Source organism: Sphingobacterium spiritivorum (assembly GCF_016724845.1).
GTDB classification, from domain to species: domain Bacteria; phylum Bacteroidota; class Bacteroidia; order Sphingobacteriales; family Sphingobacteriaceae; genus Sphingobacterium; species Sphingobacterium spiritivorum_A.
In genome coordinates this window covers 4,669,693-4,727,363 of record NZ_CP068082.1, presented here as the reverse complement: position 1 = coordinate 4,727,363, position 57,671 = coordinate 4,669,693, and the positions used below count along the sequence as shown (strand labels likewise).

Here is a 57,671-nt window from a genome sequence, read left to right as displayed (position 1 = left end):
TAGACGAACTCCGGTTTTTCATTGAGGACAAGAAGATCACCAAAGCAACCAACGTGCAGACCGTTGAAATCAAAACCCTATGGCAATACCAGCCCCTTACCGAATTTAAGAAAAGGCACCGTAACGTGTTCGTGCTGAAAAAGGCAACTTTTCCCGGCAGTAAGGTACTTCGGGTAACGCTTACCGAAAAACAGATTTCCGGCCGCACGGTCAACCTAAAAATAAAATACGGCGATATTCTGAAAGCCGACACCTTTTAGGTCGGCTTTATCTAACCTCTAATAACAAATACTTATGGAAGAAACCAAAGAGCAGCAGGGGCTTTACCGCTCCCTGCAATTTGGCATATACCTATCCGTTGTCCTCGAAGTCTTTCTGTTTTTCTATGTAGATAAATTTCTTTTGGCAGGGGTAGCAAATAACAGTTTGCTACTCTTTGCAGAGAGGCTTTCGAGAGTACCATTTTATGCCGAACTGATAAACAGCAAGCTCTTTACACTTGTGCTGATCTGTCTGGTCTCCATCGGAACATTAAGCCGAAAGAAAAAAGACCTCAATCCCAAGACCCAGATCGTTTACCCTTTGGCATTGGGGATGCTCATTCTTTTTTCGGGCTTATGGTTGCAGGGACATGAAGCAGCCCCGATATGGCGGTCGGTCAATTGGTATGACCTTGCCTATGTCACAAGCGCTTTTGCCGGAGCCATTTTGGTACACGTTGCAATAGACAACGTATCCAAGATCATCAGCTCCAACTTGGGAAAGGATCGCTGGAACATTGAGGAAGAATCCTTTATGCAACCAACCGAACCCGTGATAACACCGTACTCGATCAACATCCCGACCTTGTTCTATTACAAAGGGAAAGTCCGTAAAGGGTATATACCGCTTGAAAACATTTTTAGGGGGTGTCTCATTTGCGGGGTTCCGGGAAGTGGAAAATCGTTCGGGATCATTATGCCGATCATACGCCAAATGCTGGCCAATTCGTTCACGATGTGCCTATACGATCTGAAATACCCCGATCTTGGCAAGGTTGCTTATTACCATTATCTGCTTGCCAAGCAGGACGGTCGATGCAGGGATTACAAATTCCATGTTATCAATCTCAACGATCCCGCAAAGAGCAGGCGGGTAAACCCGATGAAACGGGCTTACCTAAACACGCTTGCCGATGCTTCGGAAACAGCCGAAGCGCTTGTCGAAGCCTTGAAAAAGGGAGACAAAAGCGGTGGTAGTGACCAATTTTTCACGCAGTCCGCCATCAATTTCCTTGCCGCCTGTATCTTCTTTTTCAGTAGGTACGAAGATGGCCGTTATTCCAGCCTGCCCCATGTACTTGCCTTTCTTAACCTGTCGTATGAACAGATTTTTACGGTGCTGTTCAGCAACGGGGAGCTTAGTTCCCTTTTATCGCCATTCATGTCCGCCTACAAAGCAAAGGCATTTGACCAACTTGAAGGACAAGTCGGAACGCTCAAAATCTTTATCAGCCGAATGGCCACCAAAGAAACGTTTTGGGTTTTCGGTGCGGATGATTTTGAGCTTCAAGTCAGTAACCCCAAGCACCCCGGTGTTTTGGTGCTCGCCAATGACCCCCGTACCCAGAGCATTAACTCCGCTTGCCTGTCGGTGGTACTTAATCGGGTTACGAAACTTATCAATACGAAAGGCAATTTACCCATCGGTTTAGTGGTGGATGAGGCCCCCAGCCTGTATATTCACCGTGTAGACCTATTGGTGGCACAGAGCAGATCCAATTTTTCTGGGGTCGTTTTGGGGCTTCAGGAGTTGCCTATGCTGCGCCAACAATACGGCAAGGAAACAGCGGAGGTTATCACGTCCATCATGGGCAATGTACTGTCCGGTTCGGTCAGGAGCAAAGAAACTTTGGAGTGGTTGGAGCGCCTTTTTGGTAAGGTGAAACAGACGGGTGAAAGCCTAAGCATCGACCGTACGAGAACCTCGCTATCCTTGAATGAAAAACTCGAACCGCTGATTCCTGCCGGAAAGATAGCATCGCTAAAAGCTGGTGAAATTGTTGGCATCCTTGCCCGTGATACGGTAGACACCTATACGGGCAAATACCAGACTTCGGCGGTTAACTGCCGTGTCAATCTGGACATGGATGCCCTCAAAAAGGAAGAAGCGAATTATCGGGAACTGCCGACCTATTACGACTTCGGTAATCGAAAAGAAGAAATCCTATTGGACAATTTTTTCCGCATCAACAGAGAAGTTGAGGAAATAGTTGAACAGTTTATTCCTATCCAAGACAATGTTCAAATTCCCGTACCAACCGAGACGACGGAATACAACAAAAGAAAATAGTCAATCGACTTTTTAAGGGAGTTAATTCCTACAAATCACAACATTATGAACAACACTCGACGTTCTGCATATCTGCGGATTAGATTTTTTTTCGGTTGGTTGGTGCTTGTTCCCTTTATGCTTTGTGGACAAGACATAGATTACAGTCCACCATTAGACAAGCTAAAGGTCACATCGCCATTCGGATACCGTATCCACCCGATCAGCGGTAAGGCTTCACACCACAGCGGTGTTGACTTTGCCGCGCGTTCCGATCCTGTATTTAATGTACTTAATGGTTATGTCAAAGCAACAGGAAGACATAAAGCACTCGGCAAGTACATACTGATAGTACACGGCGAAGTAGAAACCATTTACGGACACCTTTCCCATATACTCGTTTCATCGGGTGATACGGTAATAGCGGGGCAACCTATCGCTATCACCGGAAGCACGGGCAGGGTGACAGGAGAACACCTGCATTTTTCGGTGAAATTCAACGGTAAATTCCTTGACCCCTTGAAATTCCTACGCAGGTTAAGAGAACAATTAGACCAATCCTTAAACATGGAATAATATGGACTATCATTTAAGATCACTGCAACAAAAACTAAGTGTCCTGGCCAGTGGTGAAGACATTGGTCTGACCCCAGCGGAAGCCGCCATTTATGGCGTGGAATACGCAGACGAATGGCCAGATGACGAATCCCCGGAGGTGGATGAAGATGAGCAGTAAAAATTCTAAATCCCTGCATGAAATAGTTGCGGAGAATATCATCAAGAAACTCGAACAAGGTACAGCACCGTGGCAGAAGCCGTGGAATAGCAATAGCCCAGCTTTTGAATTACCGTACAATGCAATCACCGGAAACCGATATAAGGGTATCAACAGCTTATCACTATTATCGGCCGATCGTGAAGACCCGCGTTGGATGACGTTCAACCAAGCATCTGCAAAAGGCTGGAACGTAAGAAAGGGAGAAAAAGCAACCCTGATCCAGTTTGTCAAGACCCATGAACTTGTTTCCAAAAGAGACGAAGAGGGCAAACCAATTTTGGACGAACAGGGTAAGCCCGTAAAAGCTAAGGTAGGTCTTGACAGGGCAATTATCACCACTGCTTGGGTATTCAATGCGGAACAGATCAATGGTATCGAACCTTTGGTGAAATCCGAAGCAAAGCAATTCCAATGGGATTCTATCCAAAGAGCAGAAAACATCATTCAGGCTTCGGGAGCAGATATAACCCACAAAACAGGTAACCGAGCGTATTACAGTTCGGCACTCGACAGTATCACCATGCCTTTGCGTGAACAATTCGATGCACCGGATAAGTATTATGCCACCGTGCTCCATGAGCTCGGTCACTGGACGGGCCATAAAGACCGTCTGGACAGAAGCATGGTTGACAGTTTTGGAACAGAGGGCTATGCCCGCGAAGAACTTCGTGCCGAAATCGCTTCGATGCTTATCGGTCAGGAACTCAACATTGGCCATGATCCCGGCCAGCACATTGCCTACGTGGACAGTTGGATACAGATATTGCGTGATACACCTTTTGAAATACACGCTGCCGCCGCCGATGCGGAAAAAATTCTTAATTATCTATTGGCATTTGAGCAAAAAAGGGAAATCAAGGCCGCTGCCAATGTTCAGGTCGAAGCCCAGACCGAGGCAAAACCACAAAAGGTAAAAGAAGCCACCCTTTCGATAGGTGATGAAATCGCCTATAACAATACTATGTACAAAGTGCAAGGGCATTTGAAACGTGGACGTATGCGTGTGGAAGACCTATCGACTGGAAACACGTTTTCGCTATCGAGAACTGACGGGCTGTATGGTTCCCTGCTACACGCCAAGCAGAACCCTAACAGTATCAAGCCAAGTGAAGACCTGCACCGCCCGGTACAAGCCGAAATTGAGGCTGTTGCCGCCTATGGCATCAGAAGATAAAAATTATAAAACTTAACAAACAATTACATCATGAAATATCCTATCAACGAAAACGAAATGCCCCTAAACGAACTTGAAAAATTGGGGCTTTACAAAGACGGAGGGTTCAGCATCAGTCCGGAGAATATCGATGCCCTGCTTGCAGGGAGAAGAACCGATATGTTGAGCATGGCAGGTCTGAACATCGATGGGTTTGCCATCCGTCAATTGGATGCAAAGTTATTCCTTAGCCGAAATACAGATGGCACAGTACAGCTAAACATACATCCTATATATCGTGAACCGCAATGGCATCCATTGTTGAGTGATGACGAGGAAAAAGCCCTGATCGCAGGAGAAAAACACGTGGTAAGCAAGGAACAGGAGATTGACGGAAACAAAAAGAAGAAAGTCATCATTGAATATGACGACTTGACAAGGGAGTTTGTGGCTTATGAACCCGACGAAGTGCAGGCCCCCATCCGAGTAAATGGCGAAGAACTTTCGGAACAGCAACAGGAGGTTTTCCGTAACGGTGAAGTAGTGGAACTCAAAGACGGAACCAAAATCCAACATTCGGCAACAGACAATAAGGGTATCCGTTCAGACCGAAAACGACTTATCCTATCGGTGCTTTTGGATGGCGGTATATCTTACTTAGTTTTCCGAGGTATCAATAACCTAAAAGGTAGGGTTGAACCGCAGAGCGAGGGATATAGCGAGGGATATAACCGCGCATTGACCGACATGATGATGGCCGATAAAAAACAAAAACACGGTAACGAGAAAACCGTTCAAGACCTTGTGCAAAATCTTCGTGATAAGCAAGAAAGTAGAGGTTACGGACGTACCGTTGCGAGGTAGTGGTATTTCTCCAATTAAAGCCCGAAGTACGGAACTTCTTTGCACCTTATATCCACGTTGTCGAGGATAAAATTCTGTTTCCTTATACATTGGAAAATCAGATTATAGCCCAAGAGCATTGGAGTGAAAATGGTGTCCGTATTCCGGTCTGTAAAGGTATGTGGTTGGTGACGGACAGCTTGCCTATATCTGTCACCAATCTTTTTATCGGTCATTCTGCAAGCGATATATTGTGCTTTTGCCATTATTACCCTAATTGGGTTAATTCACCTTGTTTGAGCGCATTTGTTTCATTGGGTTTGTTGCCAACAAAAGAACAGTTTACGTGGTTGAAATCCCTTTTCCCAAACGCTAAAACACATACGGTATTTGATGGGGGAATAAGTGGCCGTGTAGCCGATTGTAAAGTAGCGACGTGGCAACTTGGTAAGAACGCAAGGTTTAGTCTTGTTGATGACCACGGAGAGTTTTACTGCAACAAAAAGAAGTATCGTATTCCAGTCAGTATTTTTTCATTGAACCGTTTTGAAAAGTTATCGGGTATCCGTGCAGGTATCAGAACCCATAAACCAAAACCACCATTTGAAACGTTCTATCAATCCTTTACAAACGTGGGTTAATCTGAACCAGCCTACCCAAACCCCTGATCCTTTATTGGGTCAGGGGTTTTTGTCATTTATGACCTAATAAGCTGTATACGGGTTTTAAATTGACTCTTCAACAAAATCCAGCTCACCGTTTAAAAAGCAGATGAGATCATCAAGAATTAGTAATGAGCTTTCTAATAACTCTTTATCTCGTCCATTGTCTGCATTCAAAGATTTATTACCGTGAAAAAGATTATTTCTTATGGTACGGATGTTTAAAGTTAAAATCTCAAGACGATCAGTATTCGTTCTTATTATATCTTGCCAAATATATTGACCATCGTTTTTAATAAGCTTTTTAGGTGGATTGGATTGAATATATTGGATGGCATTCTCAAGTTCTTGCTTTAAGCCTTTATTTTGCCAAGTAACGTATCTTGTTTTACAATTCTTCGTGAAATCATTCCAATTAACGAGGCCCTCAGCGGTGATGAAATCGTTGAATTTTAGGAGAAATTCAAATCGCGAAAAGGATAGGAAAAACTTTATAATTACTTCCTGATGCGAATGATTTAAATTGTCTCTGAATTTTTGATAAAGTTGATCAGTTGGTGTTGGCATTTTTATTTTCTATTGACTTTTCAAGAATAGTTAAAAGCGTGTTAAATACAAAATCAAGTAGTATATTTTTTGAAAGCTGTAGTCTTAAGCTCTTGTGTTTGTTGAGAAACTCAATAGGCTTCAAAAATATTTTGGCACTTTGCAAAATGTAATTTTATTGTTGCGCATTATTGCGTAGCTTTAGAGGCAAAATTATGCGTATATAATGTGTTGGTTCATCAAATCAACACGTTTTAGGCCTATCTTCACTCCTGATAATACATATTTATCATGGTTGCTTTCTAACAACGGACACCATATACACCGGGAGTTTGAAGTATGAATTTAAAGGAAATCTATGAGGTACTTTGAATGGAACGATATTGTGTCAGAATATTTTTTCAATCCCAGCAATGCAGGGAAGGATGTCTACTTATACCTCACCAAGAACGATATTATTGGTTTAGCTCGACATTGTTTCGAACAGTCATCTGACGAAGAAATTTGGAACGATTTCGTAAATAAAGTAAGGTTTGGATTTTCTGGTGGAAATGGAAACGTAATTGCAAAAGCAAGAAATGCTTACGAGAAAAGAAACTTACAAAGCGTTGTAATCAATGAAGTAAAATATGAAATAAAATACCCTCCCTATATCACTTACTTGGTTTTTCTCGTACTCCCTTTAATTGAGATTAATCACGATCAGGGTCAAAGAACAAATAATTATTACAGTAGACTGAATTATTTCTTAGAAATCAACAAAATAAATCAAAAAATTGGAACAGTTGATTTTGGTAGTAATCAAATTAATTTACTATGGGAACATCTTGAACATTGGGCAAATGTAAAAAATAACGGTGATTTGGGTTTGTTCAATGTTATTCCATTTACAAATGCGAACTGGGTTTATGTAGGAAAAGTATTTTCACAGTGTGTTTTGCCTCCCAAGTTTCTAAATCGCCTACCTAAATTATTTGAATCTCTTGGTTTGGTTCCCAATACTTTTTACGAAGACGGATTTCTAAAATATAAAATAAAGAATAGTAGAACGGATTTAATTCCAAAAAGCACGTTGGATCATTTGAAAAAGGAAGATGAGTTATCAAACTCTATCATTCAAACTATACAACGACAATATAAAAAATGGACAGGTGAAACCCACGAAGAAATAGAAGAAGGAACAACACTACGACAGAGAAGAAATTACACTGTTGCACCTTTATTTCTTCAATTTAAAGTAAATACCAATGACGAAGAGATTAAGTTTTCGTACAGAATGTATTCTTCAAATGACTATCCCGAAGATTTAAAATTTGGAGAACACGAGAATTTGTATGAAATCAATGGATGGTCAAAAACGTTACCTGTTGAATTCAAAGAAAACCTTGAACTTAAGGACAATTTCAACAAATGGATCGCGAAGTTTTCTAACCGTGATGTGAGGTTATTCATAAGTGCCGGGACATTTCAGTTGAGCAATGATTATTGGATTGAGACAAGCGTTCTCTCAAAAACAGAACGAATGTATTTGATGTGCAAAAACGAAAAGCAAGAAATAATCAAAGAATGGGGAAGTACATTTGTCAACGGAGATTTCAAACAAGAAGATTTTGAAGGCTTGCCGGAAAACTATTCATTGTTTTGGTTTCGCAATCCTACACAAGGACTTTCTGAAATTCCACTTCTTACATTGTACACAGAAAAACGGATTGAATTAATTGGTGGACTAAAAGTGAATTTCAGAACGTATGTAAATGATTATTTGCCAGAAGTTGAAATTGTGAATGCGGACGGTAACGAAAAAGTTTATTTGCAATACAAAGAAACACATGAGAAAATTTTCCTTTCAAAGAAGCAGTCACTAAATAATCGCTGGTTATTACCCGAAAAAACTTTAATAGATACCGATTTCTATATAAAGGTAGAAAACGAGAACTTTTCTGGAAATGAACTTGCATACAACTTGGTTTCGTCAGACAACACGGCAATTCAAGTTGATGATTCTAAATTACCGAAAAGAGATTCCTTTGGTAGAAACATTACAACTAATTTGGGGCAATACTGTATAGGTAGTAATATTGTTAATCCTGATAAGTCAAGTCAAAGATATTTCTGCCATTTAAGTTCAATGTTCATTTCCACTAAAAAGGAGGTTGCAGCTAATATTTCAAGTGCCACACTTAATAATCATACCGGAAATAAACTTTGTAATTTTCTCTCTATAAAAGCTAAACTTTCGACCGAAGAATTTTTCAAAGCATTTGAGTTTTATTATTCAAAGGAGTTTCCGGAGCAACAATTAAACTCAAATTTTAATCTCACAAGACTTAAAAGAGCCTCGCTGAATTATTATGATTTCATCGGAATACTTGATTATGATTATGAGACTAAAAATGTCATTTTAAGCCCGCCCCAGTTTATTTTCATTCCGACAACACGAGGGAGAAAAGTTTTGCTAATAGGTGCAAGAGATTCTGCCTTGGTTGAAACAATCGTAAATACTGCACCTAAACACAATTTACAAGTTGAAATAACAAGGCAATTTGTTTCAAACGAACGATTGCTTTTACCTGATGTAGTCACAGTTAGGGCATTTGAACAAACATCAACAGATAATTATGGAGAGAATTGCTTGAAAGCTTTTGCAGATGAATTGAGGGTGAAGTTTTCAAATGATTACTTCCCGCAAGTTGCACTTCAAGATTTTTCAGCAAATATTGTAGACTACGAAAGGACATTACAGCAGACCAACGAAAATGACTATGATTGGGCGAGGTATATTTTCAATCCTGAAACCTTAATTTTTGAAAAGAGCGAGACACCAATTTTCGACAAATCATTTTCGTTGATAAAATACAAATTGAATGAATATACTCATCAATTCAAACTTTGGAAAGACAATAAGAGCTATCAAATTGATATGAATTGGGGACGGTTTATTGCATTGAAACATTGCAATAAAAATGTGATTTTGTTTGATAGCACAAGTAAAAAAGTTGCTATCCCAATCGAAATGCCTTTGCCAAGATTAATGTCGGAAGCTATTATGTTGTTAAGTGGATTAGCCCCCGATTTCAAAGTGATAGATGGGAAGAAATACAGAGTATATGAAAATGTAATTGGGATTTTCACTCAAAATTTGTTCAGATTAAAATTAGGCCAGACTCCAATAGATAAAACATTATGAAAGACCCAATAGGTTCGTTTGAAACCATAAAAGAGAATTTTATTCGTTATATAAAAACTGCGTTCAGAACAAAGTTTGAAGGCATTGAAAAGGAGCGTTATGACTTATTGAACTACGACAGAGTACTTTATCGTAAGCCTTGGATTGAGCCTTTGCCCGATTATGTCTCAAGTGGAAAAAAGATAAATGATTTAACACTTGAAGATTTAGGAAATGCGTTGAGTGATGCAGAAGTCAAACTATTTAAAGGGCTTGTAAATACGGGACTTGTTGGGGATTTCCCTTTACATTTGCATCAAGCAGAAATGTTGAAACAAACCTTGCTTGGAAATAATTGCATTATTACTTCCGGTACAGGTTCGGGAAAAACGGAATCATTCTTACTGCCACTATTCGCCCAGCTTTCAAAAGAACTTTCCAATTGGCAAGCCCCAAACCCAAAATCCACAAGTATAAATAATTGGTGGTGTGATAATGGTGGACTTTCTGCAAGGGAAATTGTCAACACTTCGAACTTCACTTTAAGCAATGCGGTAAGGCAACGCAACCACGAAACAAGAAAAGCTGGAGTAAGAGCATTGATACTCTACCCAATGAACGCTTTGGTAGAAGACCAAATGAGTCGTTTGCGAAAAGCATTGGATTCAGACGACACAAGAAATTGGTTAAGTGAAAATACTGATGGCAACGCAATTTATTTTGGAAGATATAACGGGAGTTCGCCTGTTGCCGGAGAAATGAAAAAAGTAAAAGATGACGGGGCTTTTGCAATAAACACAAGGAAAGTAAATCAACTTAAAGAACAGTTACAACAGATAGAAACAGATTCAAACCGTGTAGCAGAATACATTCAAAAAACGGGAAAAATAGGAAGCGAGGCCAAGGATTTGAAATCATTTTTCCAACGTTTAGATGGTGCAGAAATGAGAAGCCGATTTGATATGCAAGTCGCACCGCCCGACATTATGATTACCAACTATTCAATGTTGAGCATAATGTTAATGCGTGATATTGACAAAGGAATCTTTGACGAAACAAAACAATGGTTAGAAGAAAGTGAAAACAACATTTTTCACTTAATCATTGACGAGTTGCATTTATACAGAGGAACGCAAGGAACAGAAGTTGCGTATTTGCTCAAACTTGTTCTTAATCGATTAGGTTTAAATCCTAATCACCCACAATTACGCATTCTTGCTTCCAGTGCTTCGTTGGAAGCAAAAGAAGAAACAAAAGAAGGAAAAGAAAGTAAACAATTTCTGAAAGACTTTTTTGGAACAGAAAAACCGTTCAAAATCATTGAAGGAAAAAATAATAAAATTACAGCGTTTCCCGAAAACGGAAGAAAACTTCCAGTAAATCCTTTCAAAGAAATTGCGAAAAAGTTTTCAGAAGTAAAAGGAAATATAGCTGACGAAAATTTTATTTCAACTTGCGAAGCAACAGCAACGCAACTTGCAACAACTTTCAATTTATCACAAGACGGAGATGGAATTTCAAAATTACTATCGGTAATTACTAATCCAAACTTTCAATTGAAAGAACGTTTGTTTTCGCCTTGTCAGGATTACAAAGCTGTTTGCTCAATACAAGCAAATGGCGATGATTTAAACGGAAAATATTTTGCTGAAACAATTTTTGAAAACACAACTAACAAAGAAGATTTAGAAAACGCTTTGCGTGGTTTATTGATTGCAAGAGCAATGTTAGACGAACCAGAATTCAAAATTATTGTAGATAAAATTCTTGATGACAGAAAGTTGCCTCGTTTCAGATTTCACTATTTCTTTAGAAACATTGAAGGCATTTGGGCTTCTGTAAAACCCGATGACGTTGATGAAATATATTCTGATGGAGAACGTACAGTTGGAAAACTTTATTCTAATACACGAATAAATTCATAAAACGGAAATCGTATTTTGGAGCTACTCTATTGCGATAATTGCGGAACAACGTTGTTTGGAGGAAGTCGATTAGTAACAAGAAATGAATCAGGAAATAATTCTTTTGAATTACTTCCAATCAGCCCCAATATTGAAGGCATTCCGGAAAAAACACCTGCAAAATTGGTTGAGAAAAGAGGCTACCAAGAATATGCCGTTTTTTGGGCCTGTGGAAATCAAGAATTTATTCAACACGATGCCGAGCCGGGAATTCCTCAAAATTATTGGCGACAACCTACTTTAAATGGGTTTAATCAAGGTGATTTTGAAGCAAAATGGATTCCTGCATCGCTCAACTGCATTTCGGGCGATATTGACAATTCTCACAACAAAGCAGACGAAAAACCTGAACAATGGATTAAAGGATATTATTTCATCATTACAAACAATTCAAATCGTGATATTGCTTTCCCAGACGCAAATGGAAATATTTCCACGATAGAAACACACAAAGCATTGCCAAGCGTTTGTCCGGGTTGTGGTGTAAATCACCAAAAAAGAAGGCAAGATTGGAACAAAAGCAAAACTTCTACTATTCGTGGTTTCAGAACCGGTTTCGCCAAAACAACTCAAATGTTTGCAAAAGAGTTGATGTATCAACTTCCAAGCAACGAAGAGGAAAGAAAATTAGTTGTGTTTTCTGATAGTCGTGAAGATGCGGCACAAGTTGCAAACGGAATTGAACGCAATCACTTTACTGATTTAATGCGTGAAATTTTAGTGAATGAACTGCATTCAAGTTTAATGTTACGCTTCCAAATTTTGTGTGCTTTTGATAATGGAGATACTGCCAAACAGGAAGAACTGAAACAGCAATCGCAAACAACTTTTGATGAGATAGAATACTTGGTTGACAATTCAAGTTATAATGGGAGTAACACAAATAAGTTGCGAGAAAAACAAGAAGCAGAGGCGAAATTGAACGAAGTTCGTTTACTTACTCTCAATGTAAGAAGTTTAGTTGATATTACTAATTCAATAAATCTCGCACCGCTTGTAAAGCGTTTTGTTGAGTTGGGGATAAATCCAGGAGGAAACGACATTTCTTTACAAACAAGAGTGCTGAATAATAATTTTGTCCCTTGGTTTGACCTTATTGATTTTACAGATTTTCAATGGGCAAACGGAGCAGATCAATCATACATAAACGATTTGAAAGAAGGTTCTTTTGACGGACTCGCATCGATGTTCTTTGGTTCACTGTTCTATTCGTTTGAATCTTCTGCATTGGGTTATGTGTGTATAAATCCGGAATTAGAAGTTGTAGCAGACCAAGCGAGAGCGGTTGCTTTAGCAAAAGATGAGTTTTTCCAAATTGTAAATTCTACCATTAGGATTTTAGGGGACAAGTACAAACATAACAAAGTTGAAGATGCAAGTCCTTTCAATTTCACACAATACAATGATTTTCCGGGACAAGTAAAAAAGTACATTCGTGCCGTTGCAAATAGGTTTTCAAAACAAGAAAATGAAATAGGAACAGCTGTCTTCAATACACTTTCAACAAGTAGTGTATTGAGAGGCGACACAGGAATTCAAATTGAAAACCTTTTCATAAAAATTGCACAAGCAACCGATAAAGTATGGACAAGTACAAGAGGAAATAGGCCACATTTGCATTTTAGTGGAGGCATTTGCACTCATTCTGTGACAGCGTTACAAACGCCACATAGCAAAATTTGTGATGATATTTGGAAAGAAAATTACCTTTCTTACAATGCAATTAAACAACAACGTCCGCCAATCCGTTTGCATTGTGAAGAACTTACCGGACAGACAGACGACCAATTTGAAAGACAACGGCATTTTAGAAATATCATTTTGCCAGATGAAGGCAATAGACAAGTAAAAGCAATTGATTTGTTGAGCGTAACGACAACACTTGAAGTTGGGGTTGATATTGGAGCATTACAAGCCGTGATGTTGGGAAATATGCCGCCTCAACGTTTCAATTATCAACAAAGAGTTGGTCGTGCAGGTCGTAGAGGGCAAGCCTATTCCGTGATTTTGACTTTTTGCAGAGGTAGAAGCCACGATGAATTTTATTTTGCAAACCCTCAAAAAATCACAGGTGATGCACCGCCAACACCTTTCTTGACAATGGGACAAGAGCGGATTTTTAAACGTTTGCTTGCGAAAGAAATTTTAAGGAGAGCATACGTTGAAAAAGATATTGATGTTAGTTCTGATGAAAAATCAAGTGTTCACGGAGAGTTTGGCTCTACTGATAGTTGGGACACATACAAAACAGAAATTATAGATTGGATAAACAATAACAAAGTGGCGATTGGATCAACGGTTGATGCTTTGCTAACAGAACAACTAAAAGAGAAAAGAGAAGAATTTATCAATTGGGTTGTAGACACAACAACCCCAAATGGATTGATTGGGAAAGCTCAAAGTATAAGAAATAACGAAGAAATTGCAACAAACGATATTTCTGAAAAGTTTGCCGAAGGCGGGATTTTACCAATGTTCGGGATGCCAACTACAGTTAAAAACTTGTATCACGGTATAAACAGAAAACTTGAGCCACTTTCAATAGACCGAGCGCAAGCAATGGCTATTTATGAATTTGCACCGGGTGCACAGAAAACAAAAGACAAGGCAATTCATCAGGTTATTGGTTTTACAAGTGATTTTATCAATACACGTAGAAACGGAAATCAAATTGTAACAAATGTTGAAACCAACAACTTGCTTCCGTTTTCATTAAACCGTTGGTTTGTTCGTTGTAGGTCTTGCGGATTTTTTGAAACATATTCGGAAGAGCGAAAAGTAGAATTGGAAAACCAAAACCAATTTGATGTTTGTCCAAATTGTGGTGAAGACAACCCCAATAAATATCAACGACCTTTTATGCTGAAATCACCAAGAGGATACAGAACAAATCTTTCAGTAGGAAGCGACACCAAAGATGATTCAGAATTTTTGCTTTCACGGCCACCAATTTTTGCAGAAAAAATCGGTTCAGCAAATACGGAAAAAATAAATAATGCCTCAATTTCCATTTCAGATAACGATGTTACTTGGAGAGTAAATACAAATTCCGATAAGTTTTTCACGGGAAAACTTTACAACACAAACAACAAATTTCCTTTCAATCAAAACGGATTTTGGTTTAATAATCAATGGCTCTTGAATGATTTAGCCGTACCGACAAATGACAGCAATGGTTATTCCATGTTTGTTCAACAAAACGCAACAAGTACAGACGAGCAAATTGCGTTAGCAAGCAATAAAAATACAGAAATATTCAGAATAGCACCTTCGATTATTCCTTTGGAACTTGACTTGAATATGTTTTTTAGTGAAACAGATTTGCCACACGTTAAAGCACAAAGCAACGGTGTTCGCTCAGGATATTATTCAGCCGCTTTTTTGCTTCAACGGATTTTGGCTGACAGACTTGATGTTGACCCAACCGAAATTGAAATTGCTGACATTTCAATGAAAGTGCTTGAAGACGGTACAAACAGAAGAATTGCAGAAATTATTTTGACTGATGAATTGCCAAATGGTTCGGGCTTTGTGAGATTTTTATACAACGATTTTCAAAACATTCTTTCGGAAGCAATGGAACCAAGTAATATGAATAGTTATTTAGGAAAAATTCATTCACAAATACATCAGACAAAATGTGATGATGCTTGTTACGATTGCTTGAAAGTATATAGGAATATGAATTATCACAGTTTGCTTGATTGGCGATTAGGTTTATCAATGCTCCGTGTGATGAATGATTCAACTTTCGTTTGTGGTGCTGATGGAAATTTCAACTTTGTCGAATTACAAGATTGGCTTGCTTTTGCAAAAGAGTTGAGAAATGGTTTTGCTCAAAGTTTTGGCTTCTCACATACAGCAGAAATAAAAGGTTTGCCAACTATCAAATTTGGAAAAAATCAGAAACACATCATAATGATTGTTCACCCATTTTGGGATTTGAGAAATATCAGGGAAGCAAATTGGTTAGCAGAAACCAAAGCAGAGATTGACGAATATGTTGCTCAAAGTGGTGGCTGCATTAGCATAATTGATACATTCAACTTGCATCGCAGACCCGGTTGGTGTTACGAAAGATTAGTAATCAGATGATGAACAAAATTGGAGATATAAATTTTAAAGAAATCAAACGTATTTCGCCAAGCCAGTTTTATTCAATGAAAAATTGTGCTTACAAATCTTTATTGGCAGAAGCATTTGATAAGAAGCCTTTACTTCCGCTTTCGCCTAATGCCTATTTCGGTACAATATTGCACAAAATACTTGAATTGATTACAAAAGGAATTGTAAAAAATGAAGATGATTTTAATACGGAGTTTGATAAGCAATTGAAAATTGTTGAAGATGATTTGCAGGAAAATGGTTTTGGATTTTTCGTTCCACTCCAAAAGAAGTTAAGAAATTTCGGTCTAAAAAAAATCCAATTAAAAAAACATTTAAGAAACAAACCTAAACAACAAACGAATTTAGGTGTCGTAAATTTTTATTCTGAAAGATGGTTTGAATCTGAGGATAAATTGATTGGAGGGAAAGTTGATTTAATAATTGAGAATAACGATAATATAGAAATTATAGACTTTAAAACCGGAGCGATTACACAAGATTGTTTAGATGATGAGGGAGAGTTATATTCTGATGTAAAAGAAGAATACAAAGAGCAACTTAAAATTTATGCCTATTTGTATTTTGAAAAAACGAATAGGTTTCCAACGAGTTTAAGCTTAGTTGATTTAGCAAATCAACAGTTTATGGTTGCGTTTTCCGAAGAAGAATGTAAAATAATCTATGACGAAGCAAAAAAACTTTTAAAGGCAACGAATAACTGTATAAGTACAAAATCATTTTCAGTTACTCTAACAGAAGTAAACTGCAAGTATTGTTTATATAGGCCAGCCTGTTCTTTTTTTGTCAGAAAACTTGAAACTGATTTTTCATTCAATGATGTTTTCGGCGAAATTAAAGACGTAAAGAAATTCCAAAATGGAAATGTTAGTGTGTTTTTACAAAATGGAACAAAACAATTAACCATAAAAAACTTTAATTCTGAAAAATTTGACGAATTAAGCGATAAAATAAAGAAAAAAATAAGTATTTACAATTTGAGAAAAGAATCAACAGATTTTGTCTATTCTGTTACCGACACGACAATGATTTATGAACAAATTTAACGAACATAAAATTCCCGTTCTCTCCTTTTATTCCGGGGGAGGATTTATGGATATGGGCTTTGAGAAAGCTGGTTTTGAAATTGTTTGGACGAATGAGTTCGATAAAGTGTTTGCAAAACTTCATGCAGCTGGAATTACTTCATGGAGAAAATCTCGAGGAAATGGAATTAAAGCAGAAATTTTTAATACGAAATCAATTACTGACGTAAAATCAAACGAAATAATCAAAGAAGCATTTCCTAATGGAAAACCAGAACATTTTGGAATAATTGGTGGTCCACCTTGCCAAGACTTTAGTATGAATGGTTCGCGAAAAGGTTTTGAGGGAGAGAGAGGTAAACTTACGATTGTTTTTTTTGATAAGATTTTGGAATTGAAACCTACCTTTTTCGTGATGGAAAATGTAACAGGTTTAACAAAAAGGAAAGAAACAAAGGAATTTTTGCAAGCGCTGTTGAAAAGAATCGAGAACGAATATTACGTCGACCATGCGAAGTTAAACTCATTGGATTTTGGTGTTCCTCAACACCGAGAAAGAATTTTTTTTGTTGGAATTAGAAAAGAATTTCTTGATGGAAAAATTGTTGAACAAGGTTCTTTTGGTAAATGGTTCCCTTTTCCAATAAATGAAAAATATCAAAATGCTTTAACCAAATATAATTGGGGCAAACAAGTTGAATTTGGTGCGCCCGTGATTAAATCTAAAGATGTGCCAATTGAGCTGTGTGTTGAAAAATGTCTTGTGCCACAAAACCAGATAAATTTGACTCCTAACGCAAATGAATTTTTCAATTTGCACGTGAGCGAAGAGAAATTATGTGCAATTAACGAAGGTGAAACAAATAGGCCCTCCTTTAAGCGTCTTCACCGTTTCAAATATAGCCCTACAACTTGTTACGGTAATAATGAAGTTCATTTACACCCTTACGAGCACAGACGTTTGTCTGTACGTGAAGCATTGAGGATACAAGGAGTGCCTGATGAATACGTTTTACCGGAGGAATTACCCTTGACAAAGAAATTCAAGATGATAGGAAACGGTGTCCCTGTTCCGCTCGCAGAGGCTGTTGCGGATGCGGTATTGGAGTTTATTTATAAGAACATAATCAAAATGAAAGTGATCGATCAAAGTTTTAGAAATATCTAACTTGAAACTCTTTGTGCATGTGACAACTATAATGTTAGAAAAGCATAAACGAGAAGAAAACCGTAACAAATACGTAACGGAGCAAAATTTTGTGATTTCAAAATTTGTTCATATATTGCTTCTGTAAAGCAGAAATGGCATTTTTCAACCATTTCCAAGTTATATGACCATCAGACTCATAATCTTTTGGTCCCTGGTTCGAGCCCAGGTGGGCGCACAAATCGAAAAAGTCGTTTTCCCTCACGGAAAACGGCTTTTTTTTGTTCCTTAGGGCACTTTAGGAACATCTGTCCTACGTAGCATCGGATACCCCGAAAAGGCGTGACTTGCATAGATTTTTGTTGAACTTCACGTAAAAGTGTTACAAATGTGTTACAGCCCTTTTACGTGCCAATTTCGAAAGAACTATGGCAACCGTTAGTGCAAAGGTGTTCGAGCATCACAAAAAAACCGATGGCACCTACAATGTGAAAATTTGTGTGCAACACAAAAGATTGAGAAAGTATCTTGACACGAATCATTTCCTGGTCAGGAAACAATTAACCAAAGACTTTAAAGTCAAAGATCCGTTTATCGCGGACAAGGTTGAGCAACAGCTAAGGGATTATCGAAAGATGATCAGCGAACTCGACGACCGGCTGGATTATTTTACCGCTGAATCCCTACGCGATTACCTACGGGACAAAGATGAAGATGTCGATTTTATCAAGTTTTGCGATCAGCATATACAACGTCTAAGAAATGAGGATCGAATCGGAACCGCAAACAACCACCGGAAAATCCGCAACATTTTGGTCGATTATTTCAACCGCTCGGCAGTATCCATCAAGGAAATTAATTCCAATATGCTGATAGCATTCGAACGTTACATGCGATCAGAAAGGACAATGAAACGGATAAATCAATTGGGAATTGAAGTGACAACAAAAGAAAAAGGCTTGTCCGATAGTGGCCTGCACAACCAGATGCGAGACCTACGCAATAAGGGTATCCTTTCAGACCGAAAACGGCTTATCCTATCGGTGCTTTTGGATGGCGGTATATCTTACATAGTTTTCCGAGGTATCAATAACCTAAAAGGTAGGTTTGAACCGCAGAGCGAGGGATACAGCGAAGGATATAACCGCGTATTGACCGACATGATGATGGCCGATAAAAAACAAAAACACGGTAACGAGAAAACCGTTCAAGACCTTGTACAAAATCTTCGTGATAAGCAAGAAAGTAGAGGTTACGAACGTACCGTTGCGAGGTAATGGTATTTCTCCAATTAAAGCCCGAAGTACGGAACTTCTTTGCACCTTATATCCGCGAGGTCGAGGATAAAATTCTGTTTCCTTATACATTGGAAGATCAGATTGTCGCCCAAGAGCATTGGAGTGAAAACGGTGTCCGTATTCCGATCTGTAAAGGTATGTGGTTGGTGACGGACATTTTGCCTGTATCTGTCACCAATCTTTTTATCGGTCATTCTGCAAGCGATATATTGTGCTTTTGCCATTATTACCCTAATTGGATTAATTCACCTTGTTTAAATGAATTTGTTTCATTGGGTTTGTTGCCAACAAAAGAACAGTCTACGTGGCTAAAATCCCTTTTCCCAAACGCTAAAATACATACAGTATTTGATGGGGGGAATGAGTGGCCGTGTAACTGATTGTAAAGTAGCGACGTGGCAACTTGGTAAGAACGCAAGGTTTAGTCTTGTTGATGACCACGGAGAGTTTTACTGCAACAAAAAGAAGTATCGTATTCCGGTCAGTATTTTTTCATTGAACCGTTTTGAAAAATTATCGGGTATCCGTGCAGGTATCAGAACCCATAAACCAAAAGCACCATTTGAAACGTTCTATCAATTCTTTACAAACGGGCTAATCTGAACTAGCCCACCCCGCACCCCTGATCCTTAATTGGGTCAGGCGTTTTGTTGTATTGTGAATTACAATTCTGTTGCGGCTTTTAAATCGACTCTTCAACAAAGTTTAGTTCTCCATCTAAAAAGTTTACAAGATTATTAAGAATCAGTAATGAACATTGTAATAGCTCTCTATCTCTTCCATTATCTGCATTGAGAACTTTATTCCCATGAAAAAGGTTGTTTCTTATAGTACGAATATGTAAAGTTAAAACTTCCAATTGTTCAATATTTGTCTGTCTTTTATCTTGCCATAAGTATTTTCCATCTTTTTTAACCAATTTTTTTGGAGGATTAGAATTGATATATTGAATTGCATTTTGAAGTTTTTCTGTAATCCCTTTATCCAGCCAAATTTTATAATCTATTTTCTTTTTACTCGTAAAACGATCCCAATGAACAGTGCCATCCGGTTTTATGAAATCGTCATATTTAAGGAGAAACTCAAATCAAGAAAAGGATAAAAAGAATTTTATAATTATTTCCTGATAGGATGGATCTAAATTCTCTTTGAATTTTTGATAAAGCTGATCTGTTGGTGTTATCATTTGATACTCTCTAAGTTTTTTCAATATAATTAAAGGTTTTGAAATAATGTAAGCAATAAAGAGAAATATCCGTATTTTGCAAGAGACGTAATTTATTGCCTTATATTATATGTAATTTTAAAGACTGAAACACAAGCATAGAACTTATTTCAGTAAAAACAGCCTTTACTGGTTTTTTGACACATCTAAGTCTACATAATTAACCGAACTTGTTTCTCCAAAAACGGAATAACATGGACAAATGGGGTTCGAGGTAATAAGACATTGAGAATATATGAAATATTTAGAATGGAACAATATCATAGCGGCATATTTTTTCAATCCTGCAAACGCAGGTAAGGATATTTATTTGTATTTAACCAAGAGTGATATTATCAGCATAGGTAGGCTACATTTTATAGAAGAAACAGAAGAAGATATTTGGATTGATTATATAGCTTCAATTAAGCGTGGCGTTCCTGGGTCAAGTGGAAATGTGTTAGCAAAAGCAAAATTTGCTCACTCAAAAAATAACTTGCTAAATTCAAAACGTCAAGACGGGAATCCGCTTGAAATTGACGGTATACCTGTTGTTTATCCACCTTACATTGCTTACTTGGTTTTTATTGTGCTTCCGTTAATTGAAAATGTTGATAGCAATAGCCAAAGAGCAAATAATTATTACAGAAGACTTGAAGCCTTCCTGCAAAACAACCAAATAAACGAAAACATCGGGACAAATGATTTTCGCAACAATCAAATTAATCGTTTGTGGGAGGATTTAGCAAGCTGGGCAAACATAAAAAATAACGGTGATTTTGGTTGGTTCAACGTTATTCCATTTACAAACGAAAATTGGGTTTATGTTGGAAAGGTTTTTTCACAATGTGTATTACCACCAAAATTTTTAAATCGTTTACCGGAATTATTTGAATCTATTGGTTTAGTTCCCAATACGTTTTATGAAGCCAGTTTTTTGCAAGAAAGGATAAAAAACAGCAAGACGAATTTAATGCCTAAAAGCACGTTAGGCTTTTTGAAGAAAGATGATGAATTGTCAAGCTCTATCATTCAAACTATACAACGACAATATAAAAAATGGACAGGTGAAACCCACGAAGAAATAGAAGAAGGAACAACACTACGACAGAGAAGAAATTACACTGTTGCACCTTTATTTCTTCAATTTAAAGTAAATACCAATGACGAAGAGATTAAGTTTTCGTACAGAATGTATTCTTCAAATGACTATCCCGAAGATTTAAAATTTGGAGAACACGAGAATTTGTATGAAATCAATGGATGGTCAAAAACGTTACCTGTTGAATTCAAAGAAAACCTTGAACTTAAGGACAATTTCAACAAATGGATCGCGAAGTTTTCTAACCGTGATGTGAGGTTATTCATAAGTGCCGGGACATTTCAGTTGAGCAATGATTATTGGATTGAGACAAGCGTTCTCTCAAAAACAGAACGAATGTATTTGATGTGCAAAAACGAAAAGCAAGAAATAATCAAAGAATGGGGAAGTACATTTGTCAACGGAGATTTCAAACAAGAAGATTTTGAAGGCTTGCCGGAAAACTATTCATTGTTTTGGTTTCGCAATCCTACACAAGGACTTTCTGAAATTCCACTTCTTACATTGTACACAGAAAAACGGATTGAATTAATTGGTGGACTAAAAGTGAATTTCAGAACGTATGTAAATGATTATTTGCCAGAAGTTGAAATTGTGAATGCGGACGGTAACGAAAAAGTTTATTTGCAATACAAAGAAACACATGAGAAAATTTTCCTTTCAAAGAAGCAGTCACTAAATAATCGCTGGTTATTACCCGAAAAAACTTTAATAGATACCGATTTCTATATAAAGGTAGAAAACGAGAACTTTTCTGGAAATGAACTTGCATACAACTTGGTTTCGTCAGACAACACGGCAATTCAAGTTGATGATTCTAAATTACCGAAAAGAGATTCCTTTGGTAGAAACATTACAACTAATTTGGGGCAATACTGTATAGGTAGTAATATTGTTAATCCTGATAAGTCAAGTCAAAGATATTTCTGTCATTTAAGTTCAATGTTCATTTCCACTAAAAAGGAGGTTGCAGCTAATATTTCAAGTGCCACACTTAATAATCATACCGGAAATAAACTTTGTAATTTTCTCTCTATAAAAGCTAAACTTTCGACCGAAGAATTTTTCAAAGCATTTGAGTTTTATTATTCAAAGGAGTTTCCGGAGCAACAATTAAACTCAAATTTTAATCTCACAAGACTTAAAAGAGCCTCGCTGAATTATTATGATTTCATCGGAATACTTGATTATGATTATGAGACTAAAAATGTCATTTTAAACCCGCCCCAGTTTATTTTCATTCCGACAACACGAGGGAGAAAAGTTTTGCTAATAGGTGCAAGAGATTCTGCCTTGGTTGAAACAATCGTAAATACTGCACCTAAACACAATTTACAAGTTGAAATAACAAGGCAATTTGTTTCAAACGAACGATTGCTTTTACCTGATGTAGTCACAGTTAGGGCATTTGAACAAACATCAACAGATAATTATGGAGAGAATTGCTTGAAAGCTTTTGCAGATGAATTGAGGGTGAAGTTTTCAAATGATTACTTCCCGCAAGTTGCACTTCAAGATTTTTCAGCAAATATTGTAGACTACGAAAGGAGATTACAGCAGACCAACGAAAATGACTATGATTGGGCGAGGTATATTTTCAATCCTGAAACCTTAATTTTTGAAAAGAGCGAGACACCAATTTTCGACAAATCATTTTCGTTGATAAAATACAAATTGAATGAATATACTCATCAATTCAAACTTTGGAAAGACAATAAGAGCTATCAAATTGATATGAATTGGGGACGGTTTATTGCATTGAAACATTGCAATAAAAATGTGATTTTGTTTGATAGCACAAGTAAAAAAGTTGCTATTCCAATCGAAATGCCTTTGCCAAGATTAATGTCGGAAGCTATTATGTTGTTAAGTGGATTAGCCCCCGATTTCAAAGTGATAGATGGGAAGAAATACAGAGTATATGAAAATGTAATTGGGATTTTCACTCAAAATTTGTTCAGATTAAAATTAGGCCAGACTCCAATAGATAAAACATTATGAAAGACCCAATAGGTTCGTTTGAAACCATAAAAGAGAATTTTATTCGTTATATAAAAACTGCGTTCAGAACAAAGTTTGAAGGCATTGAAAAGGAGCGTTATGACTTATTGAACTACGACAGAGTACTTTATCGTAAGCCTTGGATTGAGCCTTTGCCCGATTATGTCTCAAGTGGAAAAAAGATAAATGATTTAACACTTGAAGATTTAGGAAATGCGTTGAGTGATGCAGAAGTCAAAACATTTAAGGGGCTTGTAAATACGGGACTTGTTGGGGATTTCCCTTTACATTTGCATCAAGCAGAAATGTTGAAACAAACCTTGCTTGGAAATAATTGCATTATTACTTCCGGTACAGGTTCGGGAAAAACGGAATCATTCTTACTGCCACTATTCGCCCAGCTTTCAAAAGAACTTTCCAATTGGCAAGCCCCAAACCCAAAATCCACAAGTATAAATAATTGGTGGTGTGATAATGGTGGACTTTCTGCAAGGGAAATTGTCAACACTTCGAACTTCACTTTAAGCAATGCGGTAAGGCAACGCAACCACGAAACAAGAAAAGCTGGAGTAAGAGCATTGATACTCTACCCAATGAACGCTTTGGTAGAAGACCAAATGAGTCGTTTGCGAAAAGCATTGGATTCAGACGACACAAGAAATTGGTTAAGTGAAAATACTGATGGCAACGCAATTTATTTTGGAAGATATAACGGGAGTTCGCCTGTTGCCGGAGAAATGAAAAAAGTAAAAGATGACGGGGCTTTTGCAATAAACACAAGGAAAGTAAATCAACTTAAAGAACAGTTACAACAGATAGAAACAGATTCAAACCGTGTAGCAGAATACATTCAAAAAACGGGAAAAATAGGAAGCGAGGCCAAGGATTTGAAATCATTTTTCCAACGTTTAGATGGTGCAGAAATGAGAAGCCGATTTGATATGCAAGTCGCACCGCCCGACATTATGATTACCAACTATTCAATGTTGAGCATAATGTTAATGCGTGATATTGACAAAGGAATCTTTGACGAAACAAAACAATGGTTAGAAGAAAGTGAAAACAACATTTTTCACTTAATCATTGACGAGTTGCATTTATACAGAGGAACGCAAGGAACAGAAGTTGCGTATTTGCTCAAACTTGTTCTTAATCGATTAGGTTTAAATCCTAATCACCCACAATTACGCATTCTTGCTTCCAGTGCTTCGTTGGAAGCAAAAGAAGAAACAAAAGAAGGAAAAGAAAGTAAACAATTTCTGAAAGACTTTTTTGGAACAGAAAAACCGTTCAAAATCATTGAAGGAAAAAATAATAAAATTACAGCGTTTCCCGAAAACGGAAGAAAACTTCCAGTAAATCCTTTCAAAGAAATTGCGAAAAAGTTTTCAGAAGTAAAAGGAAATATAGCTGACGAAAATTTTATTTCAACTTGCGAAGCAACAGCAACGCAACTTGCAACAACTTTCAATTTATCACAAGACGGAGATGGAATTTCAAAATTACTATCGGTAATTACTAATCCAAACTTTCAATTGAAAGAACGTTTGTTTTCGCCTTGTCAGGATTACAAAGCTGTTTGCTCAATACAAGCAAATGGCGATGATTTAAACGGAAAATATTATGCTGAAACAATTTTTGAAAACACAACTAACAAAGAAGATTTAGAAAACGCTTTGCGTGGTTTATTGATTGCAAGAGCAATGTTAGACGAACCAGAATTCAAAATTATTGTAGATAAAATTCTTGATGACAGAAAGTTGCCTCGTTTCAGATTTCACTATTTCTTTAGAAACATTGAAGGCATTTGGGGTTCTGTAAAACCCAATGACGTTGATGAAATATATTCTGATGGAGAACGTACAGTTGGAAAACTTTATTCTAATACACGAATAAATTCAGAAAACGGAAATCGTATTTTGGAGTTACTCTATTGCGATAATTGCGGAACAACGTTGTTTGGTGGCAGCCGATTAGTTACGGGTAATGGTGCTTTTGAATTATTGCCAATCAGTCCAAACATTGAAGGCATTCCGGAAAAAACACCTGCAAAATTAGTTGAGAAAAGAAGTTACCAAGAATATGCCGTTTTTTGGGCCTGTGGAAATCAAGAGTTTATTCAACACGATGCCGAGCCGGGGGTTCCTCAAAATTATTGGCGCCAGCCTACTTTAAATGGTTTTAATCAAGGTGATTTTGAAGCAAATTGGATTCCTGCATCACTTAACTGCATTTCAGGCGACATTGACAATTCTCACAACAAAGCCGACGAAAAACCTGAACGATGGATTAAAGGATATTATTTCATCATTACAAACAATTCAAATCGTGATATTGCTTTACCCGACGCAAATGGAGATATTTCTACGATAGAAACACACAAAGCATTGCCAAGCGTTTGTCCGGGGTGTGGTGTAAATCACCAGAAAAGAAGACAAGATTGGAACAAAAGCAAAACTTCTACTATTCGTGGTTTCAGAACCGGTTTCGCCAAAACAACTCAAATGTTTGCAAAAGAGTTGATGTATCAACTTCCAAGCAACGAAGAGGAAAGAAAATTAGTTGTGTTTTCTGATAGCCGGGAAGATGCGGCACAAGTTGCAAACGGAATTGAACGCAATCACTTTACTGATTTAATGCGTGAAATTTTAGTGAATGAATTACATTCAAGTTTAATGTTACGCTTCCAAATTTTGTGTGCTTTTGATAATGGAGATACTGCCAAACAGGAAGAAATGAAACAGCAATCGCAAACAACTTTTGATGAGATAGAATACTTGGTTGACAATTCAAGTTACAATGGGAGTAACACAAATAAGTTACGAGAAAAACAAGAAGCAGAAGCAAAATTGAACGAAGTTCGTTTGCTTACTCTCAATGTAAGAAGTTTAGTTGATATTACTAATTCCATAAATCTCGCACCGCTTGTAAAGCGTTTTGTAGAGTTGGGGATAAATCCAGGGGGAAACGACATTTCTTTACAAACAAGAGAGCTGAATAATAATTTTGAACCTTGGTTTAAACTTGTTGATTTTACTAATTTTCAATGGGCAAACGGAGCAGACCAATCATACATAAACGATTTGAAAGAAGGTTCTTTTGACGGACTCGCATCTATGTTCTTTGGTTCACTGTTCTATTCGTTTGAATCTTCTGCATTAGGTTATGTATGTATAAATCCAGAATTAGAAGTTGTAGCAGACCAAGCTAGAGTAGTTGCTTTAGCAAAAGATGAGTTTTTACAAATTATAAATTCTACAATTAGGATTTTAGGGGACAAGTACAAACATAACAAAGTTGAAGATGCAAGTCCTTTCAATTTTACACAATACAATGATTTTCCCGGACAAGTAAAAAAATACATTCGTGCCGTTGCAAATAGGTTTTCAAAACAAGAAAATGAAATAGGAACAGCTGTTTTCAATACACTTTCAACAAGTAGTTTATTAAGAGGCGACACAGGAATTCAAATTGAAAATCTTTTCATCAAAGTTGCACAAGCAACTGATAAAGTATGGACAAGTACAAGGGGAAATAGGTCACACTTGCATTTTAGCGGAGGCATTTGCACTCATTCTGTCACAGCGTTACAAACAACTCATAGCAAAATTTGTGATGATATTTGGAAAGAAAATTACCTTTCTTACAATGCAATTAAACAACAACGTCCACCAATCCGTTTGCACTGTGAAGAACTTACCGGACAAACAGACGACCAATTTGAAAGACAACGGCATTTTAGAAACATTATTTTGCCAGATGAAGGCAACAGACAAGTAAAAGCAATTGATTTGTTGAGTGTAACGACAACACTTGAGGTTGGGGTTGATATTGGGGCATTACAAGCCGTGATGTTGGGAAATATGCCGCCTCAACGTTTCAACTACCAACAAAGAGTTGGTCGTGCAGGTCGTAGAGGACAAGCCTATTCCGTGATTTTGACTTTTTGCAGAGGTAGAAGTCACGATGAATTTTATTTTGCAAACCCTCAAAAAATCACAGGTGATGCACCGCCAACACCTTTCTTGACAATGGGGCAAGAGCGGATTTTTAAACGGTTGCTTGCAAAAGAAATTTTAAGGAGAGCATACGTTGAAAAAGAAATTGATATTACTTCTGATGACAAATCAAGTGTTCACGGAGAATTTGGTTCAGTTGATAGTTGGGCAATTTACAAATCTGAAATTGCTAATTGGATAAATGAAAATAAAAAAGCGATTAAACAAACTGTCGATGCTTTGCTTACACCACAATTACAAAATAAAAGAGCAGAATTTATAAATTGGGTTTCTGATGTAACAACAGAAAACGGTTTAATTGAAAAAGCGCAAAGCATAATCAGCAACGAAGAAATTGCATCAAACGACATTTCTGAAAAGTTTGCCGAAGGCGGGATTTTACCAATGTTCGGAATGCCAACTACCATTAAAAACTTGTATCACAGTATAAACAGAAAATCTGAACCACTTTCAATAGACCGAGCGCAAGCAATGGCTATTTATGAATTTGCACCGGGTGCACAGAAAACAAAAGACAAGGCAATTCATCAGGTTATTGGTTTTACAAGTGATTTTATCAATACACGTAGAAACGGAAATCAAATTGTAATAAATGTTGAAACCAACAACTTACTTCCGTTTTCACTAAACCGTTGGTTTGTTCGTTGTAGGTCTTGCGGTTTTTTTGAAACATATTCGGAAGAACGAAAAGTAGAATTGGAAAACCAAAACCAATTTGATGTTTGTCCAAATTGTGGTGAAGACAACCCAAATAAATATCAACGACCTTTCATGCTGAAATCACCAAGAGGATACAGAACAAATCTTTCAGTAGGAAGCGACACTAAAGATGATTCAGAATTTTTGCTTTCACGGCCACCAATTTTTGCAGAAAAAATCGGTTCAGCAAAGACGGAAAAAATAAGTAACGCTTCAATTTCCATTTCAGATAACGATGTTACTTGGAGAGTAAATACAAATTCCGATAAATTTTTCACAGGAAAATTTTACAACACAAACAACAAATTTCCTTTCAATCAAAACGGATTTTGGTTTAATAATCAATGGCTCTTGAATGATTTAGCTGTACCAACAAATGATAGCAATGGTTATTCTATGTTTGTTCAACAAAACGCGACAATTACAGACGAGCAAATTGCGTTAGCAAGCAATAAAAATACAGAGATATTCAGAATAGCACCTTCGATTATTCCTTTGGAACTTGACTTGAATATGTTCTATAGTGAAACTGATTTGCCACACGTTAAAGCACAAAGCAACGGTGTGCGTTCAGGATATTATTCAGCCGCTTTTTTGCTTCAGCGGATTTTGGCTGATAGACTTGATGTTGACCCAACCGAAATTGAAATTGCTGATATTTCAATGAAAATGCTTGACGATGGTACAAACAGAAGAATTGCAGAAATTATTTTGACTGATGAATTGCCAAATGGTTCGGGCTTTGTGAGATTTTTATACAACGATTTTCAAAACATTCTTTCGGAAGCAATGGAACCAAGTAATATGAATAGCTATTTAGGAAAAATCCATTCAAAAATACATCATATAAAATGTGATGATGCTTGTTACGATTGCTTGAAAGTATATAGAAATATGAATTATCATAGCTTGCTTGATTGGCGGTTAGGCTTGTCACTGTTACGTGTTATGAGCGATTCAAACTTTGTCTGTGGTGCAGACGGAAATTTTAATTTTGTGGAATTGCAAGATTGGCTTTCTTTTGCAACTGAATTGCGGGATTCTTTCTTTGCCTCTTTTTATTCGAATTCTCAAACAGCAGAAATAGGAGAAATAGGCAATTTACCAATCATCAAATTTGGTGGTAAAAATAAGAGACACATCATAATGATTGTTCACCCATTTTGGAATTTGAGAAATTTCAGTGAAGCAAATTGGTTAGCGGAAATTTACAATGAAATAAAAGAACATACAGAAAGTAAGGGAGGAAAAATTAGCATAATTGACACGTTCAACTTACATCGTAGACCGGGATGGTGTTATGAAAAATTGATTGAGAGATGATGAATAAAATTGGAGATATAAATTTTAAAGAAATCAAACGTATTTCGCCAAGCCAGTTTTATTCAATGAAAAATTGTGCTTACAAATCTTTATTGGCAGAAGCATTTGATAAGAAGCCTTTACTTCCGCTTTCACCTAATGCCTATTTCGGTACAGTATTGCACAAAATACTTGAATTGATTACAAAAGGAATTGTAAAAAATGAAGATAATTTTAATACGGAGTTTGATAAGCAATTGAAAACTGTTGAAGAAGATTTGCAGGAAAATGGTTTTGGATTTTTCGTTCCACTCCAAAAGAAGTTGAGAAATTTCGGTCTAAAAAAAATCCAATTGAAAAAACATTTAAGAAACGAACCTAAACAACAAACGAACTTAGGTGTCGTAAATTTTTATTCTGAAAAATGGTTTGAATCGCAAGATAAAGTGATTGGTGGAAAAGTTGATTTAGTGATTGAGAACGGAAATGAAATAGAAATTTTGGACTTCAAAACCGGTGCAATCACACAAGATTGTTTAGATGATGAGGGAGAGTTATATTCTGATGTAAAAGAAGAATACAAAGAGCAACTTAAACTTTATGCCTATTTGTATTTTGAAAACACGAATAGGTTTCCAACGAGTTTAAGCTTGGTGGATTTGGCGAATCAAAAGTTTATGGTTACGTTTTCCGAAGAAGAATGTAAAATAATATATGATGAAGCAAAAAATCTTTTAAAGACAACGAATAACTGTATAAGTACAAAATCATTTTCAGTTACTCCAACAGAAGTAAACTGCAAGTACTGTTTATATAGGCCAGCTTGTTCTTTTTTTATCAGAAAACTTGAAACTGATTTTTCATTCAATGATGTTTTCGGCGAAGTTAAAGATATAAAGAAATTTCAAAATGGAAATGTTAATGTGTTTTTACAAAATGGTACAAAACAATTAACCATAAAAAATTTTAATTCTGAAAGATTTGACGAATTAAGCCATAAAAGAAAGAAAAAAATAAGTATTTACAATTTGCGAAAAGAGTCGACAGATTTTGTATATTCTGTTACCGACACGACAATGATTTATGAACAAATTTAACGAACATAAAATCCCTGTTCTCTCCTTTTATTCCGGGGGAGGATTTATGGATATGGGCTTTGAGAAAGCTGGTTTTGAAATTGTTTGGACGAATGAGTTCGATAAAGTGTTTGCAAAACTTCATGCAGCGGGGATTACTTCATGGAGAAAATCTCGAGGAAATGGAATTAAAGCAGAAATTTTTAATACGAAGTCTATTACAGACGTAAAATCGAACGAAATAATCGAAGAAGCATTTCCTAATGGAAAACCTGAACATTTTGGAATAATAGGTGGTCCACCTTGTCAGGACTTTAGTATGAATGGTTCCCGAAAAGGTTTTAAGGGAGAGAGAGGTAAACTTACTATCGTTTTTTTTGATAAGATTTTAGAATTGAAACCTACCTTTTTCGTGATGGAAAATGTAACGGGCCTAACGAAAAGGAAAGAAACAAAAGAGTTTTTGCAAACGTTACTTAAAAGAATTGAGAAAGAATATTACGTTGACCACGAGAAATTAAACTCATTGGATTTTGGTGTTCCTCAACACCGAGAACGTATATTTTTTGTTGGAATCAGAAGAAAAATTCTTGATAAAAAAATTGTTGAACCAAGCTCTTTCGGCAAGTGGTTCCCTTTTCCTATAAATGAAAAATATGAAAATGCTTTAACCAAATATAATTGGGGCAAACAAGTTGAATTTGGTGCGCCCGTGATTAAATCTAAAGATGTGCCAATTGAACTGTGTGTTGAAAAATGTCTTGTGCCACAAAACCAAATAAATTTGACTCCTAACGCAAATGAATTTTTCAATTTGCACGTAAGCGAAGAGAAATTGCGTGCAATTAACGAAGGTGAAACAAATAGGCCCTCCTTTAAGCGTCTTCATCGTTTCAAATATAGCCCTACAACTTGTTACGGTAATAATGAAGTTCATTTACACCCTTACGAGCACAGACGTCTGTCTGTACGTGAGGCATTGAGGATACAAGGAGTGCCTGATGAATACGTTTTACCGGAGGAATTGCCTTTGACAAAGAAATTCAAGATGATAGGAAACGGTGTCCCTGTCCCGCTTGCAGAGGCTGTTGCAGAGGTGGTATTGGAGTTTATAAATAAAAACATACTCGAAATGAAAGCAATCGATTCAAGTTGTAGCAATATCTAATTTGAAACTCTTAGTGCATGAATACAACTGTAGTGTTAGAAAATCATAAACGAGAAGAAAACCGTTACAAATGTGTTACGGAGCAAAATTTCAAGATTCCAAAAATTGTTCATATGAAGTAGTCAAAACTTAATCTGACAGTTGCGATAAATTAACAACTGTAAAATAGATTAGAGTTATGACAACACAAGAAAAAATCATCAAGAACAAACTGAGAGTTTTAGAACTTGCTCAGCACTTAGGCAATGTATCAAGAGCCTGTAAAGTAATGGGCTATTCCAGAGATAGCTTTTATAGATTCAAAGAATTGTATGATCAATGAGGCGAACTTGCGCTTCAGGAACTTTCTAGAAGAAAGCCAGTGTTAAAGAACCGAGTAGAAGAATATATTGAAAAAGCTGTTGTGGATTTAGCCATAGACCAACCTGCTTTAGGCCAATTACGGGTATCTAATGAGTTAAAAAAGCAAGGGATATTGATATCACCTGGAGGAGTTCGGAGCATATGGATGCGACATGATTTGCAAACTTTTAAGCTTCGATTAAAGGCCTTAGAAGCAAAATCGGCACAGGAAGGTATTGTTTTGACGGAAGCCCAGCTTATAGCACTGGAGAAAGCTAAAGAAAAAAAAGGCACATGGCGAAATAGAAACGTATCATCCTGGATATTTAGGAGCTCAGGACACTTATTATGTTGGAAATATTAAAGGAGTAGGGCATATATATCAGAAAACTTTCATAGATACCTATTCCAAAGTCGCTTTTACAAAACTGTACGATCGCAAGAATGCTTTAGTTGCCGCAGATATGCTAAACGACCAAGTGGTGCCATTTTTCGAGCACCATGACATAAGATTGTTAAGGATATTAACAGATCGAGGAACGGAATATTGCGGGGTAAGAGACCAACATGAGTATCAACTCTATTTAGCCATCGAAGATATAGATCACACTAAAAACCAAAGCAAAAAGTCCTCAGACAAATGGTATTTGCGAACGTTTCCATTGTACTATTCAAGATGAGTTTTACGCTGTTGCATTCAGAAAGAAAGTATACCGAAGCATTCAGGAGCTCCAAAACGATCTTGATCGTTGGATGACTTACTATAATCAGGATCGTACCCATACTGGAAAGTATTGCTTTGGGAAGACACCTCTGCAGACCTTCAACGATACAATTAATTTGGCAAAAGAAAAAATGCTCGAAACGCTAAAAGAAGAGCAACTTATTACTTATCCGATGCAAGAGAAGCAACAAGTTGCGTATATAGATTTTGAAGAAACATTACTATATTCGAATAGGCAATCTGACAATTTTTAAAGACACCAAACTGTCAGATCAAGTAGTGGCTATTACAGTTCATATATTGCTCTTGCAAGTCGGAAACGACGATTTTGCACCGTGTAAAAAGGTACAGGCCGAAAGTCTCATAATCTTTTGGTCCCTGGTTCTAGCCCGGGTGGGCGTACAGAAATTCTCACAGCAATGCGGGAATTTTTTGATTATATATAATAAGGGACTTATTCAGCCATTTTAAAATAGGTTTCTGTAAACACGTTTTCCTGTACTTTCTGGGCGTATGTTTTGACCCAGTGTTTATAATAATAGGTCGCATAGAGGATATTATCTTTTAAGGCGAATCTGGCAAAAGGTTTTCCTATCTGAGGGATTTCTTTGAGACCGAAAGTCTCAGCCGTGCCATTATCAAACTTGCAGTCTACATCTCTTTCCCAGATCATCTCAAATTCGGTATCGCTGATCTTACGGACGGGGTAGAAATAAACGCACTGGCCGTGGTATTCAAATGCCAGTGAGCTTTCTCCGATATTCAGCGCTACTTCCCCATTCTGCCACTTATATCCGTAGAATTTTTGTTTTTCTGTTGGAGGACTGGACTTGTTGAAAAAATCAATATGGACTATTTTCCAGCGACCTCCTTCCCTCTCCATATCTATTCTGCACAAAGGTTCACCCTCACCACCGTAATTCAGGTAAATGTCCATTGACCCTTTGTTATCAGATAACTGTCTTACATTATGAATCGTATATTCATCCGGTGGTTCCTGACTCTTGATCCAGTACATATAGTAAAGATCTCCGCAATAGGTATCATAGGTATATGCATCGGCATTTTTATAATCCTCAAAATTGACTGTTCCTAAAAATAAGTTGCATCCGCTTAACCTCTTCTTTTCCTCCCGGATAAATTTCTCCGAAATCGTTCCAAGCGTTCTGAGCTTTTTGAAATAAGAGGCGGTATCCAAAGAGGATTTTCCTTTTCTATCCTTAACGACATCAATATACTGAAAATCATTATTGAAATACCAGTCGTAGAAGGAACTTCCGCTTTTCTGCATTTCCTGTAGCTGATCGCCATCGTTTACTTTGGTAAGACTGCTGTCTGCAGTTACCTGCTGTCCGGACTGGCTTGTAAGACCTTTTTTATTGCTCTCCCGGCAGGCAGCCAGTATGCAGATGAATAACGTAATTACTAATATTTGCTTCATTATAAGATTGATTTTATTGTCCGGAAGGTCTTTTCTCTTCGTACAGGAGTATTTCGTTTGCGGGTAGATAACGCTCATTGCTGATCAGTTTACCTGCTTTATTATAGGTTAGCAATCGTTGAATGCCATTGATCGTTTTGATCACTTCTTTCTTTTGAAGTATAGCATTTTTATAGTATTCTTTTACTTCGTTCTTTTCGCTGTTTTCATAAGTACGCATATAGAGCTTACCCTCTACATAATCATCACTATACCTTACATTATTTTTTCTATATTGCTTATTGGTCAGTCTGCCGTCTTCATCATAGGCTTCATATCTGTCAACCGCTGATACCCTCTGCTTGTTACCATTCGGGTAAAAATCAGTGTAAGTCTCTGAGACTTCATCCGAAATATGCCGTATGTTGCCATTGCGGTGATAGGACTTACTTACTCCTCTGCCGTAATGCTTGTTTTTATCCAGCGATACCCATCCTTCTGTTCTTAAAATACTGTTTTCGTATTGTTTGAAAAACATATTCTTTTCCTTTCTGTAAGTGTCTACCGTTGGAATAGAACCCGTAGATGAATTATAGGTCATAATCAAAGAATTGACTATAGTATAATTATTTTTCACCTTGCCATCTGTCTCCGATACGGATCCGTTTATAAGCCCATTTTTAAGGGTAATATCAGCTGTTTGATTTTTACTTTCCAGTCTGTATGAACCGTCTTTCAATGCTACCGGTTTTTGTCCTGAAATACCGATAATACTAATTTCATCTATATAAGCCCGTTCTATATGTGCCGCCTTTATTTTCAGCGTATCAATAGTCGTTTGTGCATAAGCACTTTCTGTAATTATAGCTGTGAACATAAACCCTAAAAGGCTTATGTACTTTGGAAAATTGATATTTATAATATTGTATTTCATATGGTTATGAAAAATTATTTAATCTGTTTCTTTATCAGGGAAAATCTGTTCTTTCGTTCGTATTACAGCACATTCTTCTCCTTCTGCAAAAGTGAGAAGATTCGCTACATTATCATAATTCCGGGCTTCCAGTTCGCGTTCCAGTTGCTGTATATTTTCCACAATATACAAGGAAGAATAGATGGGATGAATATTAGGCAGATCAATTACAGTAGCGTAATACTGATTACCTTGTCTGTATAAAATCAGGTGTTCGTCCTCTTTGTATATAACAAATCCTTTTTGTGGTATTTTGGATCTGTATATGTAGGTTACCTCTCCTAAATGTCCGTATTTACGGCTTCTGATATTCTGATAACCGGTATAATAGATAACATTATCATCTTTAAATACTCCATTCACAAAAGGCCGGAGTCCCTTTAATACTTTAGCATGTATGAAAGCCTGTTTATCAGAATCGAAATAGTAAAGCGATCTGAGATCCGAAAAGAGAAGGTGTAACCTCCCTGACGCGCGTTTTTGAAGTAAGGCCATTTGTTGGAGGTCTGCTGTTGCAGATCCCCATAGCCTGTCCGGTACTTCTGCCGGAAAGACGATGCCATTTACCACATGCTGCCGGCCATCTGTACCATACGTGAGGGCATAGTCCAGTTGTTCCGCTGTAAAATCACGCCCGTTCATCCCCTTTAAGAGATGTTCATGATAGTAGGCGTGTTTGCTGTCCTTTACATATTCAACTGTAGCCGGTAAAGATGAGATACTGTTTACATCTGCCTGAGGCAACACGTATTCCTGGTAATATACTTTATTCCTGTCTTTAGCATAACTGAATATTGGTGTATTAATACGCTGATGGGACAGGCTTTCAAAACTTGCTGCATCGGCACCCGGTATTTGTTTTGTCTTGTAAAAAACAGATTTGCGGTCCTTTACATAATTCTGTCCCACATATATTGCGGCTGTCTGGTCAATACCGGGAATACTTTTATTGCCGGAATAGATATGTCGGGCATCGATACCCATTGTACTGCCATATTCATTTTTGAATGTGAGTTGTTTGAAACTGTTCAGATCAGCATCTTTTACTTTAAAATAACCATCTCCCATTCTCAAAAAATAAACTTCGTTATTATAGCTTAGATACGGACTGCCGTTTCCGGGAAGGTATACACCGTTTCGAGCCACCTGATTATCCGGATCGTCATCATTATTCCGGTTAATGAGATAATAAATAATGCCGGCCAATATCAGAAAGAAGCCTGATAATATAAGGAGAGCCGTTCTGATCTTCAGCGGACGTGTGACCGTTTCAATATGCACTCCTTTTTGGTACACAAAAAGTTGTTCATAATGCATATTTCTCACATCGCTCTCATTTTTATATGTTATGTAATGGTATTCATTTTCCAGTATACTACTCAATCGGGAATAGAATGCATCCAGATCTTTATTCATAATACCCATAAATACATTACCTGTATTGATATGAATGGTTTTTTCTGTTATAATACTCAACCTGTCCCAGCGCTTGTTTCTGATCACAGCCTTTACAATACGAATAGAATCTAAAGGTATCTGGTAGAATTGTCTTTTACTTCTGATCTCCAGACTTTTGTTTACGACTGACAGGGTCAGCACAGGTTTCATCAGGAAATTAAACAGCATTACAGCAGCATAATATACCAAAGCAAACAGCAGTACGATCAATACTATACTCACCGGCCCTGTAATCATAAATCCGAATAACTGAAACAACATATCGTACCCCTTGACATAAAAAAAATAACCAAAGGGAAGCATCACGAGCAGGGAAAATAAGGTATATATGAGAATTCCTTTTTTATCAAAGATATTTCCCTTTAATTTCACAGTTAGTTGCTCCTTATTCATTCTGTATGCTTATATAATGTTCATATTGTTGACCACAGGTATTCCGGGCTGTTTATCCATTAATGTATCCATTGCAAATTGTGCCTGCGTATACTGATAGAAAGTCACGCTGTGTTTTTTATTCTCAAAAGTTCTGATATTCATACTATAGGTAGTAGGTGCTTTATACGGTCTGGACCGTGAAAATGATACATCCATAATATCTGTATAAGGAATATTCTTTTGGGATAGCAGTGTCGGAATAATAATATGGCGTGTCTGGAAAACATAAGGGGCAATTCCGGCCCAAAACCGTCCGATAACCTGTACATACCGGTAATACAGCAGCAGACTATCTGAATCCAACTGTCTTAGTATAGTGATAAAAGTAGCAGTTCGTCTGTAAGTGAAAAACAGAAGTAAACCAAAGGGTACCGCCAGTATAGCCTGCAGATAAAGGATAGTTGGCAATATGTAACTCAGAAAGTTGATTTGATAGAGCTTTCTTTCCGTGTAAACGACATGAAAATTATAGCAAAAAAAGAATATAATCGAAAAATTAACCAGTAATAATAAGGTCATTACTACCTGTCGCAATCTGATGATATTATTTATTTCCTTTTCTCTGAATTCGTTCATTCCGATAATGTCCTGATAAAAGCGTTGACAACATAAATATAACTGTGTTGTTGTCAAAAATTGAGCCCGGAATAATATTCGTTGAATCTGATAAAATATTAGCGATATTCTATCTGTTATTTGATTTATGAAAAAAGACAGCATATCGCTATGTCCGGGATAGTCTTCAGGCGACTTCCTGCTGCACAGGTCTTCCCATAACCTTTCTGAAAAGATCTTTGATATGATCGATTTCCTGTTGATGTGAATTCTGTTTACGGGTGCCAAAGTAAAGGGTATTTTTCAAAGGCTTCACTCCTTCCCAGATCAACTGTATCTGTCCGTTCTCTATTTCCTGACGGCATAGAAAATCCGGAATCACGGCAAGTCCCTTTCCTCCGCTCAGACAACGCACTATGGAATTGAGATTCGGTACTATATAATTGGGTCTGAAGTTAGGCTGTTGGTCAAAATTAAGTTTCCAGAACCGTAATAAATGCTCCATATCGCCTGTCGTACCATACCACTTTTGCGCTCTCAGCCAGCTTTCTGTCTGATGGATATCTTCTGTCTTTCGGATAACATCAAAAGCGGCTTTGTCAACTTCACTTCCACCTACAAGCACAATCTGTTCGCAGGAAAAAGGTTCCAATTCCAATTGTGATGAATTCCCCTTTTGTGGTGTAATGATCAGATCTACTATACCTTTGTCCAGCTGATCCAGCATTTCCGGATATTCGCCAAAGCAGATAATAAGATTGAACGGTAAGGAGGAAACATACTGTTCCAGTGTGATCTGAAAAGTTTCAAAGCACATCCCTACGCTGATAGTCGGCGTGTATTTTTCTGTACTTTTCTGAAAATTCTTCTCTACTTCCTCCAGTTTTGTCAGGGCATCAACCACCGCATTATACAATACTTTGCCTCGTTCCGTAGGCATCATTTTCCGGCCGGTCCGGTCAAATAGCTTGTATCCGACATAAGATTCCAGTGAACTCAGATGGAGACTTACGCCTGGCTGAGAGATAAAAAGTGCCTCTGCAGCGCCTGTAAGTGTTCCTGTTTTATAAATCGCCTTAAATGTGCGGTACCATTCCAGATTAACCATATTCAAGTATTATAATTATGATACAAATATATAAATTATCTTATTTTTATGATAGCATCCATCAGCGTATTTTTGTAGCATATTAAAATAATAGATATGAAAAAGATACTTATCATTAATGGAGGACAGCATTTCGGACATTCCGGAGGGCGTTTTAATACTACTATAGCGGCTACTACATTTGATTTCTTCAATGAAATGAAGGATGTGGAAGTTCAACTGACCACTATAGATCAAGGATATGACGCGGAGGAAGAGGTTCGTAAATTTGTGTGGGCCGATTACATCATCTACCATACTCCTATCTGGTGGTTTCAGTTGCCACATAAATTCAAGCAGTATATAGATGAAGTGTTTACAGTGGGGCATAACAAAGGAATATACCACAGCGATGGACGTTCGTCCGATAATCCGGAAATCAATTATGGTACCGGAGGTCAGTTGGCTGGACGTAAATACATGCTGACAACCAGCTGGAATGCTCCTTCTACAGCCTTCACATTGCCGGGTGAATTTTTCCAGCAACACAGTGTAGATCAGGGTGCACTGTTTGGTTTTCATCGTATGAATGCTTTTGTATCCCTTGAAAAAATGGAAAGCTTCCATTTTCATGATGTAGAAAAAAATGCTCAGGTTGAGCGTGATATGGAACAATATCGCTTACATTTGGAAAACGTATTTGCAGAGGAATTCAGCTCTGTCACGTGCTAAATTAATAATATAAAAGATATGAATATATACTTAACAGCCGTCATCAAAGCTAAAAGTGAATATAGAGATGAAGTATTGGAAATACTGAAGAATATGGTCCGCAAAACACTGCAGGAGCCTGCTTGTCAAAAATATGATCTGCATGAAGATGTGGAAGATCCGAACAGGTTTGTGTTCTATGAAATATGGCAGGATCAGCCAGGATTGGACATGCATAATCAGCAAACCTATATCCGAGACTTTGTAGCGGTTGTACCAAAAAAACTTCAGGAAGCTCCTTTGATTATCAGGATGAAAAAACTGGATTAATAAATAGCAGATTATAGTTTCATACCAATAAGATGAAAATCAGAAACTAAAAAGGTATCCTTTCCAAATCCGGATAGGACACCTTCTTTGATAAGAAATCTTAGGACAGATTATAAAGTGTCCTTATATCTGTTTGTTAAAGTCGTTCCCATACTTGCAATCACTACACAGAGAATAGACATCCACTGCAGAAAGCTCAGATATTCTTTCAAAAAGAGTAAACCGGAGAGCGCTCCGAAAGCAGGTTGCAGACTTGTCAGAATACTGAATGTTTTCGGAGGAAGGCGTTTCAGAGCTATCATATCCAATGTAAAAGGTAATGCACTGGAAAATATAGCTACTCCAAATCCTAAAAGTAAATAATGAAAACTGAGTTGTGCAAGACTTCCGCTTAAAATACCAAATGGCAGAATCAGTATGGCGGCTATACCCATTCCTACAGTGACGGCAACTCTGTTGTCAACTACCTGTGAAATCTTGCCACCCATTACAATATATCCCGCCCAGAATACCCCTGCAAGGAAAGCCAGCCCCAATCCGATAATGTCAATATGATTACTCTGCCAGGGGACAATCAGCAATATGCCGGCACATGCAAATAATGCCCATAACAGGTCTAAAAGTTTGCGTGACAGAAAAAGAGCCAGTAAAAGAGGGCCGATAAATTCTACGGTCACACCTAATCCAAGCGGAATACGCTGAATTGCATAATAGAAAATAAGATTCATACTGCCGATACATGCACCATATCCAAAGCAATATAACCACTGTTTTTTATTCAGAGCGGACAATCGTGGTCGGTTGATAACAAACAGTAACAGTGCCGAAAGACCTATTCGTAATGTGCTTGTACCGGCCGGACCAAGAACGGGAAATAGTTTTTTTGCGATGGATGCTCCACCCTGCACACAGATCATGGAAGCCAGAGCTGCCGGTACAGCAATATTCTTATTTTTCATCGGGTTCAAATCTAAGCTAAACTTTCATTAGCAAGAAATGGTAAAGATAAAAATAATACATATCGTAAGCAGATTAATGTAATATTGAGATTTCTGATGAAGATATGTGAGTCAAATCAGCGTTATTAACTTCATTTTTAAACAGTGGAAGTTTCGGATAAGATGTATAAGTGATTGACTCTATTACCCTTAAGCCAAAATAATTTAAGTAATTTTAGCGCTGTTCGCTTGTTTAACCAAATATATTTAATTATTTTTGACGAAAGCTAAAGGAAACTTTACTTAATGTGTGATAAATGGAGCTTCGGCTCCTTTTTCGTTTTATATAAGCCCCTCCCATTCCATTGTTGTTACTTACGGAATTAGTAGGTTTCCACAATTTGTCTCTGATTATATTTGTCTTATTCTGCTTTTAAAATACTGCCATACCCCAAGCATCAGTATCAAAGCAAGCAGTATAATAAGTACTACTATCCGATTTGAATTTTTACCTGTCTGCATATATTCAAAAATAGTATTTACACTAAAAAGCGATGCCGGTTTATGCCGGACAAAAGGCGGATAATGTGTAAAGCGGAATCAAAAAATCTTATGATTTTCCTGTACCCTTTTCTTAAATCTGTATCGTAATTGTCATAGGATATACATCCATTGTCAGCTATTCATCATGTTTTGTAAATGCTTATGACCATATCGGGATTTCCCGATATATTTGTTCATGGATTATACAGAAATATTTAAAGCGCTCTCTAACAAAGGTCGTTTTCAAATCTTACAATGGCTCAAGGATCCGGAAAACCATTTTCCGTATCAGGAACATGCAGATCTTCGTGAGGTCGGGGTTTGTGTGGGGCAGATACAGAGAAAATCCGGACTGACACAATCTACAGTATCCGAATACCTGGCCATTATGCAAAAAGCTAATCTGGTACAATCTGTCAAAATAGGTCAATGGACCTATTACAAACGAAATGAAGAAATTTTACAGTCAATAAGTGATTTTTTTAAAGACGAACTATAAAAACAAAACACAGGAATTTTATGAGCAATAATAATTTATTTCAGCCATTTCAACTCAAATCATTGCATCTTAAAAACAGATTTGTGATGGCTCCGATGACCCGTTCCTTTTCTCCGCAGGGTATCCCTACTACTGATGTCGCGTCTTATTATGGCAGACGTGCAGCTGCTGATGTAGGTTTGATTCTGTCTGAAGGCACTGTGATCAATCGTATATCTTCTTCTAATGATCCCGATGTGCCTCATTTTTACGGGCAGGAAGCGTTAGAAGGCTGGCAGAAAGTCATTCAGGAAGTCCATCAGGCCGGAGGCAGCATGGGACCACAGATCTGGCACATGGGCATTATGCCTGATCACCATTCGGGATGGAGACCCGCTTCTCCTTTTGAAGGCCCTTCTGCATATAACAGTCCCGGCCTGGCCAATGGTAAAGCTATGACCGCTGAGGATATCGAAGCTGCTATCCGGGCTTACGGAGATGCCGCAGCAGAAGCCAAACGATTGGGATTTGATTGTGTGGAATTGCATGGTGCACATGGATATCTTATTGATCAGTTCTTTTGGAAAGCCACGAATAATCGTACAGATAGCTATGGCGGAGAGACTTTAGCAGCACGTTCCAGATTTGCGATCGATGTTATTAAAGAAGTACGACGCAGAGTAGGTGAGGATTTTGCTGTCATTATCCGCTTGTCACAATGGAAGCCGGCAGACTACCATTACAAGCTGGCACAGACTCCGCAGGAAATGGAGCAATGGCTTTTACCGCTTTCAGAGGCCGGAGTGGATATCTTCCATTGCTCACAACGTCGTTTCTGGGAAGCGGAATTTGACGGATCTGATCTTAACTTTGCAGGTTGGGCAAAAAAAATTACAGGAAAACCTACCATTACAGTGGGCTCTATAGGTCTTGATGGCGAGTTCCTGGCTGCATTTGCGGGTGAAAGTTCTCAGCCAAGTCCTTTGGATGAATTATTGCGCAGATACGACAGAGGAGATTTTGATCTTGTGGCCGTAGGGCGTGCCTTGTTAGCTGATCCGCAATGGGTACAAAAGATTGAACAAAATCAAATGGATAAACTGAAGGGTTTTTCAAAAGAAGCACTTGCACAATTGATTTAAACCATTTGTCATGATCAACGTAAGAATTATACGACTCTGTATTTATCCATATGTAAGGGGTGATTCATTCAGCGTACTGATGTAATCTTCGAGTTTGGTATCTGAGGGAAGGTTGATTCTGGATTTCAACCTTCTCTTACTTCTGGCGACACTATCTGTACTGATTCCTAATGTATTAGCTATTTGTTTGTTGCTCAGTTGCAGAAAAATAAGACTTGCCAATCGCTCTTCAGCAGGCGTGATACGTTCTACAATCTCTTTGAGTCTGATAAAAAAGAGCGGATAGGCTTTGCTAAAAGCTTCTTTGAATTTTACCCATTCTTCATCCGTGACCAATACATAATTGGAAAGATCATTGTGAATACTCCCCTCTTCTTCTTCATTCGCATAATTGTTTTGCCTGATGACCAGCTGTAAGCGATGCACGAGTTGTTGCTTCTGCCGGATATGTTTAGCGAACTCTGCTAATTGCGTCTTGGCATCCGAAATCTCTTTTTTAGCTGTTTCCTGTTTCGAAAGTAATAGCTGAGCCGTAAGTTTTTGCCTGTTGTAAATTAATAAGCTGATAATGGTCAGTAAAACAATCGCTATTAATGAAAAATTCCGAATCGTCCTTTCCTGTTTCAGATGGTTACTCATGTCCTGTAAATTGACCTGCATATCATCAAAAGCCATTTGCGTTTTCATAACGGATAGTTTTTTTGAATTTATGGCGAGCAGCCGTTCCTTACTCAACTTATCGGCCAGATCTACATATTTATATGCACTATCCGGGTTATGTAGTGTCCGGTAGCTCTTTACTATACCTTCCAGAGCTTCTATTTTAAATTCATCAATATAATTTCCTACTTTTTCGGCTGCTATATAGCTTGATTTCCACTTTTGCAGCGCAGCGGCATACTCCTTATGTTGCCAGTCTACAGCCGCCAGTACGTTTAAAGACTTGGATATATTATTATACGAGTTAAACTCCGTGCTGCTGAGCAGCCATTGCTGTACCATCGGGATTCCTGCCTGCTCCTCTCCTTTCAGGATAAGGGCGTGCCCAATATTACCGGAGGCGATACCCAGCCATAATTTTTGGATATAAGGAGATGAATCAGGCTTTTTATGCAGTGTGTCCAGTATCTGTCTGTAGTAATATATACAGCTGTCATATTTGGCCAGTTTAAGATATGAGGCTCCTACAATATCCAGCTGAAAAAGATAAACTCTCGGATCCCAGGTTTCTGGAGCGACATCTTTATACTGGAGACATTGAAGACCGTAATCGATACTTTGCTGATACTCATTGTTGTTATATAATCCATAACTGGCATTGAAATATCTGTTGTGAACAAATTTGAAATGCGCTAAGCCGATTTTTTTCTGCAACTCTAAGGCTTTGAGGTTATACAACACATAATTATTGTGTCCTACTTCAGCATATAAGGTATAAAGTTCTGATTTCAGCTGTTCATCTTCCAGCTTGTGTGCTATCATGATATCCTCATATAGCCGGACAGAATCTGCTTCGTTTACCGGTTTGTTGTACTCTTTTTTACCCAATATATCGTACATATCTATACGTACCTTCAGTCTGTCATCGGGATGGGATCTGAGATAGGAATACAAATTTGCCATGAGTTTCTGATGGGCCGCATATCCGGTTTTTTGCTTTAACTGTGCATAGGTTTCTTCTGCTTTGAAAGACTGCGTGTTGTCCTTTACTTTCCATGATTTTACCAGAGATTCAACTGTAGGCTGCTGAGCCTTTACTGCCGAAAAACTGATACTTAATATTATGACAATTAATGTTAATGCTTTCATCAGAATTGATGACTTTCTTTTTTTTTTAAAAAAGATTAATATAGCCCAAAGTGGCTAATAAAGAGTAGTTTACAAGAACCGAAAGTGCTATCGGTAACGATTTAGTAATGGTGCTTACTGCACTCGCTTTCATTTGATTACCTTGTAAATCATTACTGCAAATTTAATAAAAAAAGGGTTAAGTCGTAGCATACTTAACCCTTTTTCCGTTTTTAAATATTCGTAAAAAACCCAGTTGAAAATAAATCTTTCCCAATATGGGGACACTATGTGATAATGATTTACATATTATTTCCAAGTTTTGGCAAATCAAAGTAGATGTTATTCTGAAACTAATAGTCCCAATATCTAAACGTCAAAACTATGGAAATCGTGTTGAACAAAATACTATCGGAAATTCAGCATCAGGAAGATAAACTGTCTTCTCAAATGATGCAAACTGCGGATGAGGCTTACCAAATGACCTTATTCCTAAAGGAAATGCTCTTTACTATAAAGATGAAAGCCTTACAAACCGGATTTAAGGATGAGCAGCAGGAAATCAATTTTTTCAAGAACATCAAACCGCAGATTTTAGGAAAACTTATTTATTACAATAAGGTATTCCGCATTGAAACTACCTGCCCCGTAAGTGCAGGGAGAATACACCAAAGTTATTTTGAAAACCAACTGAAAATTCTGAAATCCGAATACAAGGAAAGCATATCCAATGAGGATTTTTACAGGTACTATCGTGCAGGCAGAACTGACCGTGACCACAGTTATTTCAGGCTCGGAAAAATCAATTACCACGATGGTCTAAAAAGTAGTGTATTTGAAATTGACCTTAGCTTTTCTACTTATTACGATAACAAAGTTGCCCATATTATAGCCAATGAATTACTTTATACTTTCTTGCTTACCAAAATAAACCCTGAAAAAAATCCCGATACCATTTCAATAAACGGTGATGGAAACAAAGACATTTCGTGGACGAACTCGCAAAATGCACTGATAGAATTGATTTACGCCCTGTATGTTTCCAAATCTATTGCATACGGGAAAATAGGCATCAGGAAATTAGCATTGATTTTCCAAATCCTCTTCCGAACGCCCTTGAACGATATACATCATTCTTTCCACCGAATGAAAACAAGGGCAGGCTCCCGAACGGTGTTTTTAGACCGGCTCAAAATTTCCCTCGAAGAGTATATGGATAAAGACCTTTAGCAACATCAGCACGGGTGTTTGAAAGCAGTACACAAAATGTACTGCTTTTTCTTTGCCCATATATGCCAATTGGCATATATGGGCAAAAGGCTACTACAAAATAACCGAAACACGCTAAAACCCTTATTAAACAAGGGTTTTTCTCATTGCAAAAAATTTGAAAAAAAGTGCCAAACCAATGGGTACGCATTGGCAGACAAACACTGCCACACTTCTGAATTTTGTACTGTGAATATTAAACAATAGTGCAATGAACATTATAACAGTTGACGAAGAAGTGTGGAAGCACCTCAACGAACGGTTGAAAGCCATTAGCGAATATATCCTCAAACTGGAAGATACAAGCTACGATAGCTTATGGCTCAACAACCACGAAGTCTGCCAGTATCTCCACATCAGCGAAAAAACGTTGTGGCGTATGCGCACCAACGGGCAGATAGCCTTTTCAAAAATGTACGGGCAGTATTACTATACGATTGGTGCTATCAAGGAAATGCTCAACGCAAACGCTGTGCAGACCACCGATGAATATGTAGAGCAGCTTATGGCGAAAGGCAAAAGCTATATCGAGAAAGGCAGAAAGCTGAAATCAGGTAATAATTAAAAGCGTAACCATATGAATATCGACAAAATGGAATTTGTGGCGTGGATGGAACGCATAATGGATAGGCTGGACATTCTTGGCAACCACATAGACGATTTGCAAAAGAAGCGCAACAGCATAGACGGCGAAGAACTACTGGACAATCAGGACTTATTGCAAATGCTGAAAATCAGTAACCGTTCCCTGCAACGCTATCGCTCCATAGGCAAGCTCCCTTATTATACCATTAGCGGAAAACTGTATTACAAACTGTCCGATGTGCATCAGTTCATCAGGGAAAGTTTTAACCCGCCTTTGCCGAAACTGGATGCCAATAAGTGACAAATGCTGCCTTTGAGTGCCACATAAAGCAAATCAGTGAAGGCTCACTTTACATTCGACCGTGAAATTTTAAAATTTTCAGATTATGAGCGAAGAAACAACTAATAAACAAGAAATGCCCGAACAGCTTTCGGACATCTTACTCGTACTGGATAAAGAGAAAATGAAAATCCAGGCAGTAAAGAGTATAGACGAAAACGGGAAAATGGAAACCGTTGACCCCACGAAGAAAAATCAAAACCAGTTTATGCGTGTGGATAAAAGCGGCGATTTCTTTTCCAACTTCTTTTCCAATTTTTTCAGCCAGTTAAAGAACCCCACAAACTTTACTTTCTTCAAAGTACCTGCCCCGGTTGCTGCTGAAAAAGCAGAGGAATTACAAAAGCACGTAGATAAGCCCACTCCACAGGGCGAAAAAGTGCTGAAAGAACACGAGGTAAAAACCGAACCTCAACCCGATAAAAAACAAGAAAATCAAAATAATATGGCAACAGCACAAACAACAACGGAAACAAGCGAATATCGCTACAAGCCGGAGCAGATTGATTGGGACACAATGAAAAACCTCGGATTAAGCAAAGAGTATCTTGAAAAAAGAAACCTGCTCGACCCTTTGTTACGAGGTTACAAAACCAATGAGCTTTTACCGATAGGTATCAACCTCGGTGGCTCTATCCTCCGTACGGATGCCCGCCTGTCTTTACAGCAAGCGGAAGACGGCAATGTTATCGTGGCAATACACGGTATCAAAAGAGAGCCTAACCTCCACTTTGAGTTTTTCGGTCACAAGTTTACGGACGAAGACAAGAAAAACCTGCTCGAAACGGGTAATATGGGGCGTGTCGTCAATTTGGTAAACTCCAAAACAGGCGACCTGATGCCGTCCATTATCAGTATTGACAGGCTGACCAATGACGTGGTTGCACTGCGCACGGAGTTTATAAAAATTCCCGATGAAATTAAGGGCGTAAAGCTGAATGACGAACAAAAACAAACGCTGATGGAGGGCAAACCGCTCTATTTAGAGGGTATGATTTCCTCGAAAGGAACGGAGTTTTCGGCAACTGTACAATTCAATGCTGACAAACGGTATGTTGAGTTCCTGTTTGACAGAGGCAACAACAATCAGCAGGCGCAAACGAACCAACAGAACACTCAACAAAGCAATCAGCAAAGCCAACCGCAAGAAGCTCCAAGAACTTTCAGGGGCAAAGAACTGGATGATGAGCAGTACAATAAGTTCAAAGCCGGACAAACCATATACGTTGAACTGAAAGATAAAAAAGACCAACCGTATAAGGGTTATATCACGTTCGACAAAGATACCGGAAAGACCAATTTTGAGTTTCCAGGTCAATATAAAGCAAGAGTGGAACCTGCTGAAAGCCATAAAACGCAGACTGCCGTCAATTCTGAGGGTAAAACCAACGAAGCGACCAAGAACGTCCAAGAGCCTTTGAAGTCCGGGCAGCAAAGACCGAAAAACGAGAAGCAGCAGGAGCAACAGGATAACAAGCCTGCAAAATCCAAAGGCAGAAAAATGTAATACAGTATGAAAACAATTATTGCAGAAAAACCAAGCGTAGCAAGGGAAATAGCCGGACTTGTGGGAGCATCCGATAAAAAGGATGGCTACCTGACAGGTAACGGCTATTTTGTTACGTGGGCATTCGGTCATTTAATAGGACTGGGAATGCCCGAAGATTACGGGATTTCGGGATTTGACAAATCAGCTTTACCGATATTGCCCAACCCGTTTTTATTGACCGTCCGAAAGGTCAAGAAAGACAAAGGGTACACTGCCGATACTGGCGCATTAAAGCAACTGAAAGTCATTGAGCAGCTTTTTACGAAGAGCAACAGCATCATCGTCGCTACCGATGCAGGACGAGAGGGCGAACTCATTTTCAGGTACATTTATGAATACCTGAAATGCAACAAGCCTTTTGAACGCCTTTGGATAAGTTCGCTTACCGAAAAGGCAATAAAGCAAGGCTTTGACAAACTGAAAGACGGGGCAGCATTTGACGGGCTGTATCAGGCAGCGCAAGGCAGAAGCCGTGCCGACTGGCTTGTAGGCATCAATGCTACGCAAGCATTGAGTATTGCCGCAGGTAATGGTATCTATTCGCTTGGAAGAGTGCAAACGCCCACACTGGCTTTGATATGCAAACGTTACCTCGACAATAAGAATTTCACGGTAAAGAAATACTGGCAGATACAATTAACGCACAACAAAGCCCAGGTTGATTTCAAAAGTATTTCCGCAACCAAATGGGACGAAAAGCAACTTGCTGATGATACCCTTAAAGCTATTCAGCGTGGCGCAACGGCAACCTTTACATCAGTAGAAACCAAAAGCGTTACAGAACAACCGCCCTTGCTTTTCGACCTGACAGGCTTACAAAAGGAAGCCAACAAAAGGCTGAAATTATCTGCTGAAGCAACGCTCAATATTGCGCAAAGCCTGTACGAAAAGAAGTTTATCACGTACCCACGTACCGGGAGCAAATACATCCCTGAAGATATGTGGGCAGAAATTCCAAACCTCGTGCGGGCATTGCAAAATCGTGAGGATTGCAAGCAAGCCCTTACCAAAATCAAATGGGGACGGTTCAACAAACGTATCGTGAATGACCTCCGTGTAACGGACCATCACGGTTTGTTGATTACGGACAAAGTGCCGTCCGTACTTAATGCAGACGAAAACAAGATTTACAATATGATTGCGCTTCGCTTGCTTGAAGCCATATCGCAAGCCTGTGTCAAAGAAATAACCGATGTATCATTACAGGTATTGCATTACGACTTTACGGCAAAAGGCTGTAAAATTCAGGAAGCGGGTTGGCGTTCCATAAAAGGAAGTTTTACCGATGACGGCGAAGAGCCAGTGCAGGAATTACCTGAACTGCATAAAGGCGACGAACTTGCCATAAAGGAAGCCGCAGTTTTGGAAAAGCAGACCAAACCACCAGTGCTTTACACCGAAGCCGGGCTTTTGTCGGCTATGGAAACCGCAGGGAAAGAAATTGAGAACGAAGAAGAACGCAAAGCCCTCAAAAATATCGGCATCGGTACTCCTGCAACAAGAGCCGCCATTATCGAAACCCTGTTTACCCGTAATTATATCCAACGGGATAAACGTTCTTTAATCCCTACGGAAAAAGGATTGCAGGTGTACGGGCTTGTAAAAGACCGGAAAATTGCAGACGTGGCAATGACTGCCGAATGGGAATTGGCGTTACAGAAAATAGAAAATAACGAAGCGGATGCCGGAACATTCCAAAAGGAAATGGAAACCTATGCCAAATCTATTACCGATGAATTGCTACAAACCTCTATTGCAAGCACCAACCAACCCAAACTAACCTGCCCGAAATGCAAAAGTCAGCAGCTTATTATCCGTGACAAGATTGTGAAATGCCCTGATGAGGCTTGTAACTGGGTACAGTTCCGCACCGTCTGCGGTGTACAAATCAGTATCGAAAATTTAACAAACCTTGTCAATAAAGGCAAAACCTCTCTTATCAAAGGAATGACAAGCAAAGCCGGAAAGAAATTCGATGCTTACATCATTCTGAAAGAAAACGCTGAAAGTTCCTTTGAGTTTGAAAAAAACAAAAGCAGTAAACGCAATGGAAAATAAACCGTCAATCGTACCCAAAGAAATCAGGAACCTGATTTATACTATCCGGGGCAAACAGGTAATGTTGGATAGCGACCTCGCTGCCTTATATCAGGTAGAAACAAAGAACCTGAACAAAGCTGTTAAAAGAAATATTAAGCGTTTTCCTGTATCATTCTGCTTTCAACTGACCGAAGAGGAAGTTGAAAACTTGAGGTTCCAAATTGGAACCTCAAGTTTAAATTACGGTGGCAGGCGTTATTTGCCCTATGTTTTTACCGAACAGGGCGTTGCAATGGCATCTGCCATACTCCGGTCTGATATAGCCGTTAAAATGAGTGTGGAAATAATGGAAGCCTTTGTAGAAATGAGGCGTATGCTTATCAGCAACGCTTCTTTGTTTCATCGTTTGGATAATATCGAATTAAAGCAACTGGAAGCCGACCAAAAATTTGAAGAGATTTTTAAGGCTTTGGAAAGCGACAAGCTCCACAGTGAAAAAGGCATTTTCTACGACGGACAGGTATTTGATGCCTACGCCTTTGTTTCCGATATTATCCGAAGTGCCAAAAGTTCTATTATCCTGCTTGATAATTATGTGGATGATACGGTGCTTACTTTGTTGGGTAAGCGTAAGACTAATGTAACCGCTACAATCCTTACCAAAAGTTTCAGCAATCAGTTACGGTTAGACTTACAACGCTATAATAGCCAATATCCTCCAGTAACTATTGAGGTTTTCTCCGATGCCCACGACCGATTTTTGATTATTGATAATGCAGAACTCTACCATATAGGAGCATCACTCAAAGACCTGGGCAAAAAATGGTTTGCGTTTTCAAGAATGGATATTGAAGTCGGCAGGATGCTCCAAATCTTAAATAATGAATAAAAAACCTCTGATAATTCGGAGGTTTTTCGCTAAATAGGTTATACTCACAAATTTAGACAAGTAGCTTTCTAAAGTAAATTATTAAGCTTCTCTTATTTACAACAGCTATTTCCTGCTTGTATTGGCGGGCATTTTACAGTACCATAACTGCAATACACACAACAATCCCCCTGTAATGGTTTTAATCTTGTTTTGCAATTTTCACATTCATAAAAATACTGGCAAGCATCTGTTGGCATTGTTTCCTCTTTTTTGTGTCCACAGTTTGGGCAAGTTATTATTGATTTTAATTTAATTTCCATTATGATATAACTTTACTTTTTAGTGATTTATAACCTGTCGAATTGATAGCTTTTTCGATTTCGGCAATACTTGTTTGCTTGTTGTCAAACTTAACAATAGCGTTGCCTTTCTCATAGGAAACGACAACTTCGATAATTCCTTTTAGTTTGCTAATCTCTGTTTTAATATGATGTTCACAACCTGAACAAGTCATCCCTTTGATTGTAAACTCAACTTTCTGGATTTTGGAAGTTTGGGTAATAATTGCTTTACTTTCGGTCTTTGGAAAAAAGATGTGGGCATAAAGGGGAAATGACAAAAGTAAAGCCGCCATAACAGTAATAATTCCTAAAAATGATTTTGTTTGCATAAAATTCGGTTTTTCATTTATTTCACATTCACAGTCAATTTGCTTTTTGGGTTTCAACTTTTGAAACCAAGCAAAACCAAGCACTAAAATTGTCAAGCCAATAAAATATGGTCGGAAAGGTTCGAGCCAAGAAAAGGTTGAAGCAATCCCGCTTGTCCCTGCTATTAGAGCTAAAACAGGCGTAATGCAACATAATGACGCAGCAATTGCTGTAAAAAGTCCAGTGCCGATTAGTTTGTTGTCCGTTTTCATATAGTTTATAAAATTTTATTATCATCAAGTATTTCAAAAAATGGGGTCAACATTTTTTCATACTCTTTTGTCAATGAATAAAAAATAGTTTGTGCTTTTCTTTCCGTTTCAATTAGTCTACGGTCTTTGAGCTTTCGTAAATGTTGAGAAATTGCAGAAATTGTCATACCGAGAATATCGCTTAAATCACAAACACATAGTCGTTTTTCTTCATAAATCAGAAACAGGATTTTCAGTCTTACATTGTTTCCCGCCAATTCAAGTCCATTCGACAAATAGTCAAACGAACCGTGAAGTTCTGAAACTCGTTCTTTACAGCGATTGATTTGTTTAATGTCCGCCTGTTGTCTTATACAAGAAGTACTATCCATGTTGCAAATATAGTTAATTTGCTTATTTAAGCAATTGCTAAAATACAAAAAGTTAAAACCGGCTTGGTTGAACTGTTTGTTCCTACTGTATATTTTCGTAAAAGGTTAGTAAATTTCCGTATAAGTCCAAAGTTGCAAATTCTCTTGTGTCGTAGTAAGTGGTTTCTATTTCGGTTTTTTCATTGTGTAATACTTCCTTTTCTTTTAGTTCTTTATACAGTTCGTCAATGCCTTTTATTTCAATCCGGCAACTGTGTGTACCTGCCAAAAAACTTTCCGCTCCGCTACTAATCGGTTTGAGAAATAAAAAAATACTTTTCCATTTCCAGCTATAATTACAGGAAGCCCATAAATGTAAGTCTATACCATTCCTAATTAATATTGCAAAGGTTTCTTCCATATGTCTGCAATCAAAGCCCAATCGGGCTTTATAAAAGGCAACTGCTTTTTCAATATCCCGAACAGGAAATGCAGGTATGGTCTTTATTAGTTTTATCATTTTCGCGATATTATTTTAATTATTGAACCTTATATTTTTTGTACATCTGTTGAAATCATATTGCCATTTCATAACTTTTGCTTGTTTCTAACTGTAATACTTCTTCTTTAACCATAAACTTGCACGTACTAATAGAATTAGTACCGGAACTTCTACCAACGGTCCTATAACGCCTACAAACGCTTGTGGGGAATGAATACCGAAAACGGCTATTGCTACCGCTATTGCCAATTCAAAGTTGTTTCCTGTGGCTGTAAATGCGATTGAGGCGTTTTTGTCGTAAGGAACTTTAAGGGATTTGTTGATAAAGAAGCTGACGAAAAACATCAGTACAAAATAGATGATTAACGGTATAGCTACTTTTACCACATCCATTGGCAGTTCTAATATTTTATCTCCTTTCAGACTGAACATTAATACTATAGTAAAAAGTAAAGCATATAATGTAATGGGCGATATTCGGGGTACAAATTTCCTGTTATACCATTCTATACCTTTTGATTTTACCATTGCGTAACGGCTTATAAAACCTGCTAAGAAAGGAATGCCTAAGTATATCAATACGCTTTCTGTAACATCTTTCATTGATACGCTTACATTGAAATTTGCCAATCCTAATTTGCTTGGTAATACATTAATGAATAACCAAACTAAGAAGCTATAAGAAATTATCTGAAAGATGCTGTTTAATGCAACTAACATAGCTGTGTATTCTCTGTTTGCTTTAGCTAAATCGCTCCATACGATTACCATTGCGATACATCTTGCCAAACCTATCAATATCAAGCCTGTCATATAATCGGGTTCATTACGTAAAAACAAAACGGCTAATCCGAACATCAATATTGTACCGATAACCCAATTGAGCAATAAGGATATGCCGATTACTTTTTTATCCTTAAATGCTTGGGGCAATAATGAATAATCCACTTTTGCCAATGGCGGGTACATCATCAGTATCAGACCTATTGCCAAAGGAACGTTTGTAGTGCCTACGGATAAAGCATTTGTAATTTTTGATATTCCCGGAAAGAAATACCCTAAACCTATACCTGCTGCCATTGCAAGGAATATCCATAAGGTAAGGTAACGGTCAAGAAATTTTAGTTTTGGTTGCATTGGTTATTGACTGACTTTTGAAAAAACATAAAACATTTCCGTTGCTATCTGTAAACTTCTTTCTGCATATACCTGTGATTGCTCCGGTGTATTGTCTGAAATTTTAGGGTCTTCAAATGTGATAGGTATCCTTTTTTCTGCACCTGCAATAAATGGACATCCACCGTCTGCCTGTGAACAGGTCATAATGGCTGTAAATGCTGATACTGGGTTGAAAGGACTATCGTACTTTTTTGAAAAGCCGATAACAGGCAAAGCATTATCGCTGTATTTTATGGCATATACAGGGTTATTAGTATCTGCGATTTTGAAAATGTTAAACCCCTGATTAGTCAATGTTTCTGCAACTTTCGGAAATAGTGACGTTTCTTCCGTACCGCCCGAATAACAATGTACATTTGGTATATTAAAATGTGCTGACGCTACCTGTGCCCAAACCTGTGATAAATGGCTTCTTCGGGAATTGTGGGTACAGATGAAATTGATATTTATATCCTGCCTGTCGTTTACTTTTTGCTGTATAAAATCAATCAGCGGTTGTAATACGGCTTTACGTTCTTCGCTGATGCTTTGTACATCAATTTTGTTGTTAATGATTTCGATTAGTTTTTGATACATCGCATTTTGTTTTTAGTGTTTAGCAACATCCCGAATTTGGTGTACAGCAAGCATTATTCAGCTCTGATAATTTTACCTTTTGCTTTTCGGCAGGAATACCGCAAGCATCACTTGCCAGGCAAGCGGTTTGCTTGTTTTTCAGTACAAAATGGTTTCCGTTAAAATTCAAATCGTATTTACCAACCGTTTCGCTTTGGTATTCTACTTCTATTTCGGCATCTTCAATACCCAACTTTTCTTCGGATAGCTTAATGATGTTTAATAGCTTTGTTGGCTTTAATCGGTGTTCAAAATCGTTGGCATTCCATAATTGGAAATTGACAACTTTTTCGTTTCTAATTGTTCCGCCACAATCAATGAAGTGTTTTGTAATAACACCTATCTCGGTAACGTGAAAGTGTTCGGGTACAAATGTTCCGTTCTCTAATTGAAATTCAACATTATCCAATGCTGGTAAGATTTCTTTGATGTTTGATAGTTTCATTATTTTTTTATTTAATTGTTATATTGCTTTATTGCGATTAATGTGCTTAAAAAAAATGCTTAACAGCATTTATCAACCTCTACATTATCTATAAAGAAAGCATTGAGTTCCTTTTTAATCTGCTGCCAAACATTTTCATCAATACAGTAGCACACACTTGTCCCTTCTATATTGCCTTTGATGATACCAATGTTTTTAAGCTCTTTTAAATGTTGTGAAATCGTAGCCTGCGCCAATCCTAATTCTTCCACTAAGTCATTACAAATGCAAGCATTCTGCTTGATGATGTATTGTAGGATAGCTATACGGGCAGGATGAGCCAATGCCTTTAAAGAGGTTGCCAAGTTGTTTTGCTGCTCTGTAAATATTTCAGTTTTTGTTACGCCCATAATACACTTAATTTTACATCGCAATATTACGATAAATATTTAAACCACAAAAATAGTTTGTGAAAAAACATATATCCAAGCACCAATTCTGTACAAATTATCATTTCAAATTTCTATTGTAAATAGCCAAATCCTGCCTTTCAAAGCCAAACCCTGCAACATTATCAAAGGCATTTGCTCCTGCTTCTAATTTTAGGATTTAAGTAAAATTCAAAACAAAATAAAGTATGGATGTACAGCAAAAAGACCTGTCGTTTTTCAGATTACGACTGCAAGAACTATTAAACAGCAGCTTTCCCGAAAAGGCACACGACCAAAAATTTATAGACCAACGGTCTTCGTGGGCTGCCAATGCTTACGAAGGTGCTTTCCGTTCGGGAAACGCCGTTGAGCAATGCGACGAAATAGCCAATTACATACTTTTTGAGGGCTTGCACTTCTCCAAGTTCGACACGGTTTTCAAAGTGGTATGCAATGAGTTTGATACCATAATGGCAGACGAGGAACTGCGACTGTTCGCCCTGAAAATGTTCCCTGTATGTGAGCCTGTTTTCGCAGGATACAAATTAACCGATGATTTCGCCTATGGGTATGAGTTTGATGTACTCTACACCGAACTGACTGGAACCATCTCAATATGGATTGAGGAAAATGGGCTTCAGTAAACGGTTCCATCTCCAACAGAATATTGATGCCCTGCGAATTGTTTTTAAACTGGAAAAGGAGAAACGGCAAGCCACCGTAGGCGAAAGACTGCTAATGATGCGATACAGCGGATTTGGCGGTCTTAAATTCGTTCTGAACCCCATAGAAAACAAAATAGATATCAATCATTGGAGAAAAACAGAACACGACCTTTTTCCACTCACGCAGGAACTCCACCAACTACTCAAAGAAAATTCCGAAGACGATAAGCAATACCGCAGGTATGTGGACAGTATGAAAAGTTCCGTACTGACGGCTTTTTATACACCGCCAAAGGTTATAGATGCCATTTCATCTGCCTTGCGGGATAATGGTCTGCACATTGATAAATTCCTCGAACCCTCCGCAGGTATCGGTTCATTCATCCAATCCTTTTCGGAAAACCAAACAGCCAGTGTTACCGCTTATGAAAAGGACTTGCTTACAGGCAAGATTTTAAAGCAGCTTTACCCCGATAGCAATATCCGTATAAACGGTTTTGAAGAAATCCCCGAAAGGGAACAAAACAGCTATGATATAATTGCCAGTAATATCCCTTTTGGCGATACTTCTGTATTTGACCTTTCTTATTCCCGCAGTAGAAACAGCGCAAAGGAACAAGCTGCCAGAAGCATACACAATTACTTTTTTCTGAAAGGTGCTGATATGCTCCGTGAGGGCGGCTTGTTGGCTTATATTACTTCACAGGGCATTCTGAACAGCCCTAAGAACGAACCCATACGCAGGGCGTTAATGCAGGATAATAATTTGGTTTCGGTTGTAAGATTGCCCAACAACCTGTTTACCGAATATGCAGGTACGGAAGTAGGCAGCGACCTGATTATCCTACAAAAAAATACGGCAAAAAAAAATCTGACCGACAGGGAAGATCTGTTTTGCCAAAGCAAGCCAACCGAATACAATACGCCGGGCAATGCGCTCTTTCAGGATAGTGCAAGAATTATCCATACCGACCAAAAATTAGATACCGACCCATACGGGCAACCTGCCTTAATCTATACGCATAAAGACGGTGTTGAGGGGATTGCCGAAGATTTGAAGCAAATGCTTTCCGAAGATTTTGGAAAGCACCTGAATTTGAATTTATACAGAGGCGAACGCAGCGATGAGCCTGTTATACAAATTCCGATTGAACCAAAGGTTACACCTCCGGTTATCGACCCTGTAATCATTCAGCAAAAACCGCAATCTGTATCCACTCCGGTACTCCGTCAGGAAAGCCCGCAGGAATTAAAGCAACTAAGTATTTTTGACCTGTTTGAAAGTGCGGGCGAACCTATAATGGTTCTTGCTCCACCTAAAAGAACTACCCAAGCCAAAAGACAAAGCACTAAAAAAAGAAGAGGTACAACAAGTCGTCAGCCAGACCTGTTCAGTAGTGCAAGGCAGCAGTCTTAC

General features: G+C 37.9%; 48 protein-coding genes and 1 pseudogene (2 of these 49 only partly in view). 32 read left to right on the top strand and 17 right to left on the bottom strand.

The window, feature by feature from the left end; genetic code table 11:
- The 7 genes in view from traN to I6J03_RS20115 are tightly spaced (at most 45 nt apart) and all read left to right on the top strand, a layout consistent with a single transcriptional unit that may run on beyond the window.
- Window positions 1-260, top strand: the 3' portion of a protein-coding gene (gene traN / locus I6J03_RS20145) for a conjugative transposon protein TraN (protein WP_003005502.1). The gene continues 589 nt to the left of window position 1, outside the view; the window shows 260 of its 849 coding nt (coding positions 590-849); its start codon lies off the left edge, out of view; the stop codon is at window positions 258-260.
- A 34-nt stretch (window positions 261-294) separates the two neighbouring features.
- Window positions 295-2,331, top strand: a complete 2,037-nt coding sequence (locus I6J03_RS20140) for a type IV secretion system DNA-binding domain-containing protein (RefSeq protein WP_003005498.1) — start codon at window positions 295-297, stop codon at window positions 2,329-2,331.
- A 45-nt stretch (window positions 2,332-2,376) separates the two neighbouring features.
- Entirely contained in the window at window positions 2,377-2,886 is a 510-nt protein-coding gene (locus I6J03_RS20135) for a M23 family metallopeptidase (protein ID WP_003005495.1), read from the top strand.
- Window position 2,887: 1 nt separating this feature from the next.
- Window positions 2,888-3,046: a hypothetical protein gene (locus I6J03_RS20130; protein ID WP_003005492.1), complete on the top strand. Its 159-nt coding sequence runs from the start codon at window positions 2,888-2,890 to the stop codon at window positions 3,044-3,046.
- A complete protein-coding gene (locus I6J03_RS20125) occupies window positions 3,036-4,262 on the top strand; it encodes an ArdC family protein (protein ID WP_157600423.1) in 1,227 nt (408 codons plus the stop codon). Before I6J03_RS20130 ends, I6J03_RS20125 begins: the two co-directional genes overlap by 11 nt.
- A gap of 30 nt (window positions 4,263-4,292) precedes the next feature.
- Entirely contained in the window at window positions 4,293-5,105 is an 813-nt protein-coding gene (locus I6J03_RS20120; protein WP_003005488.1) for a DUF4099 domain-containing protein, read from the top strand.
- A complete protein-coding gene (locus I6J03_RS20115; RefSeq protein WP_003005486.1) occupies window positions 5,105-5,725 on the top strand; it encodes a hypothetical protein in 621 nt (206 codons plus the stop codon). Before I6J03_RS20120 ends, I6J03_RS20115 begins: the two co-directional genes overlap by 1 nt.
- Window positions 5,726-5,809: 84 nt before the next feature.
- On the opposite strand, the gene I6J03_RS20110 is transcribed toward I6J03_RS20115, so the two are convergent.
- Window positions 5,810-6,313, bottom strand: coding sequence for a hypothetical protein (locus I6J03_RS20110; RefSeq protein ID WP_003005483.1), 504 nt, complete (start codon window positions 6,311-6,313; stop codon window positions 5,810-5,812).
- A 337-nt stretch (window positions 6,314-6,650) separates the two neighbouring features.
- Here I6J03_RS20110 and I6J03_RS20105 point away from each other — a divergent pair, with 337 nt between their 5' ends.
- The 8 genes from I6J03_RS20105 (at window position 6,651) to I6J03_RS20070 (ending at window position 19,620) form a co-directional block, all read left to right on the top strand.
- The gene (locus I6J03_RS20105) at window positions 6,651-9,479 is read left to right on the top strand and encodes a hypothetical protein (RefSeq protein ID WP_201679253.1); all 2,829 of its coding nucleotides are present in this window, start codon (window positions 6,651-6,653) and stop codon (window positions 9,477-9,479) included.
- Complete coding sequence (locus I6J03_RS20100) at window positions 9,476-11,383, top strand: DEAD/DEAH box helicase (RefSeq protein WP_201693937.1); 1,908 nt, start codon at window positions 9,476-9,478, stop codon at window positions 11,381-11,383. The genes I6J03_RS20105 and I6J03_RS20100 overlap by 4 nt, the downstream gene beginning before the upstream one ends.
- A 15-nt stretch (window positions 11,384-11,398) precedes the next feature.
- Complete coding sequence (locus I6J03_RS20095; RefSeq protein WP_201693935.1) at window positions 11,399-15,517, top strand: helicase-related protein; 4,119 nt, start codon at window positions 11,399-11,401, stop codon at window positions 15,515-15,517.
- Window positions 15,514-16,593 carry a PD-(D/E)XK nuclease family protein gene (locus I6J03_RS20090; RefSeq protein ID WP_003013188.1) on the top strand — a complete coding sequence of 360 codons (1,080 nt, stop codon included), beginning with the start codon at window positions 15,514-15,516 and terminating at the stop codon, window positions 16,591-16,593. The genes I6J03_RS20095 and I6J03_RS20090 overlap by 4 nt, the downstream gene beginning before the upstream one ends.
- Window positions 16,580-17,740 (top strand): DNA cytosine methyltransferase, encoded by a 1,161-nt coding sequence (locus I6J03_RS20085; protein ID WP_003013192.1) that lies wholly within the window; start codon window positions 16,580-16,582, stop codon window positions 17,738-17,740. The genes I6J03_RS20090 and I6J03_RS20085 overlap by 14 nt, the downstream gene beginning before the upstream one ends.
- Before the next feature lie 407 nt (window positions 17,741-18,147).
- The gene (locus I6J03_RS20080) at window positions 18,148-18,996 is read left to right on the top strand and encodes a phage integrase SAM-like domain-containing protein (protein ID WP_003013197.1); all 849 of its coding nucleotides are present in this window, start codon (window positions 18,148-18,150) and stop codon (window positions 18,994-18,996) included.
- On the top strand, window positions 18,996-19,397 hold the full coding sequence (locus I6J03_RS20075; RefSeq protein ID WP_003013198.1) for a hypothetical protein: 402 nt from the start codon (window positions 18,996-18,998) through the stop codon (window positions 19,395-19,397). The genes I6J03_RS20080 and I6J03_RS20075 overlap by 1 nt, the downstream gene beginning before the upstream one ends.
- Window positions 19,378-19,620 (top strand): hypothetical protein, encoded by a 243-nt coding sequence (locus I6J03_RS20070; protein ID WP_003013201.1) that lies wholly within the window; start codon window positions 19,378-19,380, stop codon window positions 19,618-19,620. The genes I6J03_RS20075 and I6J03_RS20070 overlap by 20 nt, the downstream gene beginning before the upstream one ends.
- 79 nt (window positions 19,621-19,699) lie before the next feature.
- Here the strand turns inward: I6J03_RS20070 and I6J03_RS20065 are convergent, their stop codons facing one another.
- Window positions 19,700-19,936 (bottom strand): hypothetical protein, encoded by a 237-nt coding sequence (locus I6J03_RS20065; RefSeq protein WP_201693934.1) that lies wholly within the window; start codon window positions 19,934-19,936, stop codon window positions 19,700-19,702.
- 541 nt (window positions 19,937-20,477) lie between these two features.
- Here I6J03_RS20065 and I6J03_RS20060 point away from each other — a divergent pair.
- From I6J03_RS20060 to I6J03_RS20040, 5 genes and pseudogenes are all read left to right on the top strand, one after another.
- The gene (locus I6J03_RS20060; protein WP_201693932.1) at window positions 20,478-23,324 is read left to right on the top strand and encodes a hypothetical protein; all 2,847 of its coding nucleotides are present in this window, start codon (window positions 20,478-20,480) and stop codon (window positions 23,322-23,324) included.
- Window positions 23,321-29,365 (top strand): DEAD/DEAH box helicase, encoded by a 6,045-nt coding sequence (locus I6J03_RS20055; protein WP_201693931.1) that lies wholly within the window; start codon window positions 23,321-23,323, stop codon window positions 29,363-29,365. Before I6J03_RS20060 ends, I6J03_RS20055 begins: the two co-directional genes overlap by 4 nt.
- The gene (locus I6J03_RS20050; RefSeq protein WP_003002338.1) at window positions 29,362-30,441 is read left to right on the top strand and encodes a PD-(D/E)XK nuclease family protein; all 1,080 of its coding nucleotides are present in this window, start codon (window positions 29,362-29,364) and stop codon (window positions 30,439-30,441) included. Before I6J03_RS20055 ends, I6J03_RS20050 begins: the two co-directional genes overlap by 4 nt.
- Entirely contained in the window at window positions 30,428-31,588 is a 1,161-nt protein-coding gene (locus I6J03_RS20045) for a DNA cytosine methyltransferase (protein WP_003002339.1), read from the top strand. The genes I6J03_RS20050 and I6J03_RS20045 overlap by 14 nt, the downstream gene beginning before the upstream one ends.
- A gap of 178 nt (window positions 31,589-31,766) precedes the next feature.
- Window positions 31,767-32,908: pseudogene (locus I6J03_RS20040) on the top strand (IS481 family transposase).
- A 200-nt stretch (window positions 32,909-33,108) separates the two neighbouring features.
- Here I6J03_RS20040 and I6J03_RS20035 read toward each other — a convergent pair.
- The 5 genes from I6J03_RS20035 to I6J03_RS20015 form a co-directional block, all read right to left on the bottom strand.
- A complete protein-coding gene (locus I6J03_RS20035) occupies window positions 33,109-34,095 on the bottom strand; it encodes a hypothetical protein (RefSeq protein ID WP_003002344.1) in 987 nt (328 codons plus the stop codon).
- 13 nt (window positions 34,096-34,108) lie between these two features.
- Window positions 34,109-35,008 carry a hypothetical protein gene (locus tag I6J03_RS20030; protein ID WP_003002345.1) on the bottom strand — a complete coding sequence of 300 codons (900 nt, stop codon included), beginning with the start codon at window positions 35,006-35,008 and terminating at the stop codon, window positions 34,109-34,111.
- 18 nt (window positions 35,009-35,026) lie between these two features.
- The gene (locus I6J03_RS20025) at window positions 35,027-36,898 is read right to left on the bottom strand and encodes a DKNYY domain-containing protein (RefSeq protein ID WP_003002348.1); all 1,872 of its coding nucleotides are present in this window, start codon (window positions 36,896-36,898) and stop codon (window positions 35,027-35,029) included.
- A 9-nt stretch (window positions 36,899-36,907) separates the two neighbouring features.
- Complete coding sequence (locus tag I6J03_RS20020; protein WP_003002349.1) at window positions 36,908-37,516, bottom strand: hypothetical protein; 609 nt, start codon at window positions 37,514-37,516, stop codon at window positions 36,908-36,910.
- 166 nt (window positions 37,517-37,682) lie between these two features.
- The gene (locus tag I6J03_RS20015) at window positions 37,683-38,603 is read right to left on the bottom strand and encodes a LysR family transcriptional regulator (protein WP_201693930.1); all 921 of its coding nucleotides are present in this window, start codon (window positions 38,601-38,603) and stop codon (window positions 37,683-37,685) included.
- A 96-nt stretch (window positions 38,604-38,699) separates the two neighbouring features.
- On the opposite strand from I6J03_RS20015, the gene I6J03_RS20010 reads away from it, so the two are divergent.
- Window positions 38,700-39,314, top strand: coding sequence for an NAD(P)H-dependent oxidoreductase (locus tag I6J03_RS20010; protein ID WP_003002354.1), 615 nt, complete (start codon window positions 38,700-38,702; stop codon window positions 39,312-39,314).
- An 18-nt stretch (window positions 39,315-39,332) separates the two neighbouring features.
- A complete protein-coding gene (locus tag I6J03_RS20005) occupies window positions 39,333-39,623 on the top strand; it encodes a putative quinol monooxygenase (protein ID WP_003002355.1) in 291 nt (96 codons plus the stop codon).
- A gap of 110 nt (window positions 39,624-39,733) precedes the next feature.
- Here the strand turns inward: I6J03_RS20005 and I6J03_RS20000 are convergent, their stop codons facing one another.
- On the bottom strand, window positions 39,734-40,582 hold the full coding sequence (locus I6J03_RS20000) for an EamA family transporter (protein WP_003002356.1): 849 nt from the start codon (window positions 40,580-40,582) through the stop codon (window positions 39,734-39,736).
- Window positions 40,583-41,300: 718 nt separating this feature from the next.
- Here I6J03_RS20000 and I6J03_RS19995 point away from each other — a divergent pair.
- Together I6J03_RS19995 and I6J03_RS19990 are read left to right on the top strand one after the other, a co-directional pair.
- On the top strand, window positions 41,301-41,603 hold the full coding sequence (locus I6J03_RS19995) for an ArsR/SmtB family transcription factor (protein WP_003002357.1): 303 nt from the start codon (window positions 41,301-41,303) through the stop codon (window positions 41,601-41,603).
- Window positions 41,604-41,623: 20 nt separating this feature from the next.
- On the top strand, window positions 41,624-42,724 hold the full coding sequence (locus tag I6J03_RS19990; protein WP_003002358.1) for an NADH:flavin oxidoreductase: 1,101 nt from the start codon (window positions 41,624-41,626) through the stop codon (window positions 42,722-42,724).
- A gap of 42 nt (window positions 42,725-42,766) precedes the next feature.
- Here I6J03_RS19990 and I6J03_RS19985 read toward each other — a convergent pair whose 3' ends face one another.
- The gene (locus I6J03_RS19985) at window positions 42,767-44,533 is read right to left on the bottom strand and encodes a helix-turn-helix transcriptional regulator (protein WP_201693929.1); all 1,767 of its coding nucleotides are present in this window, start codon (window positions 44,531-44,533) and stop codon (window positions 42,767-42,769) included.
- A 363-nt stretch (window positions 44,534-44,896) separates the two neighbouring features.
- Between I6J03_RS19985 and I6J03_RS19980 the strand changes: the two genes are divergently transcribed.
- The 6 genes from I6J03_RS19980 to I6J03_RS19955 all read left to right on the top strand — a co-directional run bounded on the left by I6J03_RS19980 (window position 44,897) and on the right by I6J03_RS19955 (window position 51,184).
- On the top strand, window positions 44,897-45,742 hold the full coding sequence (locus I6J03_RS19980) for an RteC domain-containing protein (RefSeq protein WP_003002362.1): 846 nt from the start codon (window positions 44,897-44,899) through the stop codon (window positions 45,740-45,742).
- 250 nt (window positions 45,743-45,992) lie between these two features.
- On the top strand, window positions 45,993-46,346 hold the full coding sequence (locus I6J03_RS19975; RefSeq protein ID WP_024566644.1) for a helix-turn-helix domain-containing protein: 354 nt from the start codon (window positions 45,993-45,995) through the stop codon (window positions 46,344-46,346).
- A 12-nt stretch (window positions 46,347-46,358) separates the two neighbouring features.
- Complete coding sequence (locus I6J03_RS19970; protein ID WP_002978404.1) at window positions 46,359-46,667, top strand: helix-turn-helix domain-containing protein; 309 nt, start codon at window positions 46,359-46,361, stop codon at window positions 46,665-46,667.
- Window positions 46,668-46,752: 85 nt separating this feature from the next.
- Window positions 46,753-48,213 carry a DUF3945 domain-containing protein gene (locus tag I6J03_RS19965; RefSeq protein ID WP_003002367.1) on the top strand — a complete coding sequence of 487 codons (1,461 nt, stop codon included), beginning with the start codon at window positions 46,753-46,755 and terminating at the stop codon, window positions 48,211-48,213.
- A 6-nt stretch (window positions 48,214-48,219) separates the two neighbouring features.
- On the top strand, window positions 48,220-50,313 hold the full coding sequence (locus I6J03_RS19960; RefSeq protein WP_003002368.1) for a type IA DNA topoisomerase: 2,094 nt from the start codon (window positions 48,220-48,222) through the stop codon (window positions 50,311-50,313).
- Entirely contained in the window at window positions 50,303-51,184 is an 882-nt protein-coding gene (locus I6J03_RS19955) for an ORF6N domain-containing protein (RefSeq protein ID WP_003002371.1), read from the top strand. The genes I6J03_RS19960 and I6J03_RS19955 overlap by 11 nt, the downstream gene beginning before the upstream one ends.
- Window positions 51,185-51,276: 92 nt before the next feature.
- Here I6J03_RS19955 and I6J03_RS22855 read toward each other — a convergent pair whose 3' ends face one another.
- From I6J03_RS22855 to I6J03_RS19920, 8 genes are all read right to left on the bottom strand, one after another.
- Window positions 51,277-51,486 (bottom strand): GDCCVxC domain-containing (seleno)protein, encoded by a 210-nt coding sequence (locus I6J03_RS22855; protein ID WP_078704224.1) that lies wholly within the window; start codon window positions 51,484-51,486, stop codon window positions 51,277-51,279.
- Window positions 51,486-52,088, bottom strand: a complete 603-nt coding sequence (merTP, locus tag I6J03_RS19950) for a mercuric transport protein MerTP (protein WP_003002375.1) — start codon at window positions 52,086-52,088, stop codon at window positions 51,486-51,488. The genes I6J03_RS22855 and merTP overlap by 1 nt, the downstream gene beginning before the upstream one ends.
- 5 nt (window positions 52,089-52,093) lie before the next feature.
- The gene (locus tag I6J03_RS19945; RefSeq protein ID WP_003002377.1) at window positions 52,094-52,459 is read right to left on the bottom strand and encodes an ArsR/SmtB family transcription factor; all 366 of its coding nucleotides are present in this window, start codon (window positions 52,457-52,459) and stop codon (window positions 52,094-52,096) included.
- 82 nt (window positions 52,460-52,541) lie between these two features.
- On the bottom strand, window positions 52,542-52,958 hold the full coding sequence (locus tag I6J03_RS19940) for a bleomycin resistance protein (RefSeq protein ID WP_003002379.1): 417 nt from the start codon (window positions 52,956-52,958) through the stop codon (window positions 52,542-52,544).
- Between the two features lie 87 nt (window positions 52,959-53,045).
- The gene (gene arsB, locus I6J03_RS19935; RefSeq protein ID WP_003002381.1) at window positions 53,046-54,077 is read right to left on the bottom strand and encodes an ACR3 family arsenite efflux transporter; all 1,032 of its coding nucleotides are present in this window, start codon (window positions 54,075-54,077) and stop codon (window positions 53,046-53,048) included.
- 3 nt (window positions 54,078-54,080) lie between these two features.
- Window positions 54,081-54,695 (bottom strand): low molecular weight phosphatase family protein, encoded by a 615-nt coding sequence (locus tag I6J03_RS19930; RefSeq protein WP_072885949.1) that lies wholly within the window; start codon window positions 54,693-54,695, stop codon window positions 54,081-54,083.
- 19 nt (window positions 54,696-54,714) lie between these two features.
- The gene (locus I6J03_RS19925; protein WP_003002385.1) at window positions 54,715-55,179 is read right to left on the bottom strand and encodes a DUF6428 family protein; all 465 of its coding nucleotides are present in this window, start codon (window positions 55,177-55,179) and stop codon (window positions 54,715-54,717) included.
- 59 nt (window positions 55,180-55,238) lie between these two features.
- Window positions 55,239-55,568, bottom strand: coding sequence for an ArsR/SmtB family transcription factor (locus tag I6J03_RS19920; RefSeq protein WP_003002386.1), 330 nt, complete (start codon window positions 55,566-55,568; stop codon window positions 55,239-55,241).
- A 227-nt stretch (window positions 55,569-55,795) separates the two neighbouring features.
- Here I6J03_RS19920 and I6J03_RS19915 point away from each other — a divergent pair, with 227 nt between their 5' ends.
- On the top strand, window positions 55,796-56,233 hold the full coding sequence (locus I6J03_RS19915) for a DUF1896 domain-containing protein (protein ID WP_003002387.1): 438 nt from the start codon (window positions 55,796-55,798) through the stop codon (window positions 56,231-56,233).
- Window positions 56,220-57,671, top strand: the 5' portion of a protein-coding gene (locus I6J03_RS19910) for an N-6 DNA methylase (protein WP_078704226.1). Its footprint extends 3,993 nt past the window's final position; the window shows 1,452 of its 5,445 coding nt (coding positions 1-1,452); the start codon lies at window positions 56,220-56,222; its stop codon lies off the right edge, out of view. The genes I6J03_RS19915 and I6J03_RS19910 overlap by 14 nt, the downstream gene beginning before the upstream one ends.

Bases quoted from the DNA above. Each gene is read 5' to 3' on its own strand.
- I6J03_RS20050 (WP_003002338.1), top strand. From the start codon at position 29,362: ATGATGAATAAAATTGGAGATATAAATTTTAAAGAAATCAAACGTATT.
- I6J03_RS20140 (WP_003005498.1), top strand. From the start codon at position 295: ATGGAAGAAACCAAAGAGCAGCAGGGGCTTTACCGCTCCCTGCAATTT.
- I6J03_RS20045 (WP_003002339.1), top strand. From the start codon at position 30,428: ATGAACAAATTTAACGAACATAAAATCCCTGTTCTCTCCTTTTATTCC.
- I6J03_RS20105 (WP_201679253.1), top strand. From the start codon at position 6,651: ATGAGGTACTTTGAATGGAACGATATTGTGTCAGAATATTTTTTCAAT.
- I6J03_RS20025 (WP_003002348.1), bottom strand. From the start codon at position 36,898: ATGAATAAGGAGCAACTAACTGTGAAATTAAAGGGAAATATCTTTGAT.
- I6J03_RS20125 (WP_157600423.1), top strand. From the start codon at position 3,036: ATGAGCAGTAAAAATTCTAAATCCCTGCATGAAATAGTTGCGGAGAAT.
- I6J03_RS19940 (WP_003002379.1), bottom strand. From the start codon at position 52,958: ATGATAAAACTAATAAAGACCATACCTGCATTTCCTGTTCGGGATATT.
- I6J03_RS19925 (WP_003002385.1), bottom strand. From the start codon at position 55,179: ATGAAACTATCAAACATCAAAGAAATCTTACCAGCATTGGATAATGTT.
- I6J03_RS19990 (WP_003002358.1), top strand. From the start codon at position 41,624: ATGAGCAATAATAATTTATTTCAGCCATTTCAACTCAAATCATTGCAT.
- I6J03_RS19915 (WP_003002387.1), top strand. From the start codon at position 55,796: ATGGATGTACAGCAAAAAGACCTGTCGTTTTTCAGATTACGACTGCAA.
- I6J03_RS20110 (WP_003005483.1), bottom strand. From the start codon at position 6,313: ATGCCAACACCAACTGATCAACTTTATCAAAAATTCAGAGACAATTTA.
- I6J03_RS20075 (WP_003013198.1), top strand. From the start codon at position 18,996: ATGGTATTTCTCCAATTAAAGCCCGAAGTACGGAACTTCTTTGCACCT.
- I6J03_RS20010 (WP_003002354.1), top strand. From the start codon at position 38,700: ATGAAAAAGATACTTATCATTAATGGAGGACAGCATTTCGGACATTCC.
- I6J03_RS19975 (WP_024566644.1), top strand. From the start codon at position 45,993: ATGAACATTATAACAGTTGACGAAGAAGTGTGGAAGCACCTCAACGAA.
- I6J03_RS20015 (WP_201693930.1), bottom strand. From the start codon at position 38,603: ATGGTTAATCTGGAATGGTACCGCACATTTAAGGCGATTTATAAAACA.
- I6J03_RS19955 (WP_003002371.1), top strand. From the start codon at position 50,303: ATGGAAAATAAACCGTCAATCGTACCCAAAGAAATCAGGAACCTGATT.
- I6J03_RS19980 (WP_003002362.1), top strand. From the start codon at position 44,897: ATGGAAATCGTGTTGAACAAAATACTATCGGAAATTCAGCATCAGGAA.
- I6J03_RS20000 (WP_003002356.1), bottom strand. From the start codon at position 40,582: ATGAAAAATAAGAATATTGCTGTACCGGCAGCTCTGGCTTCCATGATC.
- I6J03_RS20080 (WP_003013197.1), top strand. From the start codon at position 18,148: ATGGCAACCGTTAGTGCAAAGGTGTTCGAGCATCACAAAAAAACCGAT.
- I6J03_RS19945 (WP_003002377.1), bottom strand. From the start codon at position 52,459: ATGGATAGTACTTCTTGTATAAGACAACAGGCGGACATTAAACAAATC.
- I6J03_RS19930 (WP_072885949.1), bottom strand. From the start codon at position 54,695: ATGTATCAAAAACTAATCGAAATCATTAACAACAAAATTGATGTACAA.
- I6J03_RS22855 (WP_078704224.1), bottom strand. From the start codon at position 51,486: ATGGAAATTAAATTAAAATCAATAATAACTTGCCCAAACTGTGGACAC.
- I6J03_RS19995 (WP_003002357.1), top strand. From the start codon at position 41,301: ATGGATTATACAGAAATATTTAAAGCGCTCTCTAACAAAGGTCGTTTT.
- I6J03_RS20085 (WP_003013192.1), top strand. From the start codon at position 16,580: ATGAACAAATTTAACGAACATAAAATTCCCGTTCTCTCCTTTTATTCC.
- I6J03_RS20030 (WP_003002345.1), bottom strand. From the start codon at position 35,008: ATGAAATACAATATTATAAATATCAATTTTCCAAAGTACATAAGCCTT.
- I6J03_RS20070 (WP_003013201.1), top strand. From the start codon at position 19,378: ATGAGTGGCCGTGTAACTGATTGTAAAGTAGCGACGTGGCAACTTGGT.
- I6J03_RS20035 (WP_003002344.1), bottom strand. From the start codon at position 34,095: ATGAAGCAAATATTAGTAATTACGTTATTCATCTGCATACTGGCTGCC.
- I6J03_RS20060 (WP_201693932.1), top strand. From the start codon at position 20,478: ATGAAATATTTAGAATGGAACAATATCATAGCGGCATATTTTTTCAAT.
- merTP (WP_003002375.1), bottom strand. From the start codon at position 52,088: ATGAAAACGGACAACAAACTAATCGGCACTGGACTTTTTACAGCAATT.
- I6J03_RS20130 (WP_003005492.1), top strand. From the start codon at position 2,888: ATGGACTATCATTTAAGATCACTGCAACAAAAACTAAGTGTCCTGGCC.
- I6J03_RS20020 (WP_003002349.1), bottom strand. From the start codon at position 37,516: ATGAACGAATTCAGAGAAAAGGAAATAAATAATATCATCAGATTGCGA.
- I6J03_RS20090 (WP_003013188.1), top strand. From the start codon at position 15,514: ATGATGAACAAAATTGGAGATATAAATTTTAAAGAAATCAAACGTATT.
- I6J03_RS19985 (WP_201693929.1), bottom strand. From the start codon at position 44,533: ATGAAAGCATTAACATTAATTGTCATAATATTAAGTATCAGTTTTTCG.
- I6J03_RS20100 (WP_201693937.1), top strand. From the start codon at position 9,476: ATGAAAGACCCAATAGGTTCGTTTGAAACCATAAAAGAGAATTTTATT.
- I6J03_RS19970 (WP_002978404.1), top strand. From the start codon at position 46,359: ATGAATATCGACAAAATGGAATTTGTGGCGTGGATGGAACGCATAATG.
- I6J03_RS20120 (WP_003005488.1), top strand. From the start codon at position 4,293: ATGAAATATCCTATCAACGAAAACGAAATGCCCCTAAACGAACTTGAA.
- arsB (WP_003002381.1), bottom strand. From the start codon at position 54,077: ATGCAACCAAAACTAAAATTTCTTGACCGTTACCTTACCTTATGGATA.
- I6J03_RS19965 (WP_003002367.1), top strand. From the start codon at position 46,753: ATGAGCGAAGAAACAACTAATAAACAAGAAATGCCCGAACAGCTTTCG.
- I6J03_RS20135 (WP_003005495.1), top strand. From the start codon at position 2,377: ATGAACAACACTCGACGTTCTGCATATCTGCGGATTAGATTTTTTTTC.
- I6J03_RS19920 (WP_003002386.1), bottom strand. From the start codon at position 55,568: ATGGGCGTAACAAAAACTGAAATATTTACAGAGCAGCAAAACAACTTG.
- I6J03_RS19960 (WP_003002368.1), top strand. From the start codon at position 48,220: ATGAAAACAATTATTGCAGAAAAACCAAGCGTAGCAAGGGAAATAGCC.
- I6J03_RS20005 (WP_003002355.1), top strand. From the start codon at position 39,333: ATGAATATATACTTAACAGCCGTCATCAAAGCTAAAAGTGAATATAGA.
- I6J03_RS20055 (WP_201693931.1), top strand. From the start codon at position 23,321: ATGAAAGACCCAATAGGTTCGTTTGAAACCATAAAAGAGAATTTTATT.